Annotated in this window: 49 protein-coding genes and 1 pseudogene (2 of these 50 running past the window's edge); 27 read left to right on the top strand and 23 right to left on the bottom strand. The window is 43.4% G+C overall.

All coding sequences use genetic code 11. From position 1 onward, the window contains the following. Positions 1–129, top strand: the 3' portion of a protein-coding gene (locus tag KUL49_RS04305; RefSeq protein WP_131136415.1) for an MFS transporter. It extends 1,353 nt beyond the left edge of the window; 129 of the gene's 1,482 nt are visible here — the last part of the coding sequence; the start codon falls outside the window, past its left edge; its stop codon occupies positions 127–129. A gap of 1 nt (position 130) precedes the next feature. Then, positions 131–1,828 carry an alpha-amylase family glycosyl hydrolase gene (locus KUL49_RS04300; protein ID WP_131136414.1) on the top strand — a complete coding sequence of 566 codons (1,698 nt, stop codon included), beginning with the start codon at positions 131–133 and terminating at the stop codon, positions 1,826–1,828. An 88-nt stretch (positions 1,829–1,916) separates the two neighbouring features. Here the strand turns inward: KUL49_RS04300 and KUL49_RS04295 are convergent, their stop codons facing one another. Then, positions 1,917–2,939, bottom strand: a complete 1,023-nt coding sequence (locus tag KUL49_RS04295; RefSeq protein WP_131136479.1) for a LacI family DNA-binding transcriptional regulator — start codon at positions 2,937–2,939, stop codon at positions 1,917–1,919. 297 nt (positions 2,940–3,236) lie between these two features. On the opposite strand from KUL49_RS04295, the gene glnS reads away from it, so the two are divergent. After that, a complete protein-coding gene (gene glnS / locus KUL49_RS04290; protein ID WP_131136413.1) occupies positions 3,237–4,904 on the top strand; it encodes a glutamine--tRNA ligase in 1,668 nt (555 codons plus the stop codon). 95 nt (positions 4,905–4,999) lie between these two features. Here the strand turns inward: glnS and KUL49_RS04285 are convergent, their stop codons facing one another. Both KUL49_RS04285 and KUL49_RS04280 read right to left on the bottom strand, forming a co-directional pair. Further along, positions 5,000–5,743, bottom strand: a complete 744-nt coding sequence (locus tag KUL49_RS04285) for a YciK family oxidoreductase (protein WP_131136412.1) — start codon at positions 5,741–5,743, stop codon at positions 5,000–5,002. A 187-nt stretch (positions 5,744–5,930) separates the two neighbouring features. Beyond that, a complete protein-coding gene (locus KUL49_RS04280; protein ID WP_131136411.1) occupies positions 5,931–8,558 on the bottom strand; it encodes a VolA/Pla-1 family phospholipase in 2,628 nt (875 codons plus the stop codon). Positions 8,559–8,946: 388 nt separating this feature from the next. Here KUL49_RS04280 and sohB point away from each other — a divergent pair, with 388 nt between their 5' ends. After that, entirely contained in the window at positions 8,947–9,966 is a 1,020-nt protein-coding gene (sohB, locus tag KUL49_RS04275) for a protease SohB (RefSeq protein ID WP_131136410.1), read from the top strand. A 101-nt stretch (positions 9,967–10,067) separates the two neighbouring features. Next, the gene (locus KUL49_RS04270) at positions 10,068–10,691 is read left to right on the top strand and encodes a TetR/AcrR family transcriptional regulator (RefSeq protein ID WP_131136409.1); all 624 of its coding nucleotides are present in this window, start codon (positions 10,068–10,070) and stop codon (positions 10,689–10,691) included. A gap of 175 nt (positions 10,692–10,866) precedes the next feature. Here the strand turns inward: KUL49_RS04270 and KUL49_RS04265 are convergent, their stop codons facing one another. Further along, entirely contained in the window at positions 10,867–11,214 is a 348-nt protein-coding gene (locus KUL49_RS04265; RefSeq protein WP_131136408.1) for a hypothetical protein, read from the bottom strand. A 230-nt stretch (positions 11,215–11,444) separates the two neighbouring features. Between KUL49_RS04265 and KUL49_RS04260 the strand changes: the two genes are divergently transcribed. After that, entirely contained in the window at positions 11,445–12,206 is a 762-nt protein-coding gene (locus tag KUL49_RS04260) for a Nif3-like dinuclear metal center hexameric protein (RefSeq protein WP_131136407.1), read from the top strand. A gap of 15 nt (positions 12,207–12,221) precedes the next feature. Further along, positions 12,222–12,968: a methyltransferase gene (locus KUL49_RS04255; protein WP_039232909.1), complete on the top strand. Its 747-nt coding sequence runs from the start codon at positions 12,222–12,224 to the stop codon at positions 12,966–12,968. A 94-nt stretch (positions 12,969–13,062) separates the two neighbouring features. Here KUL49_RS04255 and KUL49_RS04250 read toward each other — a convergent pair whose 3' ends face one another. Further along, a complete protein-coding gene (locus tag KUL49_RS04250; protein WP_131136406.1) occupies positions 13,063–14,103 on the bottom strand; it encodes a 2-hydroxyacid dehydrogenase in 1,041 nt (346 codons plus the stop codon). A 174-nt stretch (positions 14,104–14,277) separates the two neighbouring features. Then, complete coding sequence (locus tag KUL49_RS04245) at positions 14,278–14,763, bottom strand: glutathione peroxidase (protein ID WP_131136405.1); 486 nt, start codon at positions 14,761–14,763, stop codon at positions 14,278–14,280. Positions 14,764–14,851: 88 nt separating this feature from the next. On the opposite strand from KUL49_RS04245, the gene KUL49_RS04240 reads away from it, so the two are divergent. Then, positions 14,852–15,727, top strand: coding sequence for an NAD(P)-dependent oxidoreductase (locus KUL49_RS04240; protein ID WP_131136404.1), 876 nt, complete (start codon positions 14,852–14,854; stop codon positions 15,725–15,727). 145 nt (positions 15,728–15,872) lie between these two features. Here KUL49_RS04240 and KUL49_RS04235 read toward each other — a convergent pair whose 3' ends face one another. Next, a complete protein-coding gene (locus KUL49_RS04235) occupies positions 15,873–17,456 on the bottom strand; it encodes a response regulator (protein ID WP_080986384.1) in 1,584 nt (527 codons plus the stop codon). Between the two features lie 257 nt (positions 17,457–17,713). Between KUL49_RS04235 and KUL49_RS04230 the strand changes: the two genes are divergently transcribed. The 3 genes from KUL49_RS04230 (at position 17,714) to KUL49_RS04220 (ending at position 21,043) form a co-directional block, all read left to right on the top strand. Continuing rightward, positions 17,714–18,868, top strand: a complete 1,155-nt coding sequence (locus KUL49_RS04230; RefSeq protein WP_039227752.1) for an acyl-CoA dehydrogenase family protein — start codon at positions 17,714–17,716, stop codon at positions 18,866–18,868. 59 nt (positions 18,869–18,927) lie between these two features. Further along, on the top strand, positions 18,928–20,058 hold the full coding sequence (locus KUL49_RS04225; RefSeq protein WP_131136403.1) for an enoyl-CoA hydratase/isomerase family protein: 1,131 nt from the start codon (positions 18,928–18,930) through the stop codon (positions 20,056–20,058). Between the two features lie 136 nt (positions 20,059–20,194). Further along, positions 20,195–21,043: a putative RNA methyltransferase gene (locus KUL49_RS04220; protein WP_131136402.1), complete on the top strand. Its 849-nt coding sequence runs from the start codon at positions 20,195–20,197 to the stop codon at positions 21,041–21,043. A 536-nt stretch (positions 21,044–21,579) separates the two neighbouring features. Here KUL49_RS04220 and KUL49_RS04215 read toward each other — a convergent pair. Together KUL49_RS04215 and KUL49_RS04210 are read right to left on the bottom strand one after the other, a co-directional pair. Then, positions 21,580–23,106: a DUF3413 domain-containing protein gene (locus tag KUL49_RS04215; RefSeq protein ID WP_131136401.1), complete on the bottom strand. Its 1,527-nt coding sequence runs from the start codon at positions 23,104–23,106 to the stop codon at positions 21,580–21,582. Positions 23,107–23,114: 8 nt separating this feature from the next. Then, entirely contained in the window at positions 23,115–23,333 is a 219-nt protein-coding gene (locus KUL49_RS04210; RefSeq protein ID WP_014949499.1) for a DUF1414 domain-containing protein, read from the bottom strand. Between the two features lie 159 nt (positions 23,334–23,492). On the opposite strand from KUL49_RS04210, the gene yejK reads away from it, so the two are divergent. From yejK to KUL49_RS04195, 3 genes are all read left to right on the top strand, one after another. Next, a complete protein-coding gene (yejK, locus tag KUL49_RS04205; protein WP_014979307.1) occupies positions 23,493–24,599 on the top strand; it encodes a nucleoid-associated protein YejK in 1,107 nt (368 codons plus the stop codon). A 66-nt stretch (positions 24,600–24,665) separates the two neighbouring features. Beyond that, the gene (locus tag KUL49_RS04200; RefSeq protein ID WP_131136400.1) at positions 24,666–25,541 is read left to right on the top strand and encodes a 6-carboxytetrahydropterin synthase; all 876 of its coding nucleotides are present in this window, start codon (positions 24,666–24,668) and stop codon (positions 25,539–25,541) included. Positions 25,542–25,579: 38 nt separating this feature from the next. Continuing rightward, positions 25,580–26,488, top strand: coding sequence for a M23 family metallopeptidase (locus KUL49_RS04195; protein WP_131136399.1), 909 nt, complete (start codon positions 25,580–25,582; stop codon positions 26,486–26,488). Positions 26,489–26,584: 96 nt separating this feature from the next. Here the strand turns inward: KUL49_RS04195 and KUL49_RS04190 are convergent, their stop codons facing one another. Further along, positions 26,585–28,411, bottom strand: coding sequence for a M61 family metallopeptidase (locus KUL49_RS04190; protein WP_131136398.1), 1,827 nt, complete (start codon positions 28,409–28,411; stop codon positions 26,585–26,587). A gap of 192 nt (positions 28,412–28,603) precedes the next feature. Here KUL49_RS04190 and KUL49_RS04185 point away from each other — a divergent pair, with 192 nt between their 5' ends. The 4 genes from KUL49_RS04185 (at position 28,604) to KUL49_RS04170 (ending at position 31,859) form a co-directional block, all read left to right on the top strand. Further along, complete coding sequence (locus tag KUL49_RS04185; protein WP_101564611.1) at positions 28,604–29,287, top strand: PilZ domain-containing protein; 684 nt, start codon at positions 28,604–28,606, stop codon at positions 29,285–29,287. Positions 29,288–29,347: 60 nt separating this feature from the next. Then, on the top strand, positions 29,348–29,809 hold the full coding sequence (locus KUL49_RS04180) for a DUF962 domain-containing protein (protein ID WP_039232973.1): 462 nt from the start codon (positions 29,348–29,350) through the stop codon (positions 29,807–29,809). A gap of 147 nt (positions 29,810–29,956) precedes the next feature. After that, complete coding sequence (locus KUL49_RS04175; RefSeq protein ID WP_131136397.1) at positions 29,957–31,030, top strand: sensor histidine kinase; 1,074 nt, start codon at positions 29,957–29,959, stop codon at positions 31,028–31,030. Between the two features lies 1 nt (position 31,031). Continuing rightward, a complete protein-coding gene (locus KUL49_RS04170; RefSeq protein WP_014949507.1) occupies positions 31,032–31,859 on the top strand; it encodes a LytTR family DNA-binding domain-containing protein in 828 nt (275 codons plus the stop codon). A 111-nt stretch (positions 31,860–31,970) separates the two neighbouring features. On the opposite strand, the gene KUL49_RS04165 is transcribed toward KUL49_RS04170, so the two are convergent. Continuing rightward, the gene (locus tag KUL49_RS04165; RefSeq protein WP_131136396.1) at positions 31,971–32,975 is read right to left on the bottom strand and encodes an ATP-dependent 6-phosphofructokinase; all 1,005 of its coding nucleotides are present in this window, start codon (positions 32,973–32,975) and stop codon (positions 31,971–31,973) included. Positions 32,976–33,151: 176 nt separating this feature from the next. On the opposite strand from KUL49_RS04165, the gene KUL49_RS04160 reads away from it, so the two are divergent. Continuing rightward, the gene (locus KUL49_RS04160; protein WP_131136395.1) at positions 33,152–33,994 is read left to right on the top strand and encodes a DUF6279 family lipoprotein; all 843 of its coding nucleotides are present in this window, start codon (positions 33,152–33,154) and stop codon (positions 33,992–33,994) included. An 86-nt stretch (positions 33,995–34,080) separates the two neighbouring features. On the opposite strand, the gene KUL49_RS04155 is transcribed toward KUL49_RS04160, so the two are convergent. After that, positions 34,081–35,721: a response regulator gene (locus tag KUL49_RS04155; RefSeq protein WP_131136394.1), complete on the bottom strand. Its 1,641-nt coding sequence runs from the start codon at positions 35,719–35,721 to the stop codon at positions 34,081–34,083. 121 nt (positions 35,722–35,842) lie between these two features. Here KUL49_RS04155 and KUL49_RS04150 point away from each other — a divergent pair, with 121 nt between their 5' ends. From KUL49_RS04150 to KUL49_RS04140, 3 genes are all read left to right on the top strand, one after another. After that, positions 35,843–36,397 (top strand): VC2046/SO_2500 family protein, encoded by a 555-nt coding sequence (locus KUL49_RS04150; protein WP_131136393.1) that lies wholly within the window; start codon positions 35,843–35,845, stop codon positions 36,395–36,397. A gap of 149 nt (positions 36,398–36,546) precedes the next feature. Continuing rightward, the gene (locus tag KUL49_RS04145; RefSeq protein WP_131136392.1) at positions 36,547–37,542 is read left to right on the top strand and encodes a rhodanese-related sulfurtransferase; all 996 of its coding nucleotides are present in this window, start codon (positions 36,547–36,549) and stop codon (positions 37,540–37,542) included. Positions 37,543–37,600: 58 nt separating this feature from the next. After that, the gene (locus tag KUL49_RS04140) at positions 37,601–37,843 is read left to right on the top strand and encodes an EF-hand domain-containing protein (protein WP_012518428.1); all 243 of its coding nucleotides are present in this window, start codon (positions 37,601–37,603) and stop codon (positions 37,841–37,843) included. A gap of 402 nt (positions 37,844–38,245) precedes the next feature. Here KUL49_RS04140 and KUL49_RS04135 read toward each other — a convergent pair whose 3' ends face one another. Further along, positions 38,246–39,133, bottom strand: a complete 888-nt coding sequence (locus KUL49_RS04135; RefSeq protein ID WP_131136391.1) for a hypothetical protein — start codon at positions 39,131–39,133, stop codon at positions 38,246–38,248. 811 nt (positions 39,134–39,944) lie between these two features. Here KUL49_RS04135 and KUL49_RS21505 point away from each other — a divergent pair. Then, positions 39,945–40,229, top strand: a complete 285-nt coding sequence (locus KUL49_RS21505) for an ankyrin repeat domain-containing protein (protein WP_373995653.1) — start codon at positions 39,945–39,947, stop codon at positions 40,227–40,229. Positions 40,230–40,411: 182 nt separating this feature from the next. On the opposite strand, the gene KUL49_RS04130 is transcribed toward KUL49_RS21505, so the two are convergent. From KUL49_RS04130 to KUL49_RS04115, 4 genes are all read right to left on the bottom strand, one after another. Further along, positions 40,412–40,942 (bottom strand): hypothetical protein, encoded by a 531-nt coding sequence (locus tag KUL49_RS04130; protein ID WP_131136390.1) that lies wholly within the window; start codon positions 40,940–40,942, stop codon positions 40,412–40,414. A gap of 243 nt (positions 40,943–41,185) precedes the next feature. Beyond that, positions 41,186–42,511, bottom strand: a complete 1,326-nt coding sequence (locus KUL49_RS04125) for a DEAD/DEAH box helicase (RefSeq protein ID WP_014949518.1) — start codon at positions 42,509–42,511, stop codon at positions 41,186–41,188. 262 nt (positions 42,512–42,773) lie between these two features. Next, the gene (locus KUL49_RS04120) at positions 42,774–43,427 is read right to left on the bottom strand and encodes a CoA transferase subunit B (protein ID WP_014976576.1); all 654 of its coding nucleotides are present in this window, start codon (positions 43,425–43,427) and stop codon (positions 42,774–42,776) included. Beyond that, positions 43,427–44,134, bottom strand: coding sequence for a CoA transferase subunit A (locus KUL49_RS04115; RefSeq protein ID WP_039232997.1), 708 nt, complete (start codon positions 44,132–44,134; stop codon positions 43,427–43,429). The genes KUL49_RS04120 and KUL49_RS04115 overlap by 1 nt, the downstream gene beginning before the upstream one ends. Before the next feature lie 122 nt (positions 44,135–44,256). Here KUL49_RS04115 and KUL49_RS04110 point away from each other — a divergent pair, with 122 nt between their 5' ends. Further along, positions 44,257–45,141 carry a LysR family transcriptional regulator gene (locus tag KUL49_RS04110; RefSeq protein WP_131136389.1) on the top strand — a complete coding sequence of 295 codons (885 nt, stop codon included), beginning with the start codon at positions 44,257–44,259 and terminating at the stop codon, positions 45,139–45,141. Positions 45,142–45,178: 37 nt separating this feature from the next. Here the strand turns inward: KUL49_RS04110 and KUL49_RS04105 are convergent, their stop codons facing one another. Both KUL49_RS04105 and KUL49_RS04100 read right to left on the bottom strand, forming a co-directional pair. Next, positions 45,179–45,937, bottom strand: a complete 759-nt coding sequence (locus KUL49_RS04105) for a hypothetical protein (RefSeq protein WP_014949522.1) — start codon at positions 45,935–45,937, stop codon at positions 45,179–45,181. 79 nt (positions 45,938–46,016) lie between these two features. Next, entirely contained in the window at positions 46,017–46,733 is a 717-nt protein-coding gene (locus tag KUL49_RS04100) for a sensor histidine kinase KdpD (RefSeq protein WP_131136388.1), read from the bottom strand. A 208-nt stretch (positions 46,734–46,941) separates the two neighbouring features. Between KUL49_RS04100 and cysB the strand changes: the two genes are divergently transcribed. After that, a complete protein-coding gene (gene cysB / locus KUL49_RS04095) occupies positions 46,942–47,916 on the top strand; it encodes an HTH-type transcriptional regulator CysB (protein ID WP_014949524.1) in 975 nt (324 codons plus the stop codon). Positions 47,917–48,001: 85 nt separating this feature from the next. On the opposite strand, the gene KUL49_RS04090 is transcribed toward cysB, so the two are convergent. From KUL49_RS04090 to pabB, 3 genes and pseudogenes are all read right to left on the bottom strand, one after another. Further along, positions 48,002–49,375: an L-serine ammonia-lyase gene (locus KUL49_RS04090; protein WP_131136387.1), complete on the bottom strand. Its 1,374-nt coding sequence runs from the start codon at positions 49,373–49,375 to the stop codon at positions 48,002–48,004. 153 nt (positions 49,376–49,528) lie between these two features. Continuing rightward, positions 49,529–50,101: a CoA pyrophosphatase gene (locus tag KUL49_RS04085; RefSeq protein ID WP_131136386.1), complete on the bottom strand. Its 573-nt coding sequence runs from the start codon at positions 50,099–50,101 to the stop codon at positions 49,529–49,531. A gap of 61 nt (positions 50,102–50,162) precedes the next feature. After that, a pseudogene (gene pabB / locus KUL49_RS04080) lies at positions 50,163–51,603 on the bottom strand (aminodeoxychorismate synthase component I). 268 nt (positions 51,604–51,871) lie between these two features. Here pabB and KUL49_RS04075 point away from each other — a divergent pair. Both KUL49_RS04075 and rmuC read left to right on the top strand, forming a co-directional pair. After that, the gene (locus KUL49_RS04075) at positions 51,872–53,401 is read left to right on the top strand and encodes a fumarate hydratase (protein WP_014949528.1); all 1,530 of its coding nucleotides are present in this window, start codon (positions 51,872–51,874) and stop codon (positions 53,399–53,401) included. Between the two features lie 233 nt (positions 53,402–53,634). Beyond that, positions 53,635–54,924, top strand: coding sequence for a DNA recombination protein RmuC (gene rmuC / locus KUL49_RS04070; RefSeq protein ID WP_131136385.1), 1,290 nt, complete (start codon positions 53,635–53,637; stop codon positions 54,922–54,924). Between the two features lie 42 nt (positions 54,925–54,966). On the opposite strand, the gene KUL49_RS21440 is transcribed toward rmuC, so the two are convergent. Beyond that, on the bottom strand, positions 54,967–57,671 hold the 3' portion of the coding sequence (locus tag KUL49_RS21440) for a S8 family serine peptidase (protein WP_165477873.1). 1,273 nt of this gene lie beyond the right edge of the window; only the last 2,705 of its 3,978 coding nucleotides appear in the window; the start codon falls outside the window, past its right edge; it ends in the stop codon at positions 54,967–54,969.

The following is a 57,671-nucleotide window of genomic DNA, read 5'->3' as shown; positions in this document are numbered from 1 at the left end:
TCTGTTTTCGACAACGACGCAAAGTACATCATCGTTGTTGCCGGAGTTTCTATGTTAATTGGTGCGGTTTCAGTTTTCTTTGTGAACGAGGCCGATAAGCAAGAAATTGAAGAAGCGCAGGAAGCTTAATATGTCATTTAATCGTACAACAATCGCATTAACGTTAGCTGGTTTATTTTGCTCAGCCTGCTCGAGTACATCTGTTCCTTCATCTAACGGTATACAAGAAAACAGCCACGCTATCGTGGGTACCACTACGCCATTTGCTAGCGAAGCGGTGTACTTTGTTGTAACAGATCGTTTTGTAGACGGCGACCCTTCGAACAATCATGAAGAGCAGGGAGGCGATCACCCTACGTGGCAACTGCCCTTAGAAGGTCCTGAAGGTAAGAAAGCCTATGTGGGTTACATGGGCGGTGATTTACAGGGTATCTTAAACAACGCCGATTATATTAAAGAAATGGGGTTCACGGCGGTTTGGATGACCCCTGTACACGATAATCCAGACTATGCATTTAATGGCGACGAACCCATTAGCTACGGCGGCGCATTTAAAGACGGTGGGAAAACCGGTTATCACGGCTACTGGGCAACTAACTTCTATAAAGCAGACGAGCATTTGGTTAGCGCCAATTTAAGCGTTAGTGACTATACGGCGAAAATGCGTCAGCATGGCCTTAAGTCCGTGTTTGATATTGTGGCAAATCATGGCACACCAAGCTTCACCATGGAGAAGGACTTACCTGGCTACGGGGAAATATATGACAGTGATGGAAATCTGGTTGCTGATCATCAAAACTTGGCACCTGAAGAGCTTGACCCTGAAAACAACCCGCTTCATAGCTTTTTTCACAACTATCCAGATTTAGTAAAGCTTTCTAATCTAGATGACGAAAACCCCGCCGTACGCGATTATCTCATCAACAGCTATTTGTATTGGATTTCTCAAGGTGCTGATGCATTTAGAATAGATACAATCAGGCATGTGCCTCATGCGTTTTGGCGTGAAGCGTCAGATCGTATACGCGAGCAAAACCCTGAATTTTTTATGTTTGGCGAAGCATTTGACTATGAGGCGAATAACATTGCCCAGCATACGTTACCGAAAAATGGGGGCGTCAGTGTATTAGACTTTCCTATGCAAAAGGCCATGGTGAATGTATTTGAGAAGCCGCTAGAGAGTGACTTTGCTGAATTAGAAACGGTGCTTCACCTTACCCACGGGCCATATAACAATCCGTATGAATTAACTACGTTCTACGATAACCACGATATGGCGCGTATTAATGCCACTGATGAAGGCTTTATTAATGCGCATAATTGGTTGTTTACAGTAAGAGGAATTCCGGTTGTATACATGGGATCTGAAATTGGCTTCATGCGCGGTACGGCGGAACATGCTGGCAATCGTAACTATGTTGGCCAAGAGCGCCTAGACCAAGCCAAGACACATCCTATTCAACAGGCGCTTACAAAGATTGCCAATGTGCGTAAAAACACGGTAGCACTGCAGCGCGGTGTTCAAGTCAACGTTGAACTTGACGGTCATCAAGCGGCGTTTTATCGCGTTGTTGATACTGCAGAAACACAGCAGACTGCACTTGTATTGCTTAATAAGGGTAATGCCGCACAATCTTTCGAGGTTAGTGACTTTATGCAATCGGGCGACTGGACGGAACAATTATCTGGAGAAATGCAAACGGTAGAACTCGGTGATTCGTTAACCGCAACGGTTAAGCCCAATGGCGTTCAGGTATGGGTGCGCGAAGGTCAAGTAAGTAACAGCGCATTACTTGCTCAAATTAAGCATCAGTTGGCCCGCCAATAAAACGTGTTTAGCGCACAATAAAAAAGCCCCGTGGTTGTTTAACGCCCGGGGCTTTTTGTTTAGTTTCTAGCGTGTAATTTGCGCACGCTTACTCACTGCCACATGACTGCCTAATAATAATATCCGCAGGCATTAAATAATCCTGAACGTCTTCGTTGTTAATGGCTTTTAATAAGGTGTTTACCAATAACTCGCCCGCCAGTTTGGTATTTTGCTGAACAGTGGTGAGCGAAGGCGTGGTGTAGGCTGAAACCGCAATATTGTCATAGCCAACCACGGCTACATCATCAGGCACATTCACTTTTGCCTGGCGCAGCGCTCTAAGCACGCCCATTGCAATAAGGTCTGATGCGCAGACAATTGCTTGGGGAAGTTCGCCACTTTGCAGCAATGATTTCACCGCTTCTGACCCCGCGTCCTCAGTCGAAATAGCATTGCGTTGAACACTTGACTGATCGAGCCCATGAGATTGAAGTGTTTCAAAATAACCGTTAAAACGCGCTTTGAATTCAGGGGCGTGATCGCCGTTGTCGCCAATAAACGCAAAGGAAGTTTTACCCAAGCCAATTAAATGTGACGTTATGCTTTGACCACCTTGATAGTTATCACAACCGATACTAACCCCTGGGTGGGCTTCATCTGGCGCACCCCAACGCACAAAGTGGGTACCCTGAGACTCCAATTGGGCCACTTTAGTTTGGTAATCAGTATAGTCTCCATAACCCAGTAGGATAATACCGTCAGCCTTATTTGAGTCCTCGTATTCAGCGTGCCAGTCATCTTCTAGATTTTGAAACGATACAAGAAGATCGTAGTTAGCCTGTGCGCACGCTCGGGTTATACTTCCAAGCATGGCGAGGAAAAACGGATTGATCATCGAATCGTCAGAGGTTGGATCTTCAAATAAAAGTAGGGCGATTGTGCTGCTCTTTTGCTTTCTCAAGTTACTCGCGTTTTTATCCACTTTGTAATTGAGTTCTTTGGCGATGCGCTGAACGCGATCACGAGTTTCTTGATTCACCAGTGGACTATTATTTAATGCCCGTGAAACGGTTGACTGCGAAACCCCTGCCAAATGGGCAATGTCAAAAGAGGTTGCTTTTTCTTTCATAAACACCATGTTTTGCTGCTACGACCTCGTTGTCGCAGAATTAGAGTAGCATATTTTTGATTTGCCGCGTGCTTTTTGAAGCATAGGCGATTAAAAGCCAACTAAAGTTAACAAATCGTTATATTCTACTCAGACTTTTTTGTACTCGCAGACGAGTGCCTTATCTGTGTTAACCATGGATCGCTCTTAATTCAACCACTTGTCAGGCTTCTTTTAATAAAACATGGTTGAAGTAATTGCGAGAGTGTTATACTCAGCGAGATTTTGAAATATTACGTGTATAAGGGGAACAAGCGAATGGCCGAGACTGAACACCGTCCGACCAATTTTATCCGTCAGATTATTGATAAAGACCTGGCTAATGGTCTACATGACGCTATCAAAACTCGGTTCCCACCAGAGCCGAATGGCTTTTTACACATAGGTCATGCCAAGTCTATTTGCTTGAATTTCGGTATTGCACAAGATTACATGGGCACGTGTAATCTGCGCTTTGACGATACTAACCCTGCAAAAGAAGACATTACCTTTGTTAATTCCATTAAAGAAGACGTTCAATGGCTTGGCTTTACGTGGGACGGAGAAGCGCGCTATTCATCGAATTACTTTGACCAACTACACGCATACGCCGTTGAACTTATTGAAAAAGGCTTAGCCTATGTAGATTTTTCTGCGCAAGAGGTTATGCGCGAAATGCGTGGTACGCTTAAAGAGCCAGGTAAAAACAGCCCTTATCGCGATACAGACGTAGAAACAAACCTTAATGAGTTTGCTAAAATGACGGCAGGGGAATACAAGGAAGGTGAGTGCAGTCTGCGTGCAAAAATTGATATGGCATCACCGTTCATGTGTATGCGTGACCCGGTAATTTATCGCGTTAAGCACGCTCACCACCATCAAACTGGTGATAAGTGGTGCGTGTATCCAATGTACGATTTTACGCATTGTATTTCTGATGCCATCGAGGGAATTACCCATTCGCTTTGTACACTAGAGTTTCAAGATAACCGTCGTCTTTATGATTGGGTTATCGAAAACATTTCTATCGACTGCACGCCAAGACAGTATGAATTCTCACGTCTTAATCTAGAATATACGGTATTAAGCAAGCGTCGTCTTATTCAGTTAGTCGACGAAAACCATGTACATGGCTGGGACGACCCTCGCATGCCTACCATTGCGGGTTTACGCCGTCGTGGCTACACACCGGGTTCAATCGTTGAGTTTTGTAAACGCATTGGTGTGACCAAGATGGACAACATGGTTGAAATGTCCATGCTAGAAGCGTGCATACGCGACGACCTAAATGCAAATGCTCCTCGCGCAATGGCCGTATTAGATCCAATAAAGCTCGTTATCGAAAATTATGAGGAAGGCCAGACAGAAACGCTTGTTGCGCCCAATCATCCTAACGATGAAAGTATGGGCACGCGTAACATCGGCTTTAGTCGCGAAGTATATATAGAGGCTGAAGATTTTCGCGAGTCGGCGAATAAAAAGTTCAAGCGTTTGGTGCTTGATAAAGAAGTTCGTCTTCGCAATGCCTATGTTGTGAAGGCTAATCGCGTTGAGAAAGATGAAAGCGGTAATGTCACTACCGTTTACTGTACGTATGACCCTGATACGCTTGGTAAAGATCCGGCTGATGGCCGCAAAGTCAAAGGCGTTATTCACTGGGTAGATGCAGCAACCGCGCAGGCAGCGGAATTTAGACTGTATGACCGTTTGTTTAATGTGCCTAATCCGGCGGCAGAAGAAAACTTCACTGATGCGATTAATCCTGACTCATTAGAAGTTAAACAAGGCTGGGTTGAAGCGGGTTTGGCGAACAATGTTCCTGAAGTAGGGGCATGGCAGTTTGAACGCACCGGATACTTCTGTGTAGACAAAGACAGCACAGAAGACAAGCCTGTGTTCAACCGCACCGTAGGCCTAAGAGACACATGGGCAAAAATGGGCGAGTAAACACTGTCCTTTAATATGCTTTATTTATAAATTAAAAAACCGCTTAAGTGCACTTAAGCGGTTTTTTGTTTCATGCTCAAAGTAGATAACATTAACTACTTTGGCTGGCAATCAAGCGATTGACCGTTTACTGCTATGCTGTCCTCACCCATTAAATATAGATACATAGGCATAATATCTTCTGGGGTTTTCAACGTATCTGGGTTCTCCGCAGGAAAAGCCTGGGCTCGCATGTGGGTGCGTGTGCCACCCGGATTGATACAGTTAAAGCGCAATGTTTTGTTCTGATATTCATCAGCAAGCGTTTGCATAACACCTTCTGTTGCGAACTTAGAAACCGCATATGTTCCCCAGAACGCACGACCTTTCCTACCTACACTCGATGTAGTGAATATAATTGACGCATTGTCGGCTTTTTCTAACGCAGGAATAAGCGCTTGTGTCATAAACACCATGCCATTAAGGTTAATCTGCATCACGTCTTGCCACTCTTGCGCATCAATATCTTTAAATGCGCTTAGATGGCCTAAAATGCTGGCATTGTGCAGTACACCATCTAATCGACCAAACTGGTCAATTATGGTTTGCGTCATTTGCTGATAATGAGAGGGCGTTGCGCCTTTAAGATCAAGCGGAACTATTGCTGGTTCTGCACCGCCTGAAGCCACTATGCTGTCATAAACGGCTTCTAATTTCGAAACAGTACGTCCTAATAAGATACAGGTTGCACCGTACCGAGCATATGTACGAGCCGCTTCAGCGCCAATGCCATCGCCAGCACCTGTTATTAGAATAATGTTATCTTTGAGCAAATTATCGGGAGCACGATAGTCGTTCATTGAGCCTCTTTACATCGAAAAAAAATATCATTAATTATGAGTGGGAATGATACGGAACATTCAAGAGAAGTAAACAAAAGGGTAGTGCACATTGAAAAGAAAAAGCAAAAAAAAGTGTGAGACATGCTCACACTTTTTCCTTCGATAGTCAGTTCGCACTAGACGTGCGAGCCATATTTCACTCGGTTTAGTTGGCTACAACCGATGTATCTGTAATCACAATTGTTTCACCGCCAGTTGAGATGAAAGCAGCTGCACCACGTTGCATTTCGGTTGTTGCAGCAGAACTAGCGCTAGGGTTAAGCAATGATGAATGCTCTCCGGTGATAAAACGCACTAGGCCATTTCCTTGCGACGTTACAGAAACACCTGGAGCGCCTGCAAAAGCGGCTAAAGGCTCAGTACCCGCGAAGGTAGGAAAGCTTACGGTAGAGTTAGGAATAACCTGATCTGGTAGCGCTGTTGAACCATCATCATTCGTGCCACCTCCGACAACTTCATGCATCACAAATTTAGTGTTCTGTGACAATAAGCCTGCAAAATTGTTCGGATCAGATGAATCGGTGATTGTTTGTGCTGCGAAAACAAACTGTGCAAAAGTCGCATCCACTACGCTTTTCTCGCTAGCAGAAAGCGCGCTGTAAAAACCTTCATAAACCGCAACAATAGCTTGCTCTGGCGGCACGCCGTTCTCTTGTGCAAAAGCACCTACCGCAGCCAAAAATGCATTGGCAATGTTAGCAATGTCGGTACCCGAATCGTCTGCTGAACCAGCAAGAAGACTAGCTTTAATTAAGTTCCCAAACGCGACAGACTCAATCAAGAAGCCGGCAACGCCACCACCTGATACATTAAATACCGCACTGTTGAACTTAAACATACCGTCGAAATTTGCAAGTGGGTTTCCTTCACCGAATGACTTATTCGCGACGGCTACACTACTTATGCCTGTAATAGAACCGAGGCTTTGACCGATAAACGATACATTTGTTGGATCTAATTTGACGCTTCCCCCCGTTGTGTCCACAACGGCATTTAGACCTAGACGAAGACCGATTACATCAACAACGCTTTGTCTATTGTTGTCACGTGTGGTAAGCAGTGAAGCAAGGTTTAGGTAATCCGTAGGCGACCCTTTTAACGCTGAAGATGCATTAATTTGTTGTCCATCTATAGTGAAACCTCTTTCACCGTGCAGAGGGTGGTCAATTGCAACAGTAGCAAAACCCGCTAAAGATAATGCGCCTGTTATTGCAAGGAAGTCTTCTTTGCGTGAAGTTATTCCATGCTGAAGAATAACAACAGGCCAGCCCGCTTCTGGTGCAGAAGCAATTGGACTAACACCAGACCCAGGGTTACTTGCAACGATGTTTATAATTTTAATATCCGGCACAGTAACCTGAACATTGAGCGTTTCAGTTCCATCCGCATTTGAGCCTTTGCGCGCAGGGATTGGGCTGTATCGTGTTATGTGTCGAAGATCGTTAATACCTATATTTGTGAGGTCTAAGTCAAGCAACTGACCGCCGGTTGCTAGTTGGCAAAGATCGTTATTAACGCCCGGAGTTACCGTTCCATTGCCAATCAGTGCACCAATAGATTCTGCACCAATCGTTTGCAAGGCAAGGCCGTTGGTACAAGCAGCGCTCCATCTTCCATTGAGTGGATCAGCTGGATCAAGGTAATAAGGGAGGTCGATAGTCCCTTCTTTTAAAGATGCTGCACAAAATGGCGCTACTTGTGAAAACACCTGAGTAGCAGTTGGATTTAGTGGTGAACTAGGATCAAGAACTGCAGAAACCATAGCAGAACATGACGATAGCCCTACAGCGTTAAGTTGTGTTAACAGCGCTGCTGGCAATAGCGATGGCGCTAGTACATCAAATGCAGTTTCATTTTCAGATTCGCTCACAGCAAGCACTGGAAGTGTACCAGCAGCAACTGCCTGTGCTGGAGATGCGCCCTGTGCTAGTGCAGTCGCAAAAGGTGCAATCGAAAGCGACTTGACGGTTTCGATAATTTCAGTTGTTGATTGTGTCGTAAAGGTGAAGCTGAATATTAGCGACTCTTCATCTACACCACCTTGCGACGTCAAGACACTTTCGTAAGAGTTAATTAAGCCCTGTAGTGCTAGCTGAGAATCCGTTGATAATGGAAAGTTGTTGATATCTTGGCTAAGGCTTTCATAACCTGTTGAAGGCTTAACAGACTGACCATCGCTTGCTTTTAGCGCGCTTGTTACTGCTACATAGTATGACGTTGATTCTTTCAGCGGTTTTAGAGGAATAACAGCGACGTCGTTACCGCTTGCTTGCGTTACAAAATCAACACCGAATGTGAGCTCGCTGTAAATCTTACACCCAGCAATTGGGGGAGCAGTAGTGCAGTCTGCGTCATTAAGATCGCCACCAATTGCACCTTCAAAAATTCGGATTGCGCCTGGAGAGCCAGCAGATGCTGCATCTAAAGTAATGCCTGCAGGGTGTGTGGTTGAAAAAGTAAAAGGGTGTTGTGTAGACCAGCCATCCAGTGCGCCAAGCGCAGCTGAGGGGTTTGAAAAGTCCGGCGTACCGCCGTTAGCCTGGCCATCTACTTCGTCAGGTAATTCTAATGTACCATCGTCTGTTTGTTCAACTAACGCGAAAAAAAGGTCACTTGGAACGTTAAGAACGCTACCCGCAGGGTCAAATAAAATCCTTGATGCAGGGCGTTCGATAGTAGCTTCAGCTTGAATGCTTTCTAGGTCATCCCCGCTACCGCAACCAGCGAGCACAAATGCAGCAGAGATACTTGTGCTGATCAACAGTTTTTTCATTTTTTCTCCCAGGAACTTAAGTTGAGTTATTAGCTCGTTTGATTTGTTAGTCTCTAGTACATCTTTTATTGTCTCAAACAAGATGTTAACAAGTTAGACCAGTTAACAGTTACTTCATAGTATTGACTTTGTTATCTATTTGCAAAGGTTTGTTAAGTGATTGTTAGATTAAATTAATGCTTATGCGTTCATATTTACAAATCAGGCTACGTTTTGTCGGTATTGCTGATTAAGTTATAGACAATATTGCAATATAAATCGATCCTCTACAGAATAAGGCAGAGATTTAATGCCTCTTTGCAAATATCCCGTCGCAAAATAAGCTGTTCGTATTAGAATGGTCTTCATGGGTTTATTTAATTAGCTATAACCTTTTTAGGAGTTGAATTTGGAGTTTTTGTACGAATACGGTTTGTTCGTCGCTAAGGTAATCACATTCGTTTTTGCTTTCATTGTTATAGTGTCCACGGTAGTAGGGGTTGCAAATAAGCAGAAACCCGGGAAAGGACACCTTGAAATCACGTCGCTGTCTGATCAGCTTAAAGATGTGACTCAGTATGCAAAGGAAGTATTGCTTGATAAACGTTCTCTCAAAAAGCTCGCTAAAGAGCAAAAGAAAGAGTCGAAAGCAAAAAGTAAGTCTGACACTGAGTCTGCTGCACCTAGGTTGTTCGTTTTAGACTTTAAGGGTTCAATGGACGCCAATGAAGTCGAGCATCTACGTGAAGAAATTACCGCTATTTTATGTGTAGCGAATAAAGAAGATGAAGTCTTGGTTCGACTTGAAAGCGGCGGTGGAGTAGTCCATGGGTATGGACTTGCGGCATCACAGCTTCAACGTATAAAAGAAAAGGGTCTGAAACTAACAATTTCGGTAGATAAAGTAGCAGCAAGCGGCGGTTACATGATGGCGTGTGTTGCAGATAAGTTATTAGCTTCACAGTTTGCCTATATCGGTAGTATTGGTGTTTTAGCTCAGTTACCAAACTTCAATAAGTTACTAAAGAAAAACGACATTGAATTTGAACAGCATACAGCGGGTGAGTTTAAACGCACGCTCACGGTTTTTGGTGAAAATAACGATGAAGGCCGCGCGAAATTTAAAGAAGAAATTGAAGAGATTCATGTACTGTTCAAAGACTTCGTTCAAAGCCAGCGTCCAGATATGGACATCGATAAAGTCGCCACAGGCGAGTATTGGCCAGGTATTAAAGCTAAGTCGCTTGGCTTAATTGACGACATCACAACCTCAGATGACTATATTCTTTCTCATTACCCAGCACGAGAAATATTCAGTGTTAAATATACTGTGAAGAAAAATGTAGCAGAGAAACTGGGGATGTCTGCAGCAAATGTTGTTGAGCGCGTGTTTATGAAATCAATGAGCAAAGCGCGTCACTGGTTTTAATAGCGACAATTTGTCTGTGTTGATAATTCAGGACCGATAAAGCGATTGTTAACACAGACATACGTTAAATTTTTAACCTACAAAAAGATAATAAAAAGAATATGGCACTGCATACTAAAACCGATATATTAGATGCGGCAGAATACTTATTTTCTCAAAGCGGGTTTACTCAAACATCCATGCGCGAGATTACTGCCAGAGCAGAAGTGAATTTGGCGTCGGTGAACTATCACTTCGGCAGTAAGAAGAATTTAATTCAAGCCGTGCTTAAAAGGTACTTTGATCACCTAATGCCGCAGGTAGAGTCTTGCTTGGCGTCTTTGACACCTATGGAAGGTGCGAAGGGCGTTGAGCAACTCTTGTATTCGTTGATCCCTCCTATGCTTAACCTCAACACCATTTCAGAGCAGGGTACTTCTACGTTTGTTAAGTTGCTAGGACGTGGCTACAACGAAACTCAGGGGCATTTGCGTAAGTTCTTAATGAATGATTACGGTGATTGTATCCGTGCACTTGTCGACTCTATAAGGCGTTGTCTTCCTGATCTACCTGAGGAAGAACTATTCTGGCGCTTGCATTTTGCGATGGGAAGTTTTGTATTTTCAATGGCGTCGAGCCAAGCGCTAACAGAAATAGCTGAGTCTGACTTTCACAAGCATGTCGATATAAAAGAAGTTATCCAGCACCTAGTTCCATTCGTAGCCCAAGGGCTAGCAGGCAAATAATTCAAGCGCGCTCGTTAAATACTCAGTTGAGAAAGAGTGGTAAGCTATTATTATTTCATAATAAATAGTGAAGGGATCACATAACATAAGTGCCTCAACGACACTTACGGTATGCGACATTTATTGCGTTTTTACACCAGTAGCTAAACTAGATATTAAATCAGGTTATGCAAAATTATCGAGGAAGGGTTGCGCCAGGCGCCTCTGCATTGAGCTTTTCTGCCCAGAAATCTTTTACCGAAAATCCTGACTTTTTGGATGAAGGTGCCTTTTTCTTCGCTGGTTTCGCTGCGGCATTTGCCTCTTTCTTTGGCGCTTTTTTCTCTTCGCTTTCACTCGTGGCGTCAGAAGAGCCAGAAGCTAACGACGCTGTCATTTCTTGAAGCTGTGCTAAACGGACGTTCTTACCGCCATCTACACTGTACCAACCACTTTTGCTTTCAATAGATGGTGCTTTGCCGTTCGCCTTTTTATAAGCTTCGGTAAATGCTGCTACCACTTCGTCTTTGTCTAAGTTTGCCATGCTTTTTTGCTCTTTATTTTGTTAAGATGACGAACGCTATGCGACGTATGTAATTACTATAACGCTGAGAAAAACTCGCCCAGCGTATTGACCAAGCCAGCAAGTGTCGCAAAACTAAAATTGGATCTACTCACCACTCATAATTGTCTAATTACAGGTATAATGCTAAACGTTCGCGTCTTTTTATAACGTTTTTTGAACAATTTGTCTAACTTTCAACCGGAGGACTTGTGTCTATTACCCGCCTAGAACTACAAAATTATCTTGATGGAATGTTAAGGGTTAGCGAGATCAGTGATTATTGCCCCAATGGATTACAGGTAGAGGGCGCAAGTAAAATTGAGAAGATAGTTACTGGTGTAACTGCGTCACAAGCACTCGTTGATGCCGCCATAGAAGCTAAGGCAGATGCGCTAATTGTTCACCATGGTTATTTTTGGAAAGGTGAGTCACAAGTGATTGCGGGCATGAAAAAGCGCCGCCTTCAAGCGCTACTGTCAAATGATATCAATTTGTTTGCTTATCACCTTCCACTGGATGTACACCCTGAATTTGGCAACAACCGACAACTTGCATCGCTATTAGGCATTCAAAATATAAGTGCGGTGAGCGGTGTGAAGCCTGTTGGCGTTGTTATGCACGGAAATTTTGAAGAAGAAATTGAAGGGTCAGCGTTACAGGTTAAATTACAGAAGTTGCTAGGGAGAGACGTGCTGATTGAGGGGCCTGTATCAAAACCTATATCGAAGCTTGCTTGGTGCACGGGAGGTGGACAAGGGTTCATCGAACAAGCGGTTGAACTGGGCGTCGATGCATTTATTTCCGGAGAAGTGTCTGAACAAACTGTACACACGGCAAGGGAAATGGGGATAACTTTTTTTGCTGCTGGTCATCATGCTACTGAACGCTACGGTGTGAAATCCTTAGGAGAGCACATTGGACAGCAATTCGACATGCCTGTCGAGTTTATTGATATTGGCAATCCTGCTTAGCGATGACTGTAGTATATGAATAACGATCGTATTTTCGATGGTATTGCAGAAAAATTCTCAAGCAATATATATGGCACTACTAAGGGAAAGCTCAGGCACACCTTATTATGTGATGTTCTCGAGCCTTATTTAACCACGCCTGTTCGCGCTATTGAAATAGGCGGGGGGACAGGTGTAATGACAGCGCATATTGCTTCTAAAGGGCATTCTGTTGTGTTAACTGACGCGTCGAAGGATGTACTTAAACAAGCTGAGACACTGCTTGCAGATGCACCAAATATTACAATTAGGCATCAATATTTGCAGCAGATTGAGGATTTAGACAGTTTTGATTTAGTGATTTGCCATGCGGTTTTAGAGTGGCTGGATGCACCCTTTGATGCTATCGATTTTATGTATAAGAACATGAAGCCAGGGTCCCGTTTAAGCCTAAGCTTTTTCAACCAAGATGCGAATTTGTTTGCCAATGCTATCTACGGAAACTTTGATTACATCGCGAAAGGGATGAAAGTTAAAAAGCAAGTTAGACTGAATCCAAAACAGCCGTTAAGTGCAACCCGCGTGGTTGAACATTGTGAATCATTGGGTTTCAAAATTATCGAAAAAGCAGGCATTCGTTGTTTCCATGATTACATGCGAGATATAACCCATCAAAGCAGCAAATTTGATGACTTACTTGCGCTAGAGCGGCAGTATCATAGGCAAGCGCCTTACCTTTGGTTAGGAAAATATTTTCAGCTGATTCTAGAAAAAGAGAAATAGAAAAAGCCAGTAAAAAAGAGTTTGTTGGGATATTTACGTGACGGACTACATAGGGTTATGAGCGCGCTAATACGTAGATAGTTGTAGTGGCGCCTTAGAGCGCGTTCTCACCCGTCATAATATTATTGACCGTGATTTTTGCGATTTCCTCTAAGGCTTCGAGCGTGAAGAACCCTTGGTGGCCCGTTATTAAAACGTTCGGAAACGTAGTTAAGCGCTGAAAAATATCATCCTGAATTATGTCTTGCGAATGATCGTTAAAAAACAGTTCGGATTCTCTTTCGTAGACATCTAGCCCTAAATATCCAATTTTTTTCGACTTAAGCCCTTTAATGATGGCATTGTCATCGACAAGCCCGCCTCTTGACGTATTAATTAGCATGACGCCTTGAGGCATTTTATCAATACTCTTCGCATTGATTATATGATGACTCTGTTCGTTGAGCGGGCAGTGCAGGGTAACAATAACGCTTTTTTCAAGTAGTTCATTGAGCGTTACATAATGGGCTCCCATTGTGGTTACATCATTGTTTGGATGCGGATCGAAGCAAAGCACATGGCATCCAAATCCCAATAGTATGCGTATAACCGCTTGTCCAATCTTTCCTGTGCCAATTACCCCTACGGTTTTACCGTGAAGCGTAAAGCCCATCAATCCTCCAAGATTGAAGTTGCCTTCGCGTACTCGGTTGTATGCTTTATGTGTTTTTCGGTTCAACGTAAGGATTAGCGCAATTGTATGTTCAGCTACGGTTTCAGGGCTATAAGCGGGTACGCGGCTTACAGTGATACCTGCCTTTGCTGCTGCATCCACATCAACATTGTTGAAGCCAGCGCAGCGAAGCGCAATATGTTTTACCCCACAGTGTTTTAGAACTTCAATGGTTTTCCTATTAATGTCGTCATTTACAAACACAACAACATCGCTGAATCCACTGCAACTCGCTGCGGTTGAAGCGTTCAGTGGGTGTTCAAAAAATGTGGCATTGATGGCTTTTTCACTAGCACCGTTTAATGTTTCCAGCAATTCAGAAAACAGAGCGTGTTCATAAGAGCGAGTACTAAAAAAAGCGATGTTTTTGTGTTGTTGGTCGCTGAGGTTATCGTGCGCTTTTTTACGTGCAGAGGTATTCATTTTAGTACCCAGTTGAGTCACTTAGACGGCAAAAAATTACCACATTCACATTCAAACTACATAGATGTAGATCAATAAATCTAGCGGGATGTATTGAGCACTAACGCATTAGGTATATTTCAAAACGCTCGTTCACTGCCGCCATGCCGGCGGCTATCTAAACTGCAAAGCGTACTAATTCGCTGATAAAAGCTTAGCGATGTCTTTCTCAATGGCTTCTGGTTTTACAGTAGGTGCATAACGTTTTAGCACCTTGCCTTGAGCATTAACTAAGAACTTAGTGAAGTTCCATTTTATACGTTTTGTGCCAAGAAGACCGGGGGCTTCGTTTTTCAATTCCTCAAAGAGCGGATTGGCATCTGGACCATTTACATTTGTTTTCTTAAATAAGGGGAATGAAACGCCAAAATTAAGGCTACAAAATTGCGCAATATCTTCGTCGCTACCTGGCTCTTGATGTCCGAACTGATCACAGGGAAATCCTAAAATTTCAAAGCCCTTATCGTTGTACCTTTTATAGAGAGACTCTAGTCCTTCGTATTGAGGAGTAAAGCCACATTTGCTTGCCGTATTAACAATAAGTAATACCTTACCCTTGTATTGTTCAAGGGTAGTTTGATCACCGTTGTTCAACGTAATAGCGTGTTCATAGAGCGCCAAAATTATTTTCCTATATTTTTGTTGTTGTTAAGTCTGTTACTCTTAGGTAATCCAACCATCTTTGTTAAGTATCTAGAGTATATTTTGTATGAGTAATTTGAAAGTGAGTTTTTTGGGCTTGGGTGTAATGGGCTATCCTATGGCAGGGCACTTGAGCAAAGCTGGCTATTCGGTCACTGTTTATAATCGTACCTCTCAAAAGGCACAGGATTGGCTAACAACCTATAACACTGGCGACGCTAAAGTCAGTGCTAGCAATACCGTTGCGCAGGCGTGTGAAGGCGCTGACATCGTATTTATGTGTGTGGGTAACGACAATGATGTAAAAGATGTGGGCACACAGGCGTTAGCAGTGATGAAGACGGGCAGTGTGCTGGTCGATCATACGACTGCATCAGCAGATATTGCCAGAGAACTATATAAAAGCTGCCAAGATAAGCAAGTTGGCTTCTTGGATGCACCGGTTTCTGGTGGCCAGGCTGGGGCTGAGAACGGGCAGCTGACCATTATGGTGGGCGGCGATGAAGACGTATACAGCACGGTTGAGCCGGTAATGGCACATTATGCACGACACAGTCAGCTACTTGGTAAGAGTGGCAGCGGTCAACTAGCAAAAATGATGAATCAGATTTGTATTGCCGGCATCGTACAAGGCTTGGCCGAAGCATTACATTTTGGCCAGCGTGCTGGGCTTGATTGTAATGCGGTTGTCGATGTTATTAGCAAAGGCGCAGCTCAGTCGTGGCAGATGGAAAACAGAGCCAGCACTATGCTAAATAACAGCTTTGATTTTGGTTTTGCTGTTGATTGGATGCGTAAAGACTTAAGCATTGCATTGGATGAAGCGCGTAAGAACGGCTCGACTTTGGCGCTTACGGCACTTGTTGATCAATATTATGCAGATGTTCAAAAGCTTGGTGGCGGCCGTTGGGATACATCGAGTTTGCTTACCCGACTAAAATAACGCTAACAGACTAACAAGAATAAAAGGCCCGCTGGTTTACAATAAAATGTACTAAACAGCGAAAAACAGTGACGTTCTGGAAGCGGTGCGTGTTTATCCATAACGCAGGTTATGGATGTAGCTTTAGTAATTTGCTAAATAAACATTACAGCGCCTGTTCTTGAGCAGATAGGGTAAGCTGTTCCAAACGGGCCTTGTTAACGTCATTCAAGGGGAGTAACATTATCTTGTCGAGTAGCTGTCTGACGTTAAATTTTCGGTAAACACCTGTGTCTGACTCAATCATGCACTGAAGAAGGTTTAAGCCAAACGCTGCGGTATCGGGGGAGAGTTGGAAAGCATCATAAAAATGCCTCATTGCCTTGTTGAATAATCCTTCGATAAAGAGTTGTGTGCCGGCCTCGTTTATAGAAATGGCCTGTTCGTGATTTAAACCTAACCTTTCTCCACCCGAAAAAATCAGCTCGTCATTCATAACCTGTTCTGAAATAGCTTGTAACTCCGCGTTTTTACGCTTAGCCATCAAGAGTAACTCACCAGCTTTGCGTTCATCTCCAAGACCGTGATGTACTTTTGCGGCAATAACGAGGATAGACGGCTCAGTGCGAAGGTAGTTGTCGACGTAGTCGCTTTCAAGCAAATGTGCTGCTTTTTCTAAGTCGCCGTCCAGCACAGCCGAGAAAGCCAAAAGGTAGTCTCTTTTTTGTAAAGTCTGCGGGTCGCCCTGACTTCTTCCGGCAATGCCTACTAATTTTCTAGCCTGAGACAAGCTTTCTTTTCTATTGGTTTCAGGCGACTCTTCTGCAAGAAACAAATAGAACTCAGCGAGTTCAAACGTAAAGTCATTGAACCTGTCTTTTGCACTGCGATGCATAGCCCGTTTCTTCTGTAAGAGATCGATGGCTTCTACAACCTTGTCCTGCTTTTGATAGGCAATGGTTTTTAACTTTGCAGCTGGTAGGCTTAATTCACTAAACTTAATTTCATTTAAGTATTTTTCTACTTGATCGTAGGAGTCTTGTTCAAATGATATGGATGCAAGCCATTCAAATGCCTTGTCGCGAGCCAAGCTAGAGTTAACCATTTGGCTCAAATGGCTTTTACAATGTGGCCATTGACCCGAAGCGTACTGGCACTTTACTTTTCCCCATTGTGCCCAAAGAACTTTGTCAGAGCGGGTTAACACGTCGTCATAAATACTCAACGCTCGTTGCAAATCACCATTCTCGAAAAGAAGACGCGCATAAAGCTTTCTAATTTCAGCAACAAGCCGAGGAGGAATGCCTTCGGTGATCTTAGCTCTAACGACACTAATTGCTCGGTCAAGTTGTTTGTTATCCAGCGCGTGCAATACGTTTTTAACAAAGTCTCGATAACTTAAGTAATGGTTAATTTGGCGGGTTAGTGAAGCAATGGTGTATGGCTTAATAAGCAAAACGTCAGGCTGTAAATCCATTATACGGCCAATAATTTGCGGTGAGCGATCAGACGTTAAGAAAATAATGCCTGTGCTAGGTCTTATAAAGCCTGCCTCTCTTAAACTCTGGATCCATTCCACGCCTGTTTTGCCTTGACCTAGGTGATAGTCCATTAACAGGAGTTCAAAGTTTTGCTTTTTAAGTGCCGCTTTCAGTTCTACACCAGATGCAAAGCTACTTACCGATAAGTTAGCAATTGACATTAAATGTCCTCGAAGCGCAGTCCGAGCAGTAGCATTGTCTTCTACTATAGCTATTCTGAATTCCACGGCGACCAAACAAGGTTTACTTACATCAACCTAGCTTATCAGCGGCGAGATAAAAGTGCATTATTAAAAAGGATAACTTTTTTCTGCTTCGTGCTGGAGTCTATAAAGAAACAGCATTTCTCGTCACAAAATATTTACGTTAACCCTCAATGTTTTTAAATAAAATTTACCTTTACGTTTACGTAAGGGTAAGTATTGGTTATTGTAGTTCAAAAGCAAATCAATTGAGGGTATGCCTAATGAATTTTGAATTAACCGATGACCAGTTAGCCTTTGAAGACACCGCCCGTCAATTCGCTCAGCAAGAGCTAGCACCTAACGCCGCTATGTGGGATAGAGAACATCACTTCCCAGTAGAAGCAATAAAGAAAGCGGGTGAATTAGGCTTCTGTGGATTGTATGCGCCTGAGAGTGCAGGTGGGCTGGGTTTATCCAGGCTCGATTCCTCCATAATCTTCGAGCAGCTTTCAATGGGATGTACCACGACTACAGCTATGTTAACCATACATAACATGGCAACGTGGATGATTGCCACTTGGGGCACCAGTGAAGTTAAAGATATGTGGTGTGACCAACTGGTAACCGGTGACAAGCTGGCATCATATTGCCTAACCGAGCCTGGCGCTGGTTCTGATGCAGCGTCGCTAAAAACAAAGGCGACGAAAGCTGACGGTGGGTATGTCCTTAACGGGTCTAAGGTGTTTATCTCTGGTGCTGGCAGTACGGATGTTCTTGTTGTAATGGCGCGTACAGGGGAAGATGGTCCTAAGGGTGTATCTGCATTCGCGGTACCGGCTAATGCCGACGGGATTGAGTACGGTAAAGCCGAAGAAAAAATGGGGTGGAATGCACAGCCCACTCGTATGATCACGTTCGATAACGTGAAATTAGATGCTAGTTGGTTACTTGGCGAGGAAGGACAAGGCTTTAAAATGGCCATGCAAGGGCTTGATGGCGGCCGAATTAATATTGCAACTTGCTCGGTAGGAACTGCACAGCAGGCGCTAAACGTTGCGCGTGACTACATGAATGAACGTGAGCAGTTTGGCAAACCTATTGCAGGTTTCCAGGCATTACAGTTTAAATTAGCTGATATGGCTACTGAACTTGTTGCAGCGAGACAAATGGTACGTATGGCGGCTTGTAAGCTGGACAATAACGACCCAGACAAAACCACCTATTGCGCTATGGCGAAAAGGTTTGCTACCGACGTAGGCTTCAATGTATGTAACGATGCCCTCCAGCTACACGGCGGGTACGGTTATATCAAAGAATATCCGTTGGAGCGTCACTTCAGAGATGTTCGCGTACATCAAATATTGGAGGGCACCAATGAAATTATGCGCGTTATCATTGGTAGACGTTTGCTGTCAGATGAGAGAAGTGTACTGTAGTACACTTCGCTAACGAACTAATTCAGGCACGATTTAATGGACTATGGGAAGGAGTGAAAATGACAGATGTGGAATCGGTAGTCATTGTTGATGAAATCAAGACGTCTAGCAACGACTACACAATAGGTCGTTTAACGCTTAACAAGCCAAAGGCATTAAATGCATTGGATTTGGAAATGGCTAGCATCATGCTTGACGCGCTTCAGCGATGGCAGTCTCGCAACGATATCGTAGCTGTTGTGATCGATGCTGCTGGCGAGAAGGCATTTTGCGCCGGTGGTGACATAGTGTCTATGTACAAATCGATGGTGGAAGCTAATGGGCAAATTCCAGCTTTCTTAGAAACATTTTTCGAAACTGAGTACACGCTAGATTATACTATTCACAATTACAGTAAGCCTATTGTTGTATGGGGCAGTGGTATTGTTATGGGCGGTGGCATGGGGCTTCTATGCGGTGCAAGCCATCGAATAGTAACCGAAACCTCTCGTCTTGCTATGCCGGAAATTACGATAGGTTTGTACCCGGACGTAGGCGGAAGCTATTTTCTACCTCGCTTACCAGGTAAAGCAGGTCTCTTCTTAGGTCTAACAGGCGGCCAAATGAATGGCTCCGATGCTTGCTTTGTAGGGCTTGCAGACAGTTTGCTGGCGAGTACCGAAAAAGACACTTTGCTTAATACCCTTGTAGAATACACGTGGGCAAAGACCGACAGCGAAAGTTTGGCTTCTAGTGTTTCGCACATTATCGACACAATGAAAACGCCTGAAGAACTTCCCAATGGCAACGTTGAGCCGAATATGGCACTTATTAATGACTTGTGTTCGGCTGACAATGTTACCGACGTAGTTCATGCCATTCTTAACGCAGACATGAGTGAGAATAAGTGGTTACAAAGAGCGCAAATCACTCTAGCCAAAGGTTCTCCTATCACTATGCATTTGGTGTTCGAGCAATGTAAGAAAGGTGCGAATATGACGTTGGCTGACTGTTTTAGAATGGAAGCTGATATGTCCTGTCGATGTGGAGAAAGTGGTGAGTTCCAAGAGGGTGTAAGAGCGCTTTTGATTGATAAAGACATGTCACCACAGTGGAAATACAAAACAGTAGATGAAGTGCCGCAAAGCGCAATAACACATTTCTTCACTTCTCCATGGGCTGAAGAGCAACATCCATTGGCAAAGCTGTAGTGTAAAAGTTCTCCAAATAAGTACGAAAGCGCCCGGTATTAGTGTTAACTCGGCGTGTGATGTTGTTACGCTTATTGCCGTAAAGGTGTCGGGTTTGATATCCTTTACGGCAAATTCTCAGTAAAAAGAACCTGTCATGTGGCACTGCCCACTTTGTAAACTCCCTATCTCATTACATACAACGCCTATTCGCTGCGAAAACAACCATACCTTCGATAAAGCGAAGTCTGGTTACGTTAACCTTTTGCCCGTTCAATTTAAAAAATCGAAACTTCCGGGTGACGACAAAGCAATGGTGAGAGCCAGAAGGGAGTTCCACCAATTAAATGCCTATAAGCCGTTGAAAGATAAATTAGTGACGCTGGTGAAAAAGGTACTAAATGAAACGGCAGCCAATGAAGAAGCATCAAAGAATGCCATAAAGGTTTATGACGCGGGTTGTGGTGAGGGGAGTTACTTGGATGCGATGGTACAAGGACTTTCAGCGAGTGGCTTAAAGGTTGAAGGAGCAGGTAGCGATATCGCCAAAATCGCAGTAGAGCTGGCATCTAAAGCGTACAAACAAGCACAGTTCGTTGTTGCTAGCAGTTTCGATTTACCCCTAAGCGGTAACTCGCAAGACGTGATGATTCAGGTTTTCGCACCTGGGAGTAATGAAGAATATGTGAGGGCTCTTAAAAACAATGGCCTTTTAGTGACGGTCGACCCAGCGCCTGAACACCTGTTTGAGCTTAAACAGCAGGTGTACGACAATCCAAGACAGCATGAAATCGACAACCAAGAACGAGATGGGCTTACACGGGTTTACAATGAGTGTTTTTCCTTTCCTATCCATTTCGAAAGCGAAGAACATGCGCTGGCACTTATCAAAATGACGCCGTTTTACTGGAAACTGCCAAACGGCAAAATCGATGAGATTGTTGAAACGTTGAAAAGCGTAACCGCAGACTTCCATATTCAGCTATGGCAAAAAACACCACAGTAATATTTAATACCAGTCCGCATAGATCATTACCCACTCAGCGAGAGTTAAAAATGTTAGTAATCGCGGCGTGTTACCGCAGGTATAGTGGTTCTACATCGAGGTAACACAACAAAGTGTACGGACATTTTAAACTCGCCCTTCGGGAATGTCTGGCAAGCTTCATAGCTTCATTCTGGGAATTTGAAAGGAAACAGCCATTCCTGCATTCCCACGCTTCGCTAGGAAACTTGCCAGCGCCTTCTGAGTGGGCAATTATCTTTGCGGATTGGTATATAGTGGATTACCCATCGGATTCAATGGTGGGTAGACATCCACACCTCTAGCTAGATGGCCTAAAACTATAGTCTTTATTAGTTTGCGTCCTTAACACAGTGTGTTGCGAGAACCCGTTTGGGCCGGTGTTTCGTTAAGTGCTGGTTTTCTAGATTATTTATGCAAAACAATTAGATGGGTGGTTATGCGTAACTCATATTGGGTGGTTGTACATAACACCGAAGCGCTTAACGGCAGACTTTCCTTAGTCTGCCGCCAGAATTTTAATTCTGTGTTGAGAATCGTGATAGGTGTTTAATAGCCTGACTTAATAAATCGACATTTAGCGCTTCTTTACTGCGCTTGCCGGTCGCCATGTCGCTTATTTCATAGCTGCCGTTACTAAGTACGTCAGTACGCTTATTGTCATGGAACACAACAATGCGTTCACCAGAGGTGCTAACTAGCCATGGTCTTGAAGGAGAAAGTAAGCTTTGGCCAGTAGAATAAAACGTAGCAGGGGCGTTACATCCCAATGCTCCTAAAATGGTAGGCGCTAAATCTTCCGTGCTGGCTATGCTAGCATTCAGTTTAAGGGTACTGTACAGCGTGCCTTTGCCACTTTCGCTACCAAAGCCAGTTGCAACAATCACATCGTGTTTACGCGCTAACGTGTTTTTCACATAGCTTTCGATATCAGCACTCTTCAAAAACGCAATATGCAAACCATCATGATTGTTGCTCAGTGGTTGCAAATATCCCGCTAATTGAGGCAACGGCAACGCTTCATCGCTGTGAATAGAGACCGGCATGCCAGACCCCAATGGAAGTGCTAATAACACCGGACGCTTTTGAGATAAAGCGTCTTGGTATATTTCGGGAACACCAAATAGCGTAGTAGTCATTAAGCCTTCTATGCTGCTGGCCGTCGAATAGTAATTGGCTACTTTGTTTAAGGTGTTGCGCTTAATGTTACTTAAGTCCACCGCCTGTTCGTTATCAGTCTGGACAACCACGGTTAAGTTTCTATTTGTTTCAATAGAACAATAAACCGGCTCGGCTGGGTAAATGATATTGTGAATATCAGGGTTGAACTGAAGTTGTTTTCGTTCTTCATAAGCGGCTAAGTCAAGCAAGCCATAACGCGACATCGTCGTTTTAGCAGTCGCAGGATAAGAAAGCGGAAACATGTTGTCCTGCTTGATGATAGGTTGATACAACTTGGCATCAGCCCACACGTGTATAGCGTGACTGGTAACAAAACAGCTGACAAAAAATGTAGTAACAGGGATGCCCACTTTATGGCGAGTGAAGCGTTCAACACGCTTCCAGATTGCATTGGCTAAGACCAGCTGGAAGCCAAGCCAAACGATAAATAGAAGAAATAAAAATGCCCACTGTTGCCAGCTTTCTATCGCCATTGTTGACTGAGCTTCACTGCGCAGTAAGTCAGCTGCGTGAAAGCTAATATGGAAGCCTGTGCGATTAAATAGCAACGCATCGAAAGCCAAGAGCGCTAGCCCCACAGCTGCAATAATAGACGCGCTGACCTTTATGACTCTGGGGTTGTTAACCAAATAGCAAAGAGGGAGGATAAAAATAACAAAGCCAAAAAAGGTCATAAAACCAATATGACCGAACCAGTTGGCTAGAAGATACAAGGTGCCGACACCTGTGCCAGGCATAGGTGATGAGAAAACAAAAATCGAGGCAATAACTATGGCGATGATAATGTTCGCCAAGGCAAACCAATGCCCCCAATTTACCAGTTTAGTAACACGCTGGCGACGAGGTGATTCGGCAAGTATCATGCAATCCCTTAGCTATTTTTAACGCTTTTCTTGAGTACGTCGGCAAACTGCGTTGCCATGGCTTCGCGATTTTCAGGGGCTACCTGAGTATTTAAAATGTGCGTAATGACATTTCCTAACACCATAAGTGAAAGATCGCGGTTTGCACCGCCTTCTTCAAGGGTTAGAATAACGTTATTCATTAGCGTTTCGAATTCGTCGTTGCTATAGCGGCTCTGTTGGGGCATTGCTACGCCTCTTTTTTATGATTTCTTTGATAAAAAGAATGGTTTTACACGTAAAATGATTATAATCGTTGTTTGAGTGAGTACAATCATTCATTCTAAAATCCCGCAATTCTTTGGATATTTCTGACACTTTTTAAGCAACAGGACACCCGATACTCTATGAGTGCACTGATTCATCACTTTGTTGTACATCGTTTGATTGTAAACAAAGAAGAGAAAATTGAAGCAATTCCACGTGACAACTGCTTAGCTGTTACTCCGGAAATCGAGCTTCTTGCCCATCAAATAAACCACAGTTTCAATGCTAAACCTGGGAAAGGGGTTGGCCACTTCGTGACGGAAGTTACCCGTGAAGCAAAAGTGGAAAACGAAGAAGGCGAAGCGACTACGCAAAAAAGCACCGAGAACGTAGCAGAGTTCGCGGAAGGCCTTAAGCAATACATGGATATTCAAAAAGCGGCGGGTGATAACGTTGAAGATGCATTCCATGCTTTTTCGGTATCAGCGACCAATCGCTTAGTTCGCACTTTGGCAGAAACGGGTACGGTTGAGACCGGTTTTCTTATTTTCTGCCAGTATGAGTATTTAGCCACACAGTATTTGATGATTGCATTGTTAAATACCCGCTCGCACGTTGAAGTGACAAACTCTTTAGACCTTTCCGCGCGTGAACACTTGGATTTAGCAAAAATGCAGCTCGCTGTGCGGTTCGATTTAACTCAGTGGGATATTCAGCCAGAACAGCAGCGTTACGTTAGTTTTATTAAAGGTAGAATGGGACGTAAGGTATCAGACTTCTTTATGCAGTTTGTAGGCTGCGAAGAGCTGGTTGATGTTAAACAGCAAAATAAACAACTGATTTCTACGGTGGATGCCTACCTTGCCAGTGAGTCACTAGACCCGCAAGAGCAGCACCAGCATAGAGAAGAAGTTAAATCGTACTTTAAAGAAAAGATTGATGCGGGCGAGAGTTTATCGGTAGATGAACTGGCTAACCGACTTCCACAAAATGAAGAAACTAGCAGTAACTTTTCTGCGTTTACACAGTCTATGGAAGTACCGCTTGAAAAAGAAATTCAGCCAGACCCTGCAGCGCTGAAACAACTTGCTAAATTTACCGGTCAGGGCGGTGGTATATCGCTTAGCTTCGAACGCAAATTAATGGGCGATCGGGTATTTTACGACCCAGCTACGGATACGCTAACAATCCGTGGAATTCCACCTAATTTAAAAGATCAGCTTAATCGCCAATCTTCAATGGACTAGTCGCTGCGAAGCAAAGATAAAAAACGTATACTAGTTAGTAGAATATAAACTCGATTCAAGGGTGTTATGCAATTATTTGTAAATGATTTGACAGTGATGGACTTCTCTTACCTTTGCCCAAAACGCGGCATGGTAGGGGAAAGCTGGATTGTCGATGTGATTTTGGACGGTGAACTCAACGAAGAGAGCATGGTTCAAGACTTTGGTCACGTGAAAAAGAACTTAAAGCGACTAATCGACGAATATGTTGATCACAAGTTGCTTGTACCTGCTGAATACAGCGGTTCAGAGGTTATTCACGACGACGATTCTGAACAGGTAGAAGCGCGCTTTACCTGCATTGATGGGCGTAGCATCATGCTACATTGCCCCGCTGAAGCTTATGCATTTGTTTATTCTGATGAGATAAACATGGAATCTGTTGGCGTTTACTTAAAAGAAGTATTGGCGACTCATCTTCCAGAAAACGTTGAAAACATTACGCTGCATTTACGTGAGGAAGTCATTAATTCTCCGTATTATCACTATACCCACGGGCTTAAAAAGCACGACGGTAATTGTCAGCGCATAGCGCACGGTCACCGTTCGCGTATTGATATTATCCTTGACGGCAAAGTGTGTGTTGAAAGTCAGCAGTATTGGGCTGACCGTTGGGCCGACATCTATATAGCCACCCGTGAAGACGAAATAGCGTACAGCGACAGAAAGCTTAAAGGTCAAGTTTCAAAAGAAGCGGATTACTACTGTTTTGCTTACGAGTCGTCACAGGGCTATTTTGAACTATTAATTCCTAAGTCAGATTGTGAAGTCATCGAAACCGACTCAACAGTTGAGTGTTTGGCGCAGTATCTGCTTGAAGAGCAGAAGAAACGCACGCCTGACGGGGTTTGCCAAGTTATCGCTTATGAGGGCGTAGGTAAAGGCGCCACAGTAAAGGGTTAACATTTGACCACAGCTCGTTATAGGGAAAGGAAACAACTATGGCATTCACGCTTTCAAAAAACGCATTGCATAGCGCACTATCTCGTGTAATGAGTTGTGTAGTGGCAATTAGCACAGTTGCCTCTATGCCATTTGCTTATGCAGATGTAGAGTTAAACGGCCAAAAAGAAGCGTTATCTAGTCAAGAGCAAGTAAACGTAGTGTTGAACGGTAAGTTTACGCAAGGTGCCTTACTGCGCGGGCAAGCTCCCGCTGGGGCCAAAGTAACGCTTAATGGCGAAACTGTTCAAACCAACAAAGACGGAAAATTTGTTGTTGGCTTTGAACGGGAAGCGCCACTGCAGCAAACGTTGGTTGTAAAATTAGACAACGGCCAAAAGTGGCAGCGAGACATTACCCTTGAAAAACGCGAATACAACATTCAGCGAATTGACGGGCTAGAGCAAAAAATGGTTTCTCCGCCAGCAGAAGTGACGGCGCGTATTAAGCAAGACAATATCAACGTAGCTAACGCGCGAAGCGGTAATACTGATTTAGATGCATTATTCACCCGGTTTGAGTGGCCTGCGAAAGGCGTTATTTCCGGTGTTTACGGTAGTCAGCGTATTCTAAATGGCGTGCCGAAATGGCCGCATTATGGTTTGGACATCGCCAATGAAACGGGCACGCCTGTGTATGCACCTGTTGATGGTGTGGTAACAATGGCTGATGATCTCTATTATTCGGGTAACACCTTGATTCTCGACCACGGCATGCGCGTGTTTTCAACGTTTCTTCATATGGACACTATAACGGTAGAAGTGGGTGAAACCGTCAAGCAAGGCGAGCAGATTGGAACGATAGGTTCAACAGGGCGCTCTACAGGCCCGCATCTGGATTGGCGTATTAATTTGGGCAACACTCGTTTAGACCCACAGACTATTATTTCGGGGTCGCCTGAACAGTAACCATTAATTTGATTTAGCTTTAACAGTCATAAAGAAAAAGGCGCTTTCAGGTAAACTCTCAAAGCGCCTTTTTAGTTTTTACGCTACTGGGCGTTGTTATTTCCCCAGCCACTGATTGAGCTTTTCTTCATCAGTGATTTCAAAGTAAGCCATTTCTTTTCTTGCTTGAGTTACCTCAAGAGGCCGAGTTAGAAGCCGCCCGTCTCGAATAAGCGTTAACTCTACCTGCGACGTTTGGGCATTATCTAATAGGCGCTGAAGCTTCTGGGCATTGACGATATGACCGTCTAACCCAATAATGACATCGTTTAAAAGAATACCTGCCTTCATAGCGGCAAGGCCTTCAAATACCTGCATTACCGTAAGTCCGAAGGTAGCTGGCTTTAACGTGGCGCCAAGCTGATTTTTAATAGCAGGCAGCGAGGAGGCACCGCCTTTATCTTCACCTGACACGCGAGCACGAACCGCATAGTTAACGCCCATTTCAGATACTAACGAAGCCAATTCTACATCGTCTGTGCCATACACCACGCGATTTAAGTATTCTGAAACATCAATGCCAAAATGCGTTGTACATAGATTTTGGATCACGTCATCAGGCGTACCTTTTTCATCCACGCCATAGTGTTTCCACAATAACTGCATCAAGGTATCTAAATTCACTTGTTCGTTTGACTGCTTACGAAGGAGTAAATCTAACCCAAGGGCGATAATGCCTCCCTTGGTGTAGTAACTTACGATATTGTTAGTAGCGCTCGCATCTTGCTTATAGAACTTTGTCCATGCGTCGAAACTACTTTCAGCTGCACTTTGTTTAAAGCGCCCAGCGTTTTGTAAAAGTCGACTGATATTTTGTGCAACAATATCAAGGTATTTCTGTGGTTCAATAACGCCGGCTCTAGCAAGGGTGACGTCATCATAGAAACTGGTAAAGCCTTCATATATCCATAGCTGATTTGTATATGTTTCCTGAGATAAGTCTGGTTTCACCATTACGCTAGGTTTAATGCGCTTAACATGCCATGTGTGGAAAAACTCATGGCTGCACAGACTTAAGAATGTGATGTAGCTGTCGGTTTTTTTCACACTTTCACCAACTTGAGGAAGGTCGAAGCGAGGGTAAAGAAGGGCAGTAGAATACTTATGCTCTAAACCGCCGAACCCATTGTCGGCAAGCAGCGTCATAAACAGGTAGTTATTAATAGGTTGTGGAGCACCAAACAAATCTAGGTGGTGCTTGCAAATTGGCGTTAAGTCATTTGCTATGCGCTCATAATCAATATTGTTGTTACCTGAGAAAAGTAACGTAAACGTAATGCCGTCAACCTCAAAGCTGTGAGTGTCTGCAATGCCCACATAAATGGGATGATCAATGAGCTCATCGTAATTTTTTTCAACGAAGTGCCACCGAGACGGGCTTGTGCGTTTACAACGAGAAGGCATTGACGTATAAGCCTTCCAATTCGAGGTTGCAAAATCGCTGTCGTTCAGCTCAATGTCCACCTCACACGGCACATTCTCGAAGCCGGAAACGTTTAGAAACGCACTGGTTCCATTTATAAACGCATATTGGTCGTTCATAAAAGCAGAGCGAATAGATAAGTCGTTGGCATAAACCGAGTAAACGACCGTACATGGTTTTCCATCTGTGTCTACACGCCAAGTTTGTTTATCGAGCTTAGTTACCGAAAGGCTATAAACGCTTCTATCGCCAACATTTTCAGTACTATGACCTTCAGAAGTGTTTGCAGTTAGCTCGATAATGCTTTTGGCAAAATCGCGCACCATGTAGCTTCCCGGGATCCAGCTTGGAAGGCTAAGCTCAATTGATGAGCCAGAATGCTCAGGTATTTGCAGCGCGACAGTAAATTGATGGGCACGCCAATTGGAAATAGTTAACGTATAGCGAAGAGCAGAGGTCATAAGCGTCCGAAAAGATAAGCAAAACTATCCCTCAACTATATCAACCTATTGAGTTAATCCCAATAGATTGCCTGCTACTAAGGGGCAATTTTTACGTTTATTGAACATGGTTTTCAATCGTAGTATTGATAAGTTTTTGTTTGATGCGTACATTGAGTTAAATGAAATTAAATCCAGCAATAACAAATACAAATGGCTGAAAAAATACAAAGCAATTTACTAAGCGAAGATAATTTGGAATCGTTGCGTACGCTGGTACCCGGCGATACAGTAGATTTACAAATTGCTATGCCTGCAGCGCCAAAGCGTGTGAAGACTGACTACATAGGCATGCTTATTGATGAATGTTTGCTTTTTCATATTCCAACATCGGCGAAGTGGATTACCGTTAGGGATGCTCTGACTGTTGGCAACGATATCGTGGTGCGTTCTGTGCTTGAGGGCGATACTGGCCAGGTAATTGCGTTTAAAGTGAAAGTACTCAAATTGCTTTCAAAGCCATCAGGCTTACTTATTACAACCTTTCCAAAACGTATTGAAAGTATAGGGCTTCGCGCTGTAAAGCGTGCTCAACTTGGCGTTTCAGTAACGTTAGAAGCTGACGTTTATCCCAGTGACGAAAACGTAACGGGGATCATCATAGATTTAAGTGAAAAAGGGTGCAAAGTAGCGTTACAGGTCAAGCCAAATTGGCCGGTAATGCTCGATGAAGCTGAGGTTAAGCTAAACTATTCGTTGGACGGTAAAGAAGTAGCGCTTACTGCAAAAGTTAAAAATCATAAGCTTGAGAGTGATGTGGTTTATTATGGGCTCGCCTTTACCTGTGAAGAAAAATTGATAAAAACGCTGTTGTCCCGACACACGTTGTTAACGTAGAAAAACAATAGTTGGGTGCTCTTTAGATAATAATCAAAATAACAGGCCAAGGGGATCTACATGAGAAGTATTGAGCGACTTTTAATGCAGTACGGTGAAAGCCACCAAAACAAGACCAACGTTATCATCCATGCTATTGCCGTACCCAGCATCTATTTCGTAACGATAGGTTTGCTGTGGAGTTTGCCGGTACCTGAAATCATAGCGCAATTCGATATAACGTGGGCGCATATCATAGCGGTTCCCGTATTGTATTATTATTTTATGTTGTCTGGTCCGATTGGGGCTGCAATGACCCTCTTAACTATACTGTGTTTCGGTGCAGTTAATACCCTAGACCACTTCAGTATCTCAGTATGGTTATTTTCTCTTGTACTGTTTGTCGTTATGTGGATTTTGCAGTTTATTGGCCATCATATCGAGGGCAAAAAGCCTTCGTTTTTTGACGATTTGCGCTTCTTGCTGGTTGGCCCAGCCTGGTGGTGGGTGCACTGGCTGAAAAGAATGAATATCAGTTACTGAGCTTAATCAGCGAATTGATATAGCCAAAACATGTCTAATTTCAAGATTTTGCCCTGCGACAAGAAGCATAAGGGGCACGACCAAGGCGCTTGGGTCGTGGCAAGGCTTGCGTATAATCTTCTTATAAGTTTTTAAATTGGTAATATTGTGAGTCGCTTTCAGCGTGTAATAGAAAGTAATGAACGTTTATTTTGGACATTGCACAGTGCAGGCTGGGCAGGGTTCGCAATAATTTATTACATCGGATCTTTTCTCCATGATGTTCGACCCATTTGGGTTTTCATCATCATGCTTAATGCCTATGCAGGATGGTTGCTAACCATTCCGCTTCGCTACCTCTATCGATGGGCAAGAAAGCAATCACCGCTCAACATGATCATCATAGTGATTGTGTCGTGCTACTTAATAGCTTTGCTATGGGCCGTGGTGAAAAACATTAACTACTGGGAAATCTACAAGCACGGATATCGCCCAGACGAATGGTATATGTATTTTACCAACACTATTAACTCGCTAATAATGGTGGGGTGTTGGAGTGGTGTGTACTTTGGCATCAAGAACTTCCAGATGCTTCAAAAAGAGAAGCAGAACGCGCTAAAGGCGAGTACCATGGCGCACCAAGCTCACATAAAGATGTTGCGCTATCAACTCAACCCGCATTTTCTCTTCAATACGCTTAACGCTATCTCAACCCTTATTCTTTTAAAAGAGAACGACACAGCAGAAGCGATGGTGTCGCGTTTGAGTGACTTTCTACGTTATTCATTAGACAACGACCCGATAAAGCGAGTACCGCTAGGTCAGGAAATAAAGGCATTACGACTCTATCTAGAGATAGAGAAGGTACGTTTTGACGATCGTCTAGAAGTGCTATGGGACATCGATGAAGGGTGTGAAAGTGCACTTGTGCCGAGCATGATCTTGCAGCCCATTATTGAAAACTCAATAAAGCACGCCATATCTAAGATGGAAAATGGTGGACGTATAGCGATTACGGCACGTACATTTGGCAATGATTTGTTAATGGATGTTGCCGATAACGGCCCTGGTGCAGATATCAAAGACGGAACACTTAGTCGAGAAAACGGCGTAGGCCTAGCCAATATAAAAGAGCGTTTGCAATCCCTCTATCATCGTAATTTTGCATTCTCTATAGAACACAATCAGCCTTCAGGCGTGCGAGTTAGAATACGCATTCCCTATGAAGTTAAGGACGTATAACATGACAAAGCAAGTGATTAAAACCATTGTAGTGGACGACGAACCTTTAGCACGCAAGGGCCTTCGTGCCAGGTTAGAGCGTCATGATGATGTGCAGGTGCTTGCAGAGTGTCAGAACGGCCTAGAGGCTGTAAGTAGCATTTCTCAACATCGTCCAGATTTGGTGTTCTTAGATATTCAAATGCCTGGCTTAAACGGCTTTCAGGTTATTCACAAGTTGCGCGAACTGAAACAGCCCATTCCCATGATCGTTTTCGTAACTGCTTATGACAGCTACGCAATAAAAGCGTTTGACGTGCATGCTTTAGATTATCTGTTAAAACCAGCAGACGACGAGCGCTTAGGTGCGGCGTTAAACAAAGTACGTGAATATTACTCAACTCAGCATCAAGATGAGCAGTCACAAAAATTGGTAAGCCTTGTTGCTGAACTTACTGGCGATGATTGCGAAGAGATTTTACGCAAGTTAGCTAATGGTGAGCCGGTTGAAACCAATCCATACCCAGATGTATTGGCTATTAAAGATGGCTCAGAAGTAACGCGCGTAAACGTTCAAGACATTCAATGGATTGATGCTGCAGGTGATTATATGTGCGTTCACGCACTGGATGGCATGCATATAATGCGCAAAACCATGAAAGAACTTGAGCAGGAACTAAACCCACAGTTCTTTGTTCGAGTGCACCGTTCAGCTATTGCTAATATCCGTTTTGTTAAAAAGTTAGTGAGCCATATTAGTGGCGAATATCATTTAATACTTCAAAATGATACAGAACTTAAAGTGAGTCGCAGTCATCGTGATAAAGTGAAAGCGGCAATGAAGATGTAAAGAAGCTTGAGCATGAAGTACTAAAAGGCGGTGTTTTATTATAAAGCACCGCCTTTTTTGTTTTTACAATCTATAAATGTTTCAAGTTAAACAGCGTCTGAACCATCTTACTTAGTCGTAGCTGTATCTTTCGTTCATTAGGGTACGCATAGCGTCAACCCGGGCTTGATTGAGGGGCTTTGTTTCTTCCCAAGTTTTGGGTAGGGGGACGGTAATAGGGCGCTGATTAACTTCACCAACCATTATGTTGGTGACGTCGCTTCCTACTAAGCTTATGGCGAATTCGCCAAGAGTAGTGGCGAGTAGTCGGTCCTGTGCTACCGGCGAGCCGCCACGTTGGACATGTCCCAAGGTTACTGGCCTAACGTCGTTGATATTGTGATACTGCAAAGCTTCGGTTAATCCTGTTAAGCCATTAGGCCAAACGTTTTCAGCTACTACAACAATAAAACTGACGGGCCCTTTCAAAGCACGCTGCGCTTTTATTTGGTTTACGATCTTTTTGATTTCAGTCTCAGCGGATTCAAAAAACTCAGGAACAACCACATAGTCAGCAGCCGCGGAAAGGGCACCATTTAATGCTAAAAAGCCAGCATTGCGACCCATTACTTCTACAAGGAAAATACGTTCGAACGCATCAGCTGTATCACGAACTTTATCGATAGAACTCATGGCGGTATCTATTGCGGTAAAGTAGCCTATAGTCGCATCAGTACCCGCTATATCGTTATCAATGGTTCCCGGAATACCAAGAATCTGGCCATCCCATAGTTCGCTCAACTTTGCTGCGCCGCGAAAAGATCCGTCACCACCGATTACAATAAGTGTGTCGATCTCGGCCTGTCTCAAGTTATCAGCCGCTTTGATAAGCCCTTCACGATTTTTAAATTCTTTACACCTTGCGCTGTGTAGTATGGTGCCGCCTTGCTGGATAAGATTGTGCGTTGAATCAAGAGATAGAGGAATAAACTCTTGCTGTAGTAATCCGTTGTAGCCGTGCTTGTAGCCAAGCAAGGTAAAATTAGCTTTCTGACACGCAATAATTGCGGCACGTATACATGCATTCATACCTGGGGCGTCGCCACCAGAGGTTAAAATTGCGACACGTTTTGACACATTAAAGTCCTTCTTTTTACAGGCAATGCCATTAAAGTAGAGTAAAGGCTGTGCAACGTAAAGTTCTCTATTGCGGATATTTATTGCGTATTATCAAAGTAAAATTCAATTTTTCAGTACACAGCAATAAGCGTTTTTACTTGTCACGACGTAACTAACGTAAAAAAGGAAATACTATGCGTTCATTGTTGGTTGTTGTCTTTATTATTTTTCTTACTTCATGCAGTTCTAAGCTGGCTTATAACAACCTGGATTGGTGGGTGTATTGGTACATGGACGATTACATCGAGCTTAAAGATGAGCAAGAGGAGAAGTTTGATGCGCACTTACAAAATTGGTTGAGCTGGCACAAGAAGAGTGAACTTACTCGTTATAAAGCGCAATTAGAGGATATAAAAAAGCAGATTCAGAATGACACCCTTAATTCGAGTATTGTTTATAACAACCTTGAGTTAGCTAGATCGCATTGGGAGCGCGTACGAGACGAGGTCAGTCCTGAATTAGCGGCTATTGCTAAAACACTCGATGATGAACAAGTTGTCACCCTGTTTGCGGCATTAGAAAAAGACAATAAAGAAGAAGAGGAAGAGCGACAAGAGGCGCTGGAAAAGTCTGAAGCAGAGAGACTTAAAGATAGAATTGAGCGAATACAAGAAACAATAAGTGAGCGTATTGGAGATCTAAGTAAAGAGCAAAAACAAATTGTTAGCACCTACGCACAACAATTTATTTCTACAGGTGACGCTTGGATAACGTATCGCAGAAACATTCAAAATGCGGCAAGAAAGCTATTCGTTTCGCGCAAGCAAAACGAAAGGTTTGAGCAAGAATTGGTGTCGCTAATGCAAAATCCGGATAATTATAAAAGCGATGTGTACAAGCAAAGTAGTGCTCATAATATGACTGTGACAGCAACGCTACTGGCGGAGATATTTTCAACTCTTTCAGAGAAACAGCGTCAAACACTGATTGAAAACGTGGATGAGCTAATCGAAACGGTTGATAATTTTATGGATTAGTTAGTAATACTTTGGCCTCGCTGGTTAAAATTTCGAACAGTAAAAAAACTAACAATCTCAATCTCATAGCTCACCAGTTTTCTAATTCAAAAGCCAATATATTTAGAGAGTTCATCTCTAAGGTTGGTGTATTTTTCTTTGTAAGGCGCCTTAAGTGACATATCGTCAATCAATTTAAACAGCCGCTTACACTCATTAATGAGTTTCATTTCGGCTTTATCTTCTTTGATTGCAATTTGTAGAAGACATTGCAATAGATTAAGCGCAACCCCTGTATTTACAGGAGCAAAGCCTTGAGCAAGGGCAAACGAAGCTTTAGCACGTTCGTAATCTTGCTGCTGATAGTGTTGAATGCCTTCGCGGTTGAACTGTTGATAACTGGCTAAGTTTTTCTGAGCATTGAGGGCTTGCGCATCAAGCATGTTTAGACTGTTTTGGTCGAGCTCATCCTGTCTTGAAGTCAAAAGTGCATTCAACTGTAGCGCATCATCAAACTCACCCAGTTTATACATAACGTTAATACTGTCAGGGATAAACGCGGTAGGGACTTCCGTGTACTTATCGTCAAGAAGTGTTTGTGACGTTGTTAAGTGGCGTTTGGCATCAATCAGTTTGCCGTCTATAGCGCTAATTCTAGCGTTTACGATTGTACCAAATATATCTACGTCAAAATCTCTGTCCATTTTTTGAAGATGTTCATCAAACTTTCCTCGTTGCAGGGTAAGTAATGCTTCTTGCTGATACTTATTGCGCTGGCGCTTGTCGTCTGCAAACTCTGCGACATCTAAAAGGCTTCGGATAATACCGCACCAGTGTAAACTTGTTTTGTGAACGGTTCGTTTTGATAAATCCCAGATCGCTTGGCTTGAACTCGCTGCCAGCACTAAATCGTCATTTAACCGACCTATTTCACAGGCTTTGAAATGCCTGGGTAGGGAGTAGGGCGACAGTTTTATTGCTTCTTTTATTGCATCTAGTGCTTTGTCGCCAGCTGTGGTGGCTTGGTGTGCTTGCGCAAGAATATCGTGGGCGTCTGCATTGAACCGGTTACGCTTTAGCGTTCTCTTGGCAATTGAAATCGCTTTCTCATATTCCTTTAAAAGCAAGTAAGTTTTTCCAATAGCTATTTGCGCCCACAGCACGGGTTTTCCGTCAATGTAGTCACGTAACACATCTAGCGCTTTATCGGGTTGCTTTATACGCCAGTATAGCTCGACTAATAGCTGTTCACAGTGACCTTTATAGTGGGAAGGGGCGTCAAGTAACGCTTCGATATGGTCGATCGCACTGTTTATTTCACCCTGTTCAACGAGACTAAACGCTTGCTGGAGAAACTGTCTTTTTTGCCACGCACGAACAATACGAGACTTCAGCTGAACTTGAGAAAAGGGCTTAATTAAAAAATCATCGGGTCTACGTTCAATACTGCCCAACACTACCGGTCGAGCGCTATCTGCGCTTATCAGAATGAACACCGATGTGGGACTGATAAGCCTTCGAGTACGCAACTCTTCAATGAGCTCATAGCCATTTTTGTTGTCAGCTCCCAAGTGTAGATCACAAATTACAATATCAAACTTATGCTTTTTACATAGTGATACCGCTTGTTCAGCAGATGACTTCGTAACTACATCAGATGCGCCCATCGAATGCATCAGCCCCTTTAATAAAAGAAGGAAAGGGCGTTGGTCTTCAACAATCAGTACTTGTTTGTTGCTAAATTGCATTTCAAATCCATGAATGAGCGCGCGATTACTTTATAGGAGTATATCTAATTTTAGATAATAAGCTTAAGAAAAACATTATCTTGCCGAAAACATAAGTATACATATGAAGTTGTAAATAAGAATGTCGCAAGAAACTGTCGAAGCTCGTGAGCAAATACCTATTGACCCCAGTATATACTGGGAGCGCAGTGGTGTGCTTGCTAAAGCATCTGCGCAGGGAGCGTTGTTCTCTTTATATCTTGCTATGCAGCAACATAGTGTTGCCGAGCCATTTGAAATTGAAGCGGTAGCGTCAGAATCTGACGATAAAAGCAGCATCGAATCCAAGCTTGCATCGTTAAATTATTATAGAAGGCCATCGCTAGCCGCTAATGAAAGCGAATGGGGCAGAATGCGCGTTTTGTCTGAGTTAGTATCTCAAGACTATGCGGCAGCAAGGTTATATTTAAGTATGAATCCCTCTCCACTTTCACAAACTGATGATGCTAAACGTCTACCCGACGATGTAGTAGATAATTGTAGTTTGGCAACACAAAAGCGGTTGAAAAAGGAATACGCTAACACCGTGAAGGAAGATAATACGATGCTATACGATATCCTCTCATCACAAGATAAAGAACACCATTCACAACAAGAAAATTCGTCACACTTCACATCTTTTGAGAAAATTGCATAGCAGTTATTTCAATTCGTTGTTGCGTGCCAAGTTTGGGTTGACGTAGGAGCGCTAATTCGTATCCGCCCTAGTTTTTATCATTCCTTTTTGTTATATTGCGCGCCGCATTTTTGCACTGGTCTTACGCTCCAATCAGCAAAGGTTAAAATATGTCTAAATATATTGTATGCGCAATGTATAAATTTGTTGCGCTTGAAAACTTCAAAGAAATCCGCCAACCGCTTCTAGAAACAATGGAAACTAATGGCATCAAAGGTACACTTCTTCTTGCCCACGAAGGGATAAACGGTACGGTTTCTGGTACCCGCGAAGGTATCGACGCATTACTTGCTTATTTAAACAGCGACGAGCGTATTAATCCTATTTCTTGCAAAGAATCTCTTCACGATGAACAGCCGTTCTATCGCACCAAGGTAAAACTGAAAAAAGAAATTGTGACCATGGGCGTTGAGGGTATTGACCCTCGCAAAACCGTTGGTACTTACGTAAAACCTAAAGACTGGAACGCACTTATTAGCGACCCAGATGTTACGGTTATTGACACGCGAAACGGTTATGAAATTGAAATTGGTACGTTCAAACACGCTATCGACCCTAAAACCGAAACGTTTCGTGAGTTTCCTGAATACGTAGCGAAAGAGCTCGACCCGTCAAAAAATAAAAAAGTGGCTATGTTCTGCACCGGTGGTATTCGCTGTGAAAAATCGACGGCTTACTTGAAAGAGCAGGGGTTTGACGAGGTTTATCACTTAGAAGGCGGTATTCTACAGTACCTTGAAGATGTACCGAAAGAAGAGTCATTGTGGGAAGGCGATTGCTTTGTATTTGATAATCGCGTTGCAGTTAACCATGACTTAGAGAAAAGCCATTATGAGCAGTGCTACGCGTGCAGACTTCCAATTACTGAAGAAGACAAGCAGAGTGATAAGTATGAGCCGGGTGTAAGCTGCCCACACTGCTTTGGTACCCATACCGACGATCAAATTGCTCGCTTTAGAGAACGTGAAAAACAGGTTCAACTGGCAAAAGAGCGTCAACAAGAGCACGTAGGAACGGAAGCGCGTTTGACCATGGAACAAAAGCGTCAGGAAAAAGCAGAAGCTCAACGTTTACGCGCGCTTAAAGCAAAAGACAATCAGGCGTAGACAGCTAGAAAGAAGGGCGTTACACTCGTGCTTATTGCAGTTGAAATAAGGAATGCGAGTGAGCACTCAACTTTCAGAATCTAAAATTGAAGAAATTAGAAAGGACTTCAGCTTTTTCGATCGTGATGGCAACGGCCAAATCGATTTGCCGGAGTTCATCGAGCTTCTAACCGTTATTTCACCAAAAACGAAAGCTAGCCACGTACAAGAAGGCTTTAAGCTTATCGATAGTAACGACGATGGTTACATCGACTTTGAAGAGTTTTTGGAGTGGTGGCAAGAAGGATGGTGGGAATACTAAGTTTAAACTTAGTAACACTTATCGTCGACTGAGGCTTTTCTACACGCTAGGCTAAGCGTGAAAACGAGGGCTAGGCCACGTAAAAGAACCAATTGAAAACGAGTGCTTTTAAGCACTCGTTTTTTTATGTGTTGAGTTTGGTGATTCATGTTGGGAGTGAGATATAGCTTTCTTAGAATAACCTTCAGTGTCTGCTTCGAGCGTAAAGCGGACGTCTTACATAACTCAGTCAGATGACCGCGTCAGGGGCATTGGAGTCTGTCGAGATAGCCACAAAAACTCACTTTCACTCGTCCAATAAAACCTCTCCTTTTACGGACTGCCCATATTTTCACTTAATTTGAGTCCAACGTAGCGGTGTAATGAAGTTGGCTGAGTTATGTTCGAAGCATTGTAAGGCGTTTATAGCAAGAGCTTTACCTGAGTTACATCATAATCGCGAGCAAGCCATAAAGTGTCATTAAATTTATCGAAGAGTGTCAACCACTTCTTATCAATGTTTCCCAGAACCCGCTTGGGTGTTAAGTTTAGAACAAATGCTTTATCACCCGATAGAGAATAAAAATGAATGCTATAGGGACTAAAGATTGTTTTAACCATCAGGTGTTGTTTATCTGAAGAAAAACTCCCATGGCCGTGTTCAGTTGGGGTCACGTTAGAAATACCATCATCATTGATCACCGTTAGGTGCGTTGATCGCGAAGGGCTCGGCTCTCTTTTGTGCCATAGTGATGGGCAATTAATGGCGAGCACAAGAGGCCTTTTATCAAAACAGATGTCACTACATTCGTGATACCAAGCTGTGTTGAACGGAAAAGCATACAATGGTGAATAATGAGCAAGGTTGTTATTTAAACTTATTTTTGAAATAAACCGTCCTCGTCTTTTATAAAAGAAATCTTCGAAAATTACGTGGATTGTACCAGTGTGTTCATCCATGTGAGCTTTTACCGGTGACGTTGAACGGTTTGCAGCATCCATTGGAAACGGTTCGGCGAAAGGATATGTTTGAAAGTGACTATCTGAGAGCGTATAGGTAACAACACTATTGGGGAATACACAGCCGAATCCAGATGTAGTTTTAAATAAGGCAGCACATGAGAGTTCTTCTAAGTCATACGATATCGTGTAGGAAAGAGGAACAAAGTTACCTTCTTGCAACGCAATAAATTGATATCCACTATCTTGGCTCCAACTCAGAGCCACGCAGCGCTCTTCAGGCAATGCCACGATGTCTATGACTGTCATTTGTAAATCATATTGATGAGTGATAGTTGATTTGGCTGCCATAGCTATTCCTTTAGATGCTTGTTCGCATAAATTGACGTTATATAAGACAAATTAGCGCTATACATTACCCTATGTTACAGGTGGCTTTCAGAGTGGGCTAGCGTGTTAAAGTTAAACGGAGGAATTATTTTGGTTTTACGTAATATATTAGTCGTCATATTTACCTGTAGATGGGAGATTAGTACAGGAAAACTGTGATTGGTGTGCCAGTACTCTCGACATGAAATAGCTTATTACTCCAGTTCGTTCCACCTCATAATGATATTCAGTATACGATGAGTGAAAATATATAAAACGCATCAATTAGGAGGTTCGCAAGCTCCCTGGGACAATAACACGTGGGCTCAGTCGCTTCGCTCCAATTTTAGCCCACGTGTTATTGCCCCTAAGCGGGGCGTTGGTATGACTCCCTTTGTCAACCCTGAACGAGCGCTTCCCTGACACTCTTTCAGCCCATAATTAGCTTTGTTTTTCGCTCATAATAAATGAACTAACGCACCGGGTGAGGCAGTAATGTCGTCGGTTAGTATGCTGGTATTCGTAGGTTACTCATTCGTTGAATGAGCAGAGCTGACCTTACATGTTCCGCCGTAGCACCTTCTCATCAGTCTAGGCTCGTGGATCAATCATGATTAAGTGATTGCCATCATAACGCCCTCGTAGGTTGTGCCACATTCCGCGGCCTGATCCGAATGCGTTAGCTCAAACTCGTTTATCATGCAGGTACTCAGCTCAGCCTTAGTTTTGGATTAACCGGTGTAAGTACCACTTCTTTTGCAATAGCCCATATGTAAGCAGCCATTTCCCTACTATTTGCTGCGCCGGATGGGGCAATATCAATCACCAAGATCCTAAGCATGGTTCAGCATTAACTGCAGCTATAAACAATGATGATGTAGTTCTAATTCAATACCTTATTGAAAATGGCGTAGACGCTAATGCTGAAAATAAATACGGTGTAGTACCTATCGAAGTCGCGCTTCATCATTCAACAGATGAAGTCGTCAGACTATTGGCTTGGTCTGGGGCAAACTTAAAAAGTAGAGTTAGGCCCCATTGGCAAGAGCGTTTGGAGTCATGTTTACGTGGTAACTAACAAACAACTGTAGCCTTTCGCTGGCGCTCACTGGGACAATAACACCGTCCGCTTCTGGCACAAAGCAGAAGTAGCCAGTCAACAATCTGTTCGTCGGCAACTTGTCTATAGCAGAACTTAAAGACTCGACAGATGAACCTACACGTTGGGCGAAGCTAAAAAAGTATGCTATGTAGTAAAGACTACCAATCAGCGCTGTATACTATATTGGCTGCGGACGCCTCTACTTCTAGTGGGGCTTTATCGTAACCGTATTCAGCCATGTCGAAAAAGTGTTGGGTGACAACTTCATCTAAACTGGCTCGTTCAATCTGTAACACATGCACTAATTCGTGGGCTAACTTGGGCCTATTAAGCTCGAAATCTTTACGAGCATAAATCGAATAGCCGAAAACTTGTGCGTTATTTATTATTCCTTCTCCAGCAAGTCCAACGGCTTCGCCAAACACTTTAAGCGCGAAGTTTTCGTAGGGATATGGCACTTCATCTACATAAACAATTCTTACTTTCTTAGGCTGTTTTATGCCTATCTCCGCTGCTAGCGCCAATTCTTGTTCATTCAACGGTTGACCTATTAAGCCTTTCATATCTGTTTCATGTGCCCACTCTATGTACTGCGGCAACAATACGCGTGCTATTATTTTTTCATAGGAAAGTGCCACAACGACTATTACTTTAAACAAGGCTAACGATACGAACTTTATAAATTTCATGTGGTTAAAATCCATTTTAAAGGGGGAGTTTGTGCCGCTTACACGCTTTGTTACAAACAGTTGAAGCGTGTAGTCAGCACAATCGACTTGTTGCTATATGCATAGTAGAGCATATGATGGCGAAGTGTTCCATCAAAGGGCTGTAAGAAAATGTGATTAAAAACAAAGTGAAAGGTTACACACCGCTATTCAATAGTGAATTGTGACTAGCGGCGGTGATGGTTCAAACTACGATATAGAGTTTTATTCGTCGTCGTCAGACAGAGTGTTTCTTGGCTTGCGTTTCACAGGAACCATACCAATATCTTCTCCAGACATGGTATCGACACGTTTTTTAGTGCCAGGTTTTGCTGGTTTCGCTACGCGCTTTTTACCATTTTTCGCATTTGATTGTTTTGACACTTTTTTCTTCGGCGTAAAACCTTTAAAAGACGCCGAGAATTCGTCATGCGGTGAACACTCTAACGCATATTGAAGGTGATTCTTAAGCCCCTCGAAACTGTTCCAATCACGAGGGCCAATTAGCGAGAATGCTTCGCCTTTTTGCCCAGCACGGCCTGTACGGCCGATACGGTGAATGTATTCATCCGCGTTCTTAGGAAGGTCAAAGTTAACCACCAATCCAACTTTTGATAGATCTAGTCCACGAGAGGCGAGGTCGGTAGTAACCAGAATACTGTGCTGCCCACGAGCAAACGCACTCATTACTGCTGCGCGTTGGCTTTGTAGCATATCACCACGAAGCGCAATAGCTTCTAAGTTTTGTTCGTTAAGCAGTGCTGCAATTCTATCGGTATCTTCACGGGTAGCTGTAAATACGATAGCTTGGTTGTAGGTACGATTGGCTAGTTCAAACTGTAAAATTTGATCTTTGTTATCAACATTGTCTGCAAAGAAGCACTTCTGTTCGATATCGCCATGCTCTGCGGTTGAGTCTCCTACAGCTACACGAACAGCGCCTTTGGTTAACTGCGTTGTCATATGCTTTAGCTCAATATTATCGAGCGTGGCAGAAAACAACATAGTTTGACGCTTTCTGTGATCAGCATAGTCGTTAATCATTTTAAGCTGAGCAGAGAAGCCTAAGTCTAACATCCGGTCGGCTTCATCAAAGATAAGCAACTCTAAACCGTTTAAATACACACTTTTATCTAATAGATGGTCGGCTACACGACCAGCGGTACCAACGATAATGTGAGGGTTACGGCGAAGCGCTTTAACTTGGTCGTTATAATTTTCACCGCCCACAATAAGTGAACAAGTAAGATTTAGCCCGGTACACATTGATTTAGCTTCAATGAAAACTTGTTTGGCTAGCTCACGAGTTGGCGCAAGAATAAGTGCGCGTGGGTCTTGACGACTAAGGGCTTTTTGCGACATTAGCCTGTTTATAGCTGGCACTAAAAAGGCGAAGGTTTTACCTGACCCCGTTTTTGATGACGCAATTATATCTTTGCCCTGAATAGCTGGCAGCATAGTGCGTTCTTGAATTTCGGTTAGCGTCGAAATGTTTTTCGTTTCGAGCTTTGAAATAATTTTGTGGTGAACAGGTAAATCAGTAACTAGCAAGAAGGTATAGCCTTTTTAAAATGACATTCGGGCGCATTATCCCTTAATGCACGGTGCATTTAAAGGTTTATTGGAAAGGCTTATGAGTTTGCAGACTGAAGGCAGGTGCTTGTAACAATCGTTACTCAACGAAGAATATAAAGTTAAAGCAAAAATGTGAGTTAACTCAATGGCGCGCGCTTACCACAAGAGCATAAATGCTGAATGATAAGCGCGACATTGCGAAACACAATTAAATGAAAAGCACAATTAAACGCAGAGTTTAAAACTGCATTTCAGGTACATTTTCAGGAACAACAAGCTTTCCGCCCGTTTTCTCTTTAATTTCGTCAACGCTGACGCCCGGGGCGCGTTCTTGAAGCACAAATGCGCCGTCTTCAACACTCAGCACTGCTAAGTCGGTAATAATGCGCGTAATACAGTTCACACCGGTTAACGGTAAGGTACATTCGCTAAGTAGTTTTGGGTTACCGTGTTTGTCGGTATGGGTCATGGTAACTATTATGTTCTTCGCGCCAGCAACTAAGTCCATAGCACCGCCCATGCCTTTAACGAGTTTGCCCGGTATCATCCAAGACGCAATATTGCCCGATACATCAACCTCAAATGCGCCAAGTACAGTAAAATCAACGTGGCCGCCGCGGATCATGGCAAAGCTCTCAGCGCTACTAAAAATAGATGCGCCTGTGATAGCCGTTACCGTTTCTTTACCAGCGTTTATCATATCAGCGTCAATTTCACTTTCAGTCGGGTAGCGTCCCATCCCCAAAAGACCGTTTTCTGATTGCAGCATCACGCTGATGTCATCTGGTACATAGTTAGCTGCAAGGGTAGGGATACCAATGCCTAAATTAACGTAATCGCCATCTTTAAATTCCTGAGCGACGCGCATTGCGATTTGTTCTCTACTAAGCATTACACTGACTCCTTGCTAACTACACGGCGTTCAATACGTTTTTCAAATGAACCTTGAATGACACGGTTTACATAAATCCCGGGAGTGTGGATCTCGCTGGGGTTCAATTCACCAGGCTCTACAATTTCCTCTGCTTCTACCACAGTGACTTTACCTGCAGTAGCGGCCATAGGATTAAAGTTTTGTGCTGTATGGCGATAAATACAGTTTCCGTAAGTATCTGCTTTCCATGCTTTTACAATGGCAAAGTCGCCAGTAATAGCATGTTCAAGAATATAAGGGCGACCGTTGAATTCTTTGACTTCTTTTCCTTCACCAACAGGCGTACCATAACCTGTGGCAGTGTAGAAGGCAGGAATGCCAGCACCACCAGCGCGCATTTTTTCCGCCAGCGTTCCTTGAGGTGTAAGCTCAACTTCCAACTCACCGTTAAGCAGTTGTTTTTCAAACAGGGCATTTTCACCTACATAAGAAGACACCATTTTTGCTATTTGTTTGTCTTCTAGTAAAAGACCCAAGCCAAATCCATCTACACCGCAGTTATTAGAAACTACAGTAAGTCCAGATACGCCCATTTTCTTAATTTGGCCTATCAGTCCTTCGGGTATACCACACAGCCCGAAACCGCCCGCAATGACTGTCATACCATTTTCAAGGCCAGCCATTGCTTCTTCGTATGAGGATACAACTTTGTTAAATCCCGCCATTCTCTATCTCCAATGCATTTGTTAAAAATAAGTATCGACATTGTTGCTTCATTTGTAAAATCGAATTAATCTTGCGATTAATAAAAACTATTTATTAATTGTTGAAGTCAGTTGAAAAGTTTATGGATGTTTCATACCGTCAAATAAAAGCGTTTGTAGAAGTGGCCAAGTCATCAACCTTTGCTGAAGCCGCGGTAAATCTACATTTAACGCAGCCAGCTTTGTCATCGGCAATTAAAAAAATGGAAGAGCAGTTAGGCGGTAAGTTATTCCAACGCAATACACGCAATGTAAGCCTAACACCAGAAGGAGAGGTGTTGTTTCCAAATGCTTTGAGGCTACTGCACGACTGGGACAATACTTTTTCTGATATTCAAAATTTGTTTGCTATGGCGAAAGGGCAGCTTACCATTTGCGCTATGCCGTCATTTGCCGAGTCTCATTTACCGAATATCTTGTCAGTATTTCATCAACGAATTCCAAACGTAAACTTACGAATTGTCGATGTAGTAATGGAACAGGTAATTCATGAAGTTACTACAGGCCGCAGCGAGATTGGGTTCTCGTTTGAGCCAGAGCGCAAAGATGGTTTAGTGTTTAAAACCCTTTTTGCTGATGAGTTTGTTGTTGTGACCAACAAAGCACAATCAGCCCATTTAGGGGACAAGTTGCATTGGCAGGACTGTCTAAAACTTCCATTGGTAATGATGAATAGGGGATCTGCGGTACGCCACTGGACTCAATCTAAGCTAGCACAATATGGTGAGCTAAATATAATCGCGGAAACGGGGCAGCTATCTACACTAGGAAAGCTTATTCTAAATGGTTTAGGTATATCTATTATGCCGGCGATTTGTAAAGCGCAAATGGAGGGATTGGGGCTAGTAACAAAAGAAATTAGTGACATGCCTCTGGTGAAAAATATTGGAATAATTCGAAATGCGCGAAAAGGGTTATCGCTGCCGGCTCAATCTATGTGGGACATGGCCGTAGCGCATTATGAGTGAAATAATGCGCTTTATGGTTTCTAAGAAAAGGTTCGACCTACCACTTCTTCTTAGGTGCGAACAACTCGTCTAATTCGTCTCTTTCTTCTTCTTGCTTCTTGGCGCGATCTTTTTCGTTCACGCTCTTAAGGTTGCTTTGGATTTCGTGTAACCACTCGTTAAGTGTAGCAAGTTTAGACATTGAGTATTCGTCTTGGGGATTTTGATTTTCTAGTGCGTTTTTCGCCTTTTCAAAATATTGTCTGGCTGACCCAAGCATATTGGTTTGAAGTGCAGCGCGGCCGCGCTTAATCAATGTTTCTACATTTACTTTTACCTGCAAGCGTTCAAGCTGCTTATCTTCATCCATGAATACTTTAGAATCAATTTGCCCTTTGCTATGTTCTGAACGAAGAATAATGCGCAGTTTTTTAACGGCCTGAATGTATTGAATGATCATTTTGTCGTTGTCGGGTAACGCGAAATCGTTAGTGATTCCGCTATTGTCCGAAAGAGCAGCGGCGGTTGCTTGCTCACTGCTTGAGATACGCTGTTTTAGTTCAGATGTACTCGATAAATCGTTCATTGCTTTCAAGGCATTTAGAATACGATTGTGAAGTATGCCCATAATGCGAGAAGAAACAGGCATGTTTACACAGGCGGCAATAACGTTCTCAGTTTCGTCGACAATAGTACGCTGTTTGGCAAGTTCAGTTCTGCGCTCAGCCTCTTGCTTTTGACGATGTTGTTGCATTGCATTGATAAAGATAGCTGCGATTAGCAAAACAACAATTAATATAATAATAATCACGTACATGCGTGTGTTTCCGTCTGTTTTTATTTTTATAACGTTAACGTATTACTACGTACGAGCGTTACTTTTGTATTACTTAATGTTATCGGTCAATCTTACGGTATTTTACTTCAAATACACTTCCACCGAGACTCCCGCCGTTGGAAAGGGCGATTGAGCCCAGTTTATCTCCTTGAGAATGCGCGTTTGCAATTAACTTCGCAAAAAATAACCCCAACCCCGTTCTTCCTTGGCTTAACTCAAAGTCACAGAGCTCTTCGTGGCTTTTAGTTAACATCGCTTCGGGATAGCCACGACCATCATCCTCTATTTTAATAGTCATGAAGTCGTTCTCGTCTGCCTTGGCACTTACTATTATTTTGGATGTTCCATAGCGCATTGCGTTAATGATTACATCGTTTAATAACAAATAAATTAACTCACTGTCTAAGTACCAGCTAAGGTCATCTTCGATAGCGATGCTTATATCAATATTTTTCTGAGATACATATAACGCATTAGAGCCAACAACATCTTCAACCAAATCTTTGATGAAACTTTCGTCAACGGTAATGGGTAAACTTTCTAATTCAGCCCTGTACAAAGAGAGTACTTGAACAAGATTGGTGTTGAGCCTGGATGCTTCATAATGAACACTCGCAACCTGCTCTCTAGCTTTCTCGTCTTGAGGAGAAAGGGCGTCGCTGAGTGTTTCAATAGATTGAATAAGGAGAAAAAGTGAATTTTTCATATCGTGCACAGCAGCTGCCAACACCGATGAAAAATCAATTGTGGATGTAACTTGTTTACTGCTACTCATTATCTATCTAACGCCGTGCTTTTTAATCACCTACCCATAATGTAGAAGAAATCGGACAAAGGCGAATAAATCCCACTCGAAAATGTAAAAATTCAATTATTTTCAACTTTATAATGCCAATTTCGTAATAGCAACTAGTAAAAAAAGGTGGTTTTGGTTATAACGGAGGGAGTACAGTGTCAGTCTATCGCATTAAACGGTGTAAAATATGAAGCTACAGCAACTACGGTATATCGTAGAAGTCCTCAATAACAATTTGAACGTGTCAGCAACTGCAGAAAGTTTATATACCTCACAGCCGGGTATCAGCAAACAAGTTCGCATGTTGGAAGATGAACTAGGTGTTCAGATTTTTGGCCGTAGCGGTAAGCATTTAACACACGTAACAGATGCCGGTAATGATGTAATCAATATAGCTCGTGAAATACTAGCCAAAGTAGAGAGTATTAAAGCGGTAGCAAGGGAACACACGCTTCCAGATCAAGGTAAACTTAATATTGCGACTACGCATACGCAAGCCCGTTATGCGTTACCTGATGTTATTCAGGGTTTCATGAGCAAGTATCCTAAAGTGTCATTACACATGCATCAGGGCACGCCGTCTCAAATTAGCGACCTGGCTGCCAAAGGCGAAGCCGATTTTGCTATCGCTACCGAGGCTCTCCACTTGTACAACGATTTAGTCATGCTTCCTTGTTATCACTGGAATCGCAGTGTAATAGTAAACAAAGACCATCCGTTGTCGAAAAAGGGCACTATCGATATTTCAGACATTGCCAAATATCCGTTGGTTACTTATGTTTTCGGTTTCACCGGACGCTCTGAATTAGACCAAGCGTTTGAAAGAGCAGGGCTAACACCTAAAATAGTCTTTACCGCAACAGATGCCGACGTTATTAAAACCTATGTCCGCTTAGGTGTCGGTATTGGTGTTATTGCGTCGATGGCAGTAAGCGAAGAATTAGATGATGATCTTGTGAAGATAGATGCAAGTCACCTGTTCGATTACAGCACGACGAAAATTGGATTTAGGAAGGGGTCGTTCTTAAGAAGTTATATGTACGACTTCATTGAGCGTTTTGCGCCTCATCTGACCAAGGACAAGGTTGAGAAAGCTATGATGCTGAAAAATAACGAAGAAGTGGAAAAAATGTTTAAAGGCGTGACGCTTCCAGTAAAGTAAACGTAGCGCTTGTTGAAAACGTTCATTAAAAAGGGGCTAATTGCCCCTTTTTTCATTCCATACATTGTCTAGTTAGCACGAGGCGCTAACATTCGATAATATTTACCGCGAGTCCACCTCTCGCCGTTTCTTTATATTTAGTCTTCATATCATTACCGGTATCGCGCATGGTTTTAATAACCTTATCTAGCGATACTTTTTGCTCACCGGTTCCGCGCAGTGCAAGACGAGAAGCATTAATGGCTTTGATTGCACCCATGGCATTTCGCTCAATGCACGGAACCTGAACCAGACCACCAACAGGATCACAAGTAAGGCCGAGGTTGTGCTCCATACCGATTTCCGCAGCGTTCTCTACCGAGGCAGCTGTGCCCCCCATAATTTCAGTTAACGCGCCTGCAGCCATTGAACAAGCGACGCCTACTTCTCCTTGGCAACCTACTTCAGCACCTGAGATTGACGCATTCTCTTTATAGAGAATACCAATAGCGCCTGCGGTAAGCAGGAATCGACTTGCTACTTCTTCATCAACAGGTCGAATAAACTTATCTACGTACTGTAGAACAGCCGGAATGATACCCGCTGCACCATTTGTAGGTGCAGTTACAACACGGCCGCCAGCTGCATTTTCTTCATTTACAGCTAAAGCAAACAAGTTAACCCAATCCATAGTCTGCATAGGGTCGTTTGTGTGTTCAGTTTGAAGTCGACGGTATAGTCCAGGTGCGCGGCGAACTACTTTAAGCCCGCCAGGTAAAATACCTTCGCTTTCGATACCTCGTTGAATACAAGCTTTCATTACTAACCAAATGTTGTGTAGCTGTTGCTTTACTTCGTGCTTGGGTCTGAAAGTTGATTCGTTACGTAGCATCAGTGAACTAATGCTTAAGCCGTTAGTTTTACACAGAGCAAGAAGGTCACCGGCCGTTTTAAAAGGGAAGGGTACTGATGCTTGCAGGCTGGCCGCATGCGCTTTGGTCGCATCGAAGTCTTCGTCTTTTATGATGAAGCCACCGCCAATACTGTAATAAGTTTGCTGTTTTACAAGCTCATCTTTCGCGTACGCATAAAACGTTAAGGCATTAGCATGTTTGGGGAGCGTTTTACGGCGGTGAAAAACAATGGCGTTTTTGTTAGGAAAGCGCACTAATTTCTGACCATTAAGGCAAAGCTTTTCCGTGTTGCGTATTTCTTCAAGTTTAGTCTCGATGCTGTCCACATCGACAACGTCTGGAAGTTCTCCTAGTAAACCGAGGATAACAGCTTTTCCTGTTCCGTGGCCGATACCGGTTTGGCCTAATGACCCAAACAGTTCAACTTTCACGCTATCCACTGAATCAAAAAGCGCAGCTTCCTGAGCGAGTTCGGTGACAAACTCGGCGCCTGCTTTCATTGGTCCTACGGTGTGCGAACTCGATGGGCCAATGCCCACGCTGAACATATCAAATACACTGATCATAAACTTTCAAAATTAAAACAAAGTAATAGTAAGATCATGCATCCACCACGGAAAAACCACAATACAGAAAAGCTAATAAAGGGATTAGTTTTGCTAATACGCTGTAAAGTTTAATTTATAGTACACGCAAGAGCGGTTAAGCAAATACAAAAGCTAAGGATGAATATGATGAGATAAATTGCGTAGCATTGCCGCCGTTGCGCCCCATATCATGCGGTTTTTCCATGGGATAAAGTAAATTGGAAATGCCTTTTTATCGCGATGCGTCGTGTGAACTAAATGATTTCTTCTGTCTAAAACATGTGCGAGCGGTACTTCAAAAGCGCTTTCTACCTCATTTTTGTCAATAATCGGTGTAAAGTCAGGATTTACAAACCCAACAACTGGCGCAATTTCATATCCGCTGATTGTTCGGTATCTAGGCAACATTCCTACTACGTCTACGTGAGTAGCGGGTAAACCAACTTCTTCTTCTGCTTCTCTAAGTGCCGCGTCAAAAAAAGAGTTATCAGCTTTGTCGACCGCTCCGCCCGGAAAACTGATTTGACCTGGATGATGCTTGAGGTGGTGCGCTCGTTCGGTAAGCAGTAATTGAAGCGAATTGCCATAATCTATCAGGGGGATAAGTACAGCCGCAGGGCGTCCTGTTTTTCGCAACGGAAAATCTGGCTCGGTGTGAGGCTGCCTTAAGTGGTGAAACTGTGATAGAAATTCGTTCTTTGTCATAGATATTTGCTTACACCTATATGCTTACCTTTGTGCTAGCACATTACATACAAATACTGTGCTATTGGTTAATTGATTCAAGTACTGGCAGTATTCTAGACACTTTATCTAGGGTTTCTTGATATTCTTCGCTAGAAACAGAATCTAGCACAATACCACCACCGGCCCAGCAATGTAATCGACGGTTCTCTGCCAATACGGTTCTAATACAAATACTTGAATCCATGTCTTCACGAAAACCCATATAGAACACGCTGCCACAGTAGATATTCCGGCGGTGTGGCTCTAGCTCATCGATAACTTCCATCGCACGGATTTTCGGTGCTCCAGTTATTGACCCCCCAGGAAATGCTGATGCCAGAAGCGATAAAGGCGAAGAAGACTCATTCAATTCACCAGTTACCGTACTTACTAAATGGTGCACAGCCTGATAACTTTCAAGAGCAAAGAGTGCGGGTACGTTCACCGAGTGAGGTTTGCAGTGCTTTGAAATATCGTTGCGCAGCAGATCTACAATCATAAGATTTTCTGCACGGTCTTTTTCTGCTGAGAGCAAGCTCTGAGCACTGGCGGCATCTTCTTCTTTGTCTTCAAATCGCGGGCGTGTACCCTTTATCGGTTTTGTTTCTACAACCCCATCTTTAACGCGTAGAAAGCGCTCTGGTGAAATGGAAGCAATACAGCCTTGGGGCAGGTTATAAAAAAGCTGAAAATGGCGCTTGATTTTGATTGCGTAGCTCACAATATGCTTGCCACATATTCCCTTCAAACGCTGCGCTAAAACGTTGCGCCATATTTACTTGGTAGCAATCACCGGCACGCAAATAGGCGTGTATTTTATCCAAACAAGCTTCATATTCCGTTTTAGACAAATTTGATTCGAACCGCGACGTTAACTTGAAATTTGGCTCAGGTGTTTCGTCGTTGAACGAAGAAAAAAACTGAGTCAGTGGTTGACTATCAACGGAGCAATAATAGATGTAACCTGTTTTTGTATCTTCAATAAGTGAACGAAGATAAAGGCCAACCGCAAAATCAGGGGTTTCGTAGTCATCTTTGGCGATGCTTGGCATCGTTTCATAAAAGCGCCCAGTGTCATAGCCTGCCATACCAGCCACACCGATAATAAAAGGGAGGTGCGCTGTATTTACACTGGCATGTATCTCCACATTTGAAACGCGCGCATGTAAGTGTGCTTGCACCGCTTCAAAGGGCGCCAATGTTAATTCTTGGTGCTTTGAAGTGATTAGTTCGATGAGTTGAACCTTATCACCTTTTGCTTCGATAACTGCGGAAGGCGAAAATGCCATAATATTGAAGCGACCTTCACTTTTAGACGAACCAGAAGTATCTAGTAAAAGGGAATATGGGTGTGTAGAGACTCGCTTAAAAAGTGCATTGAAAACGGCTGTGTTCTCGTCACAATTTAGCGCTAATTTATCGGCTAATTCCTCTGCAGTGAAACGGGAAACATAAACGTGAATAGTATCTGCGTGTGACATAGGTGTTTTCTGTACTTCTTTTTATCGTGGGCGTTTAGTGCTTGAATTAAGCACAAACTTCCTTCTATTTTTAACTGGCGTTAACAAATAAGGGCTAATAACCGATGACATTAGGCTGCTTTTTCAGATATCCCTTCAGCATAGTTTTTAAAAATGACTGGAATTAGCCACAAGCACATGGTTTTACATGGTGCGTTGTCTTTAGATGCGCTAGTATACGCTTTTTTAGCTAGCTAAGACCACGAAAGCCAAATAAAAAGAGGATGTCATGACCGTTATCCGTCAACAAGACTTCATTGACAGCATTGAAGATGCCCTGCAATTTATTTCTTATTATCACCCGCTCGATTACGTTAAAGCCGTAGAAGAAGCCTATAAAAAGGAAAAGAGCCAAGCCGCGAAAGACGCGATGGCGCAAATTCTTATCAACTCACGCATGTCTGCAGAGGGTAAACGCCCTTTGTGTCAAGACACGGGGATCGTAACCTGTTTTGTTAAAGTTGGTATGGGTGTGACGTGGGATAAAACTGACATGACCGTTCAAGAAATGGTTGATGAAGGTACGCGTCGTGCATACCTTAATCCAGACAATCCACTTCGCGCCTCTATCGTTGCTGACCCTGCCGGTGCGCGCAAAAACACCAAAGACAATACGCCATCTGTTGTGCATATCGACATGGTAGCGGGTGAAAAGATCGAAGTGATGATCGCGGCTAAAGGCGGCGGTTCTGAAAACAAGTCTAAAATGGTAATGCTTAACCCAAGCGATGATATTGCTGACTGGGTAGTAAAAACTTTGCCGACGATGGGGGCAGGCTGGTGCCCTCCAGGAATGCTGGGAATAGGTATTGGCGGTACGGCTGAAAAAGCAGCGGTACTTGCAAAAGAAAGCCTTATGGACCCAGTAGACATCCAAGAGCTTATAGAGCGCGGCCCGCAAACTACCGACGAAAAACTTCGCTTAGAAATTTTTGACCGCGTAAATAAGTTGGGTATCGGTGCACAAGGCCTAGGTGGTTTAACGACTGTTGTTGACGTTAAGATTAAGTCGCTACCTACTCACGCTGCGTCAAAACCTGTAGCAATGATCCCAAACTGTGCGGCGACTCGTCACGCACATTTTTATCTAGATGGTTCGGGTCCAGCGGAGCTTACGCCACCTAAATTAGAAGATTGGCCAGAAGTAACTTGGGAAGTGAGCGAAAACACTCGCCGCGTTAACCTTGATGAAGTAACAAAAGAAGATATCCAAGAGTGGAAAGTAGGCGAAACGGTACTGCTGTCAGGTAAGATGCTTACCGGTCGTGATGCTGCTCACAAGCGCATTCAAACCATGATGGAAAATGGTGAAGGTTTACCCGAGGGCGTTGACCTAACTAACCGCTTTATCTATTACGTTGGTCCTGTTGACGCTGTAGGTGACGAAGTGGTTGGTCCGGCTGGCCCGACAACGGCTACCCGTATGGATAAGTTCACTGACATGATGCTAGAGAAAACAGGCCTTATTGGCATGATTGGAAAAGCAGAGCGTGGTCCAGCAACCGTTGATTCAATTGCTAAACACAAAGCGGTTTATCTAATGGCAGTTGGAGGTGCAGCGTACCTTGTATCTAAAGCCATTAAGAAATCTCGTGTCGTAGCATTCGAGGACTTAGGTATGGAAGCAATTTACGAGTTCGACGTAGAAGACATGCCAGTAACCGTTGCAGTAGACAGCACGGGTGCCAATGCTCACAAAAATGGTCCGGCCATTTGGAAAGCAAAAATTGAAGAGCTTGATGCCTCGCTATCTAAATAGAGAGGAAGGCAAAACTTAAGATGAGCCGTTCTGCTTAAGTAAGCTAATTAGGTTTTTCATCACAATATAAAAAACGGGTGCAATAGCACCCGTTTTCATTTGTGTAGTTTCATTTTTGCAAAGGTTTACGTGCTAGACGTTTTGCCCCAATTTCATTTTAAATTTATACCAATTGGTATATTTATCTGATTTTGTTTATAGTGCTGTACAAAATAACAGTATGAACGTGCACTATGTTAATTAACCTTATTTCTAGCGAACCCATTTCCTTTCTTATAGCCTTCGTAAGTGTGTGTGCTTTTTCACTTTATTCATTTATTCGAGGCCAGGCGAATGCCACTAAGATAGCGCAGCTTTCGCAAATCAATGAGCAGCTACAAAATGATTTGAATAGCGAGCGTATTGCTATTGCCAAGCTTCAAGCACAAAACGAAGCGCACCAAGCAAGAATTCAGGCGCTTCATGCTGCGCATGAAGATAAGCTTGCGTCTATGAATGCATCTGAACAACGTTTGCATACGCAATTCGAAAATCTAGCAAATCGCATATTCGAAGAAAAGCAACAGCGTTACACGCAACAAACAAAACACAATATAGAAGCTGTTTTGGCGCCATTCAAAAACGAGTTAGATGGTTTTAAACGTCAAATCTCAGAACAACACATACGTGAGGGGCAGGAGCGAGCCTCACTTAAAACAGAGATTCTAAGTTTAAAGGCTCTCAACCAGAAAATTACGGAAGAAGCTGCAGCGCTGACCAATGCACTAAAAGGTGACAATAAAAAGCAAGGAAACTGGGGCGAAGTAGTGCTTGAGCGGATACTCAAAGAATCTGGTTTACGCGAGGGTCATGAATTTGAAACACAAATGTCAGCAACATCAGAGCACGGCAAGCGATTTCAACCAGATGTCGTGGTGCATTTGCCAAATGATAAAGATGTGATCATAGATTCAAAAGTAAGTTTGGCGGCCTATGAAAGGTATTACAACTGTGATGATGAAGCTGAGAAAGCGCAATTTTTAAGTCAACATGTGGCTTCTATAAAAGGGCATATCAAAGGCTTAGGCGCGAAGGACTACCAAACGCTTAAAGGCATAAAGACACTGGATTATGTGTTACTTTTCATTCCCATTGAGCCTGCATTTATGATTGCTGTCGAAGAAGAACCAGACTTAGTCACAATGGCACTTAATCACAATATCATGTTGGTTAGCCCAACTAATTTACTGGTTGCACTGCGTACTATTAATAACATTTGGCAGTATGAGTACCAAAATCAAAACGCACAGCTTATTGCGGAACAAGCAGCAAAGCTTTATGACAAGTTCGTTGGCTTTGTCGGTGACATGGAAAAGGTAGGAAAGTCTATGGATAGTGCTCACGCGAGTTATGAGCAAGCTATGAATAAATTAACTAGCGGGCGAGGGAATATCGTAAGGCAAATTGAGAAATTTCGTGAGCTAGGGGTGCAACCGAGTAAAAGGATGTCTCAGCACTTACGGCAACTTTCTAACGACGATTAAAAAAGGCCGCGATTGCGGCCTTTTTTGCTTATGAAGAGAACGTTATGAACGTTTCATACGTCTACGTAGGTATACCGCTGGTGCTAGAAGCAGTGCAATCCAACCCATAGAACCACCAGACTTATCGTTAACTGCGATAGTTACGCTGTCTGTGGTTGTATCAATACCGTCGGTTGCTGTTACTTGAACGGTTACACTACTAGCTTGCTCGTGGCTTGGTGCAGTTCCAGTAAATGACGTTGTCTCAACACCGTCAATAGTGATAGTAACGTCGTCACCGTCTGCGTCAGTGGCCGATGCAGTTACGGTGAATGACTCACCTTCATCTACGCTAGATGGCGCAGAGATTGAAAGGACAGGTGCATCTTGTACGCCTGCAACCGCTACCGTTACTGTGCCTTCACCAACAATTTCACCTTCAACTGGCTCTTCGTTTTCATCAATTGTACCTTCAACACGAACGGTATATGTAAATGAATCTTCTCCGAAGAAGTTAGTATTTGGAGCGTAGGTCACCGTACCATCTTCATTTACTGTAACTGTACCGTTTGCAGGCTCAGTAGTTACTTCAACAGTCGATGGATCAAGCGGCGCTTTATCGATAATGATAGGCGCAAAAGTACGGAAGCTGCCTGAAAGAGAGTCCATTGTGAATTCGTTTAGAATAACGTCATCCATCTCATTGGCAAGAATGTTTGCTGTAATTGAAGCATCTTCGTCAACAGACAACATATCATCCATGTATTCACTAGCAGGGATAACAGTTCCATCGTAACTAATAGTCACTTCATCACCAGCACTAGTTGTCAATAGATACTCGTCGCCTTCTACGGGAATCACTCCCTGGCCTAATTCGTCCATATAAGAGCCTAATGTGGTTCCTACGCTGCCCGAAATATTTTCAGCACCAATGACTGTATCGTGAACTGGCGCATCCATTGGACCATAGACAAAACTCACATTTCCAGTCTCATACTCAAACCACAATTGGAAGTTTACGGTCGAGTCAACGTTATCCCAAATCTGTGCATTCTCCCACTCAACAACAAAGTGACCAGTTGCACCCTCAAGGTTAGCAGTCCAGATACGTCCAGTACCAGATGCACCACCTTCTAGATCAAGGTCCGTCCAATAAGGCGCTATTACATTGTTTGGTTCATTCAGACTAGGAAGTACATCTGGATCGCGAGAAGTGATATTACCTGAACTGGTACCTAGCGACACAAAACCATTCGATGATATTTGCATCGATGTATATTCACTACCAAGATAAGTGATAGGGCGAGGTAAAGAAATCTCAATTGATGCATCGTCACACTCCGTCGAACATTCTAGCGGCGAGGTTCCTCCAACATCTTGCATAGAAAGGTAACCTGATATACCAAAACCCGCTAAAACATCGCTGATAGAAGTGTCTGTAGCCATTGCAAAAGATGCCGTATTCAATGCACCTTCCCAAGCTACTGTTCTACTATCTGCATCGTATGTAACTGGCTCCTGATTTCCGTTTTTGACAGCTGAAATCGTTGAAGGGTTGATAGCATATTTGTGATCAACCTCACCAGTAATGCTAATCATGCCTGTAACTTCAGTGTTCGACGCGTATGCCTCAGTAACTACAAGCTCACCTTCTGCGGCAGTTTGACTGCTTACTTCACTGTTAAATAACGAAGGCTCGTCGCTACTTACAGGGTAAACCGCAACAGGAATAAAGTAATCCGCCGTTGTATCGTCTGTATCTACCCAGTTGATGCCCCCGAAAGACCATGAGCCAGTAGAGGCTGTTGTAACGTCTACCGCAACCATAATTTCAGCTGAAGCACCTGCTGGCAGTGTAGCCATTTGTGGTGTAACCGTTGCTACAATAGCAGAGTCGTTAAACATAACTGTTGCATCAACAGTCACATCTTCGTCGCTTGTATTAGTAACCGTGATAGACATTTCACAGTTCAAGTAGCAGCTACCATCTACCAAGCTTAAATCACTGTATGTGAGCTCAACGGTTGTAGCACGAGGTAGATCTAAACGACCTGCACCCATATCAAAGTTATCTGCTTGTGTAGCAGCATCTTCTTTAAGTACGTCTCGGATAGAAGACGTTACAAGGGCACTCTTAATTTGCTGTGCAGTCCAGTCTGGGTGCATTTGCTTAAGTAGGGCCGCTGCGCCTGCTACGTGTGGTGACGCCATAGACGTACCATTTTTGAACGAGAAAGATTCGCCTTCATGTCCTGGAGCATCTGGAGATTCACCAGAGAAAATACGTGTACCAGGTGCGGCAATGTTGGGCTTAAGGAATGACGGATCGCCATTCGGTCCACGAGAGCTGCTTTCATTCATGATGTCAGCGAGGCTATCTGAAACAACACTTACTATGCCGCTACCAATGGTCACATTTAGCGACTCGTCTGTTTCCACTGCAAGAGTTGCAAGTTCTTGCCCTGATGTCGCAGGAAGCATAAGTGAAGGAATGGTTTGTGCTTCACTCAGGCCGCCCATTAATATTGGCGCTTCACCGCGTCCATCGACATTGTGAACAAGAACAGCAGTTGCTCCCGCTGCCTCTGCGTTTTCAATTTTAGTCACGAAACCACACGTACCACGGCTGATAAGCGCAATTGCACCATCAAACGCGCCCGCAGCAAATGCATCACAACCTTCAACGTTTGCCGCATCTACTTCGCCTGCATAAACAACAGGTGCAGTAATTGGGCTATCAAATACAATGTCAGGGTTGCCCACTGAGT

This window comes from Alteromonas sp. KUL17, from assembly GCF_006538305.1.
Classification (GTDB): Bacteria; Pseudomonadota; Gammaproteobacteria; order Enterobacterales; family Alteromonadaceae; genus Alteromonas; species Alteromonas macleodii.
The sequence above is the reverse complement of the archived record's forward strand: the minus strand, read 5'-3'. Positions and strand labels throughout refer to the sequence as shown.

What these genes read in the sequence shown, in the direction of transcription:
- KUL49_RS04075 (WP_014949528.1), top strand. Translation starts at nt 51,872, where the DNA reads ATGACCGTTATCCGTCAACAAGACTTCATTGACAGCATTGAAGATGCC.
- KUL49_RS04270 (WP_131136409.1), top strand. Translation starts at nt 10,068, where the DNA reads ATGGCACTGCATACTAAAACCGATATATTAGATGCGGCAGAATACTTA.
- KUL49_RS04220 (WP_131136402.1), top strand. Translation starts at nt 20,195, where the DNA reads ATGTGGCACTGCCCACTTTGTAAACTCCCTATCTCATTACATACAACG.
- KUL49_RS04120 (WP_014976576.1), bottom strand. Translation starts at nt 43,427, where the DNA reads ATGCTTAGTAGAGAACAAATCGCAATGCGCGTCGCTCAGGAATTTAAA.
- KUL49_RS04180 (WP_039232973.1), top strand. Translation starts at nt 29,348, where the DNA reads ATGAGAAGTATTGAGCGACTTTTAATGCAGTACGGTGAAAGCCACCAA.
- KUL49_RS04160 (WP_131136395.1), top strand. Translation starts at nt 33,152, where the DNA reads ATGCGTTCATTGTTGGTTGTTGTCTTTATTATTTTTCTTACTTCATGC.
- KUL49_RS04250 (WP_131136406.1), bottom strand. Translation starts at nt 14,103, where the DNA reads ATGAATACCTCTGCACGTAAAAAAGCGCACGATAACCTCAGCGACCAA.
- KUL49_RS04110 (WP_131136389.1), top strand. Translation starts at nt 44,257, where the DNA reads ATGGATGTTTCATACCGTCAAATAAAAGCGTTTGTAGAAGTGGCCAAG.
- KUL49_RS04190 (WP_131136398.1), bottom strand. Translation starts at nt 28,411, where the DNA reads ATGACCTCTGCTCTTCGCTATACGTTAACTATTTCCAATTGGCGTGCC.
- KUL49_RS04130 (WP_131136390.1), bottom strand. Translation starts at nt 40,942, where the DNA reads ATGAAATTTATAAAGTTCGTATCGTTAGCCTTGTTTAAAGTAATAGTC.
- rmuC (WP_131136385.1), top strand. Translation starts at nt 53,635, where the DNA reads ATGTTAATTAACCTTATTTCTAGCGAACCCATTTCCTTTCTTATAGCC.
- KUL49_RS04185 (WP_101564611.1), top strand. Translation starts at nt 28,604, where the DNA reads ATGGCTGAAAAAATACAAAGCAATTTACTAAGCGAAGATAATTTGGAA.
- KUL49_RS04115 (WP_039232997.1), bottom strand. Translation starts at nt 44,134, where the DNA reads ATGGCGGGATTTAACAAAGTTGTATCCTCATACGAAGAAGCAATGGCT.
- KUL49_RS04195 (WP_131136399.1), top strand. Translation starts at nt 25,580, where the DNA reads ATGGCATTCACGCTTTCAAAAAACGCATTGCATAGCGCACTATCTCGT.
- KUL49_RS04150 (WP_131136393.1), top strand. Translation starts at nt 35,843, where the DNA reads ATGTCGCAAGAAACTGTCGAAGCTCGTGAGCAAATACCTATTGACCCC.
- KUL49_RS04100 (WP_131136388.1), bottom strand. Translation starts at nt 46,733, where the DNA reads ATGAGTAGCAGTAAACAAGTTACATCCACAATTGATTTTTCATCGGTG.
- KUL49_RS04280 (WP_131136411.1), bottom strand. Translation starts at nt 8,558, where the DNA reads ATGAAAAAACTGTTGATCAGCACAAGTATCTCTGCTGCATTTGTGCTC.
- KUL49_RS04300 (WP_131136414.1), top strand. Translation starts at nt 131, where the DNA reads ATGTCATTTAATCGTACAACAATCGCATTAACGTTAGCTGGTTTATTT.
- KUL49_RS04085 (WP_131136386.1), bottom strand. Translation starts at nt 50,101, where the DNA reads ATGACAAAGAACGAATTTCTATCACAGTTTCACCACTTAAGGCAGCCT.
- KUL49_RS04210 (WP_014949499.1), bottom strand. Translation starts at nt 23,333, where the DNA reads ATGCCCCAACAGAGCCGCTATAGCAACGACGAATTCGAAACGCTAATG.
- KUL49_RS04215 (WP_131136401.1), bottom strand. Translation starts at nt 23,106, where the DNA reads ATGATACTTGCCGAATCACCTCGTCGCCAGCGTGTTACTAAACTGGTA.
- KUL49_RS04170 (WP_014949507.1), top strand. Translation starts at nt 31,032, where the DNA reads ATGACAAAGCAAGTGATTAAAACCATTGTAGTGGACGACGAACCTTTA.
- KUL49_RS04285 (WP_131136412.1), bottom strand. Translation starts at nt 5,743, where the DNA reads ATGAACGACTATCGTGCTCCCGATAATTTGCTCAAAGATAACATTATT.
- KUL49_RS04090 (WP_131136387.1), bottom strand. Translation starts at nt 49,375, where the DNA reads ATGATCAGTGTATTTGATATGTTCAGCGTGGGCATTGGCCCATCGAGT.
- KUL49_RS04230 (WP_039227752.1), top strand. Translation starts at nt 17,714, where the DNA reads ATGAATTTTGAATTAACCGATGACCAGTTAGCCTTTGAAGACACCGCC.
- KUL49_RS04225 (WP_131136403.1), top strand. Translation starts at nt 18,928, where the DNA reads ATGACAGATGTGGAATCGGTAGTCATTGTTGATGAAATCAAGACGTCT.
- KUL49_RS04105 (WP_014949522.1), bottom strand. Translation starts at nt 45,937, where the DNA reads ATGTACGTGATTATTATTATATTAATTGTTGTTTTGCTAATCGCAGCT.
- KUL49_RS04295 (WP_131136479.1), bottom strand. Translation starts at nt 2,939, where the DNA reads ATGAAAGAAAAAGCAACCTCTTTTGACATTGCCCATTTGGCAGGGGTT.
- glnS (WP_131136413.1), top strand. Translation starts at nt 3,237, where the DNA reads ATGGCCGAGACTGAACACCGTCCGACCAATTTTATCCGTCAGATTATT.
- KUL49_RS04135 (WP_131136391.1), bottom strand. Translation starts at nt 39,133, where the DNA reads ATGGCAGCCAAATCAACTATCACTCATCAATATGATTTACAAATGACA.
- KUL49_RS04265 (WP_131136408.1), bottom strand. Translation starts at nt 11,214, where the DNA reads ATGGCAAACTTAGACAAAGACGAAGTGGTAGCAGCATTTACCGAAGCT.
- KUL49_RS04255 (WP_039232909.1), top strand. Translation starts at nt 12,222, where the DNA reads ATGAATAACGATCGTATTTTCGATGGTATTGCAGAAAAATTCTCAAGC.
- KUL49_RS04145 (WP_131136392.1), top strand. Translation starts at nt 36,547, where the DNA reads ATGTCTAAATATATTGTATGCGCAATGTATAAATTTGTTGCGCTTGAA.
- KUL49_RS04200 (WP_131136400.1), top strand. Translation starts at nt 24,666, where the DNA reads ATGCAATTATTTGTAAATGATTTGACAGTGATGGACTTCTCTTACCTT.
- KUL49_RS04155 (WP_131136394.1), bottom strand. Translation starts at nt 35,721, where the DNA reads ATGCAATTTAGCAACAAACAAGTACTGATTGTTGAAGACCAACGCCCT.
- yejK (WP_014979307.1), top strand. Translation starts at nt 23,493, where the DNA reads ATGAGTGCACTGATTCATCACTTTGTTGTACATCGTTTGATTGTAAAC.
- KUL49_RS04240 (WP_131136404.1), top strand. Translation starts at nt 14,852, where the DNA reads ATGAGTAATTTGAAAGTGAGTTTTTTGGGCTTGGGTGTAATGGGCTAT.
- cysB (WP_014949524.1), top strand. Translation starts at nt 46,942, where the DNA reads ATGAAGCTACAGCAACTACGGTATATCGTAGAAGTCCTCAATAACAAT.